The 57,671-nt window shown below is 70.1% G+C and carries 34 protein-coding genes and 8 pseudogenes (1 of these 42 running past the window's edge); 18 read left to right on the plus strand and 24 right to left on the minus strand.

The window, feature by feature from the left end; translation table 11 throughout:
- Positions 1-196 precede the first annotated feature (196 nt).
- Positions 197-955 (minus strand): class F sortase, encoded by a 759-nt coding sequence (locus ACZ61E_RS21745; RefSeq protein ID WP_469701487.1) that lies wholly within the window; start codon positions 953-955, stop codon positions 197-199.
- A gap of 25 nt (positions 956-980) precedes the next feature.
- Complete coding sequence (locus ACZ61E_RS21750) at positions 981-1,841, minus strand: hypothetical protein (protein ID WP_469701488.1); 861 nt, start codon at positions 1,839-1,841, stop codon at positions 981-983.
- Between the two features lie 254 nt (positions 1,842-2,095).
- Here ACZ61E_RS21750 and ACZ61E_RS21755 point away from each other — a divergent pair, with 254 nt between their 5' ends.
- Positions 2,096-2,932: an alpha/beta fold hydrolase gene (locus ACZ61E_RS21755; protein WP_469701489.1), complete on the plus strand. Its 837-nt coding sequence runs from the start codon at positions 2,096-2,098 to the stop codon at positions 2,930-2,932.
- A 397-nt stretch (positions 2,933-3,329) separates the two neighbouring features.
- On the opposite strand, the gene ACZ61E_RS21760 is transcribed toward ACZ61E_RS21755, so the two are convergent.
- Positions 3,330-4,451 (minus strand): PP2C family protein-serine/threonine phosphatase, encoded by a 1,122-nt coding sequence (locus ACZ61E_RS21760; RefSeq protein ID WP_469701490.1) that lies wholly within the window; start codon positions 4,449-4,451, stop codon positions 3,330-3,332.
- Between the two features lie 187 nt (positions 4,452-4,638).
- Positions 4,639-4,866, minus strand: a complete 228-nt coding sequence (locus tag ACZ61E_RS21765) for a hypothetical protein (protein ID WP_469701491.1) — start codon at positions 4,864-4,866, stop codon at positions 4,639-4,641.
- A gap of 309 nt (positions 4,867-5,175) precedes the next feature.
- Here ACZ61E_RS21765 and ACZ61E_RS21770 point away from each other — a divergent pair, with 309 nt between their 5' ends.
- From ACZ61E_RS21770 to ACZ61E_RS21790, 5 genes are all read left to right on the plus strand, one after another.
- Positions 5,176-5,349 carry a CsbD family protein gene (locus ACZ61E_RS21770; RefSeq protein ID WP_469701546.1) on the plus strand — a complete coding sequence of 58 codons (174 nt, stop codon included), beginning with the start codon at positions 5,176-5,178 and terminating at the stop codon, positions 5,347-5,349.
- 453 nt (positions 5,350-5,802) lie between these two features.
- Positions 5,803-9,024 (plus strand): NACHT domain-containing protein, encoded by a 3,222-nt coding sequence (locus ACZ61E_RS21775; protein ID WP_469701492.1) that lies wholly within the window; start codon positions 5,803-5,805, stop codon positions 9,022-9,024.
- Positions 9,025-9,250: 226 nt separating this feature from the next.
- The gene (locus ACZ61E_RS21780) at positions 9,251-11,317 is read left to right on the plus strand and encodes an ATP-binding protein (RefSeq protein ID WP_469701493.1); all 2,067 of its coding nucleotides are present in this window, start codon (positions 9,251-9,253) and stop codon (positions 11,315-11,317) included.
- Positions 11,318-11,328: 11 nt separating this feature from the next.
- The gene (locus ACZ61E_RS21785) at positions 11,329-12,918 is read left to right on the plus strand and encodes an ABC transporter substrate-binding protein (RefSeq protein ID WP_469701494.1); all 1,590 of its coding nucleotides are present in this window, start codon (positions 11,329-11,331) and stop codon (positions 12,916-12,918) included.
- A 200-nt stretch (positions 12,919-13,118) separates the two neighbouring features.
- Positions 13,119-13,352 (plus strand): hypothetical protein, encoded by a 234-nt coding sequence (locus ACZ61E_RS21790; RefSeq protein ID WP_469701495.1) that lies wholly within the window; start codon positions 13,119-13,121, stop codon positions 13,350-13,352.
- A gap of 335 nt (positions 13,353-13,687) precedes the next feature.
- On the opposite strand, the gene ACZ61E_RS21795 is transcribed toward ACZ61E_RS21790, so the two are convergent.
- The gene (locus tag ACZ61E_RS21795) at positions 13,688-13,963 is read right to left on the minus strand and encodes a hypothetical protein (RefSeq protein ID WP_469701496.1); all 276 of its coding nucleotides are present in this window, start codon (positions 13,961-13,963) and stop codon (positions 13,688-13,690) included.
- 166 nt (positions 13,964-14,129) lie between these two features.
- Between ACZ61E_RS21795 and ACZ61E_RS21800 the strand changes: the two are divergent.
- Positions 14,130-14,255, plus strand: a pseudogene (locus ACZ61E_RS21800) (transposase); the annotation flags it as partial.
- Between the two features lie 564 nt (positions 14,256-14,819).
- Here ACZ61E_RS21800 and ACZ61E_RS21805 read toward each other — a convergent pair.
- From ACZ61E_RS21805 to ACZ61E_RS21845, 9 genes and pseudogenes are all read right to left on the minus strand, one after another.
- Entirely contained in the window at positions 14,820-16,985 is a 2,166-nt protein-coding gene (locus ACZ61E_RS21805; protein WP_469701497.1) for a bifunctional serine/threonine-protein kinase/ABC transporter substrate-binding protein, read from the minus strand.
- A 111-nt stretch (positions 16,986-17,096) separates the two neighbouring features.
- Complete coding sequence (locus ACZ61E_RS21810; RefSeq protein ID WP_469701498.1) at positions 17,097-17,954, minus strand: hypothetical protein; 858 nt, start codon at positions 17,952-17,954, stop codon at positions 17,097-17,099.
- Between the two features lie 242 nt (positions 17,955-18,196).
- Positions 18,197-18,292, minus strand: a pseudogene (locus ACZ61E_RS21815) (PIG-L family deacetylase); the annotation flags it as partial.
- Positions 18,290-18,744 (minus strand): annotated as a pseudogene (locus tag ACZ61E_RS21820) (protein kinase family protein); the annotation flags it as partial. The pseudogenes ACZ61E_RS21820 and ACZ61E_RS21815, both read right to left, overlap by 3 nt.
- A 145-nt stretch (positions 18,745-18,889) precedes the next feature.
- On the minus strand, positions 18,890-24,337 hold the full coding sequence (locus ACZ61E_RS21825; RefSeq protein WP_469701499.1) for an AAA family ATPase: 5,448 nt from the start codon (positions 24,335-24,337) through the stop codon (positions 18,890-18,892).
- A gap of 37 nt (positions 24,338-24,374) precedes the next feature.
- Complete coding sequence (locus ACZ61E_RS21830) at positions 24,375-25,226, minus strand: lipase family protein (protein WP_469701500.1); 852 nt, start codon at positions 25,224-25,226, stop codon at positions 24,375-24,377.
- Between the two features lie 324 nt (positions 25,227-25,550).
- A pseudogene (locus ACZ61E_RS21835) lies at positions 25,551-26,300 on the minus strand (vWA domain-containing protein); the annotation flags it as partial.
- Positions 26,301-26,667: 367 nt separating this feature from the next.
- Positions 26,668-29,676, minus strand: a complete 3,009-nt coding sequence (locus tag ACZ61E_RS21840; protein ID WP_469701501.1) for an NACHT domain-containing protein — start codon at positions 29,674-29,676, stop codon at positions 26,668-26,670.
- A gap of 47 nt (positions 29,677-29,723) precedes the next feature.
- On the minus strand, positions 29,724-30,197 hold the full coding sequence (locus ACZ61E_RS21845) for an SAM-dependent methyltransferase (RefSeq protein ID WP_469701547.1): 474 nt from the start codon (positions 30,195-30,197) through the stop codon (positions 29,724-29,726).
- Positions 30,198-30,285: 88 nt separating this feature from the next.
- Between ACZ61E_RS21845 and ACZ61E_RS21850 the strand changes: the two genes are divergently transcribed.
- The gene (locus ACZ61E_RS21850) at positions 30,286-30,768 is read left to right on the plus strand and encodes a hypothetical protein (protein ID WP_469701502.1); all 483 of its coding nucleotides are present in this window, start codon (positions 30,286-30,288) and stop codon (positions 30,766-30,768) included.
- A 1,188-nt stretch (positions 30,769-31,956) separates the two neighbouring features.
- Here ACZ61E_RS21850 and ACZ61E_RS21855 read toward each other — a convergent pair.
- Positions 31,957-33,819 (minus strand): CocE/NonD family hydrolase, encoded by a 1,863-nt coding sequence (locus ACZ61E_RS21855; RefSeq protein ID WP_469701503.1) that lies wholly within the window; start codon positions 33,817-33,819, stop codon positions 31,957-31,959.
- A 484-nt stretch (positions 33,820-34,303) separates the two neighbouring features.
- Between ACZ61E_RS21855 and ACZ61E_RS21860 the strand changes: the two are divergent.
- From ACZ61E_RS21860 to ACZ61E_RS21870, 3 genes and pseudogenes are all read left to right on the plus strand, one after another.
- Positions 34,304-34,789 (plus strand): annotated as a pseudogene (locus ACZ61E_RS21860) (alpha/beta fold hydrolase); the annotation flags it as partial.
- Positions 34,790-34,838: 49 nt separating this feature from the next.
- Positions 34,839-35,000: pseudogene (locus ACZ61E_RS21865) on the plus strand (MerR family transcriptional regulator); the annotation flags it as partial.
- 297 nt (positions 35,001-35,297) lie between these two features.
- Positions 35,298-35,900 (plus strand): DinB family protein, encoded by a 603-nt coding sequence (locus ACZ61E_RS21870; RefSeq protein WP_469701504.1) that lies wholly within the window; start codon positions 35,298-35,300, stop codon positions 35,898-35,900.
- A gap of 1,030 nt (positions 35,901-36,930) precedes the next feature.
- Here the strand turns inward: ACZ61E_RS21870 and ACZ61E_RS21875 are convergent.
- Complete coding sequence (locus ACZ61E_RS21875; protein WP_469701505.1) at positions 36,931-37,320, minus strand: hypothetical protein; 390 nt, start codon at positions 37,318-37,320, stop codon at positions 36,931-36,933.
- Between the two features lie 132 nt (positions 37,321-37,452).
- On the opposite strand from ACZ61E_RS21875, the pseudogene ACZ61E_RS21880 reads away from it, so the two are divergent.
- The 5 genes and pseudogenes from ACZ61E_RS21880 to ACZ61E_RS21900 all read left to right on the plus strand — a co-directional run.
- Positions 37,453-38,128 (plus strand): annotated as a pseudogene (locus ACZ61E_RS21880) (transposase family protein); the annotation flags it as partial.
- A gap of 396 nt (positions 38,129-38,524) precedes the next feature.
- Positions 38,525-38,938: an ATP-binding protein gene (locus ACZ61E_RS21885; protein ID WP_469701506.1), complete on the plus strand. Its 414-nt coding sequence runs from the start codon at positions 38,525-38,527 to the stop codon at positions 38,936-38,938.
- An 896-nt stretch (positions 38,939-39,834) separates the two neighbouring features.
- A protein-coding gene (locus tag ACZ61E_RS21890) for an IS5 family transposase (protein ID WP_469701548.1) occupies positions 39,835-40,789 on the plus strand; the annotation gives its coding sequence in 2 pieces (ribosomal slippage) (positions 39,835-40,455 and positions 40,457-40,789; 954 coding nt in all).
- Between the two features lie 45 nt (positions 40,790-40,834).
- Positions 40,835-41,341 (plus strand): DUF6624 domain-containing protein, encoded by a 507-nt coding sequence (locus ACZ61E_RS21895; RefSeq protein WP_469701507.1) that lies wholly within the window; start codon positions 40,835-40,837, stop codon positions 41,339-41,341.
- A 113-nt stretch (positions 41,342-41,454) separates the two neighbouring features.
- A pseudogene (locus tag ACZ61E_RS21900) lies at positions 41,455-42,309 on the plus strand (IS630 family transposase); the annotation flags it as partial.
- A gap of 254 nt (positions 42,310-42,563) precedes the next feature.
- Here ACZ61E_RS21900 and exaC read toward each other — a convergent pair.
- The 7 genes from exaC to ACZ61E_RS21935 form a co-directional block, all read right to left on the minus strand.
- Complete coding sequence (gene exaC, locus ACZ61E_RS21905) at positions 42,564-44,087, minus strand: acetaldehyde dehydrogenase ExaC (protein ID WP_469701508.1); 1,524 nt, start codon at positions 44,085-44,087, stop codon at positions 42,564-42,566.
- 163 nt (positions 44,088-44,250) lie between these two features.
- The gene (locus ACZ61E_RS21910; protein WP_469701509.1) at positions 44,251-45,822 is read right to left on the minus strand and encodes a GMC family oxidoreductase; all 1,572 of its coding nucleotides are present in this window, start codon (positions 45,820-45,822) and stop codon (positions 44,251-44,253) included.
- A gap of 57 nt (positions 45,823-45,879) precedes the next feature.
- Complete coding sequence (locus tag ACZ61E_RS21915) at positions 45,880-47,559, minus strand: APC family permease (RefSeq protein ID WP_469701549.1); 1,680 nt, start codon at positions 47,557-47,559, stop codon at positions 45,880-45,882.
- Positions 47,547-49,016: an aldehyde dehydrogenase family protein gene (locus ACZ61E_RS21920; protein ID WP_469701510.1), complete on the minus strand. Its 1,470-nt coding sequence runs from the start codon at positions 49,014-49,016 to the stop codon at positions 47,547-47,549. The genes ACZ61E_RS21915 and ACZ61E_RS21920 overlap by 13 nt, the downstream gene beginning before the upstream one ends.
- 224 nt (positions 49,017-49,240) lie before the next feature.
- A complete protein-coding gene (locus ACZ61E_RS21925; protein WP_469701511.1) occupies positions 49,241-50,509 on the minus strand; it encodes a winged helix-turn-helix domain-containing protein in 1,269 nt (422 codons plus the stop codon).
- 216 nt (positions 50,510-50,725) lie between these two features.
- A complete protein-coding gene (locus ACZ61E_RS21930; RefSeq protein ID WP_469701512.1) occupies positions 50,726-52,054 on the minus strand; it encodes an SWIM zinc finger family protein in 1,329 nt (442 codons plus the stop codon).
- Positions 52,051-55,086 (minus strand): DEAD/DEAH box helicase, encoded by a 3,036-nt coding sequence (locus ACZ61E_RS21935; protein WP_469701513.1) that lies wholly within the window; start codon positions 55,084-55,086, stop codon positions 52,051-52,053. The genes ACZ61E_RS21930 and ACZ61E_RS21935 overlap by 4 nt, the downstream gene beginning before the upstream one ends.
- A 378-nt stretch (positions 55,087-55,464) precedes the next feature.
- On the opposite strand from ACZ61E_RS21935, the gene ACZ61E_RS21940 reads away from it, so the two are divergent.
- Both ACZ61E_RS21940 and ACZ61E_RS21945 read left to right on the plus strand, forming a co-directional pair.
- A complete protein-coding gene (locus ACZ61E_RS21940) occupies positions 55,465-56,544 on the plus strand; it encodes a fatty acid desaturase family protein (RefSeq protein ID WP_469701514.1) in 1,080 nt (359 codons plus the stop codon).
- A gap of 152 nt (positions 56,545-56,696) precedes the next feature.
- A complete protein-coding gene (locus tag ACZ61E_RS21945; RefSeq protein ID WP_147877946.1) occupies positions 56,697-56,879 on the plus strand; it encodes a hypothetical protein in 183 nt (60 codons plus the stop codon).
- Between the two features lie 106 nt (positions 56,880-56,985).
- On the opposite strand, the gene ACZ61E_RS21950 is transcribed toward ACZ61E_RS21945, so the two are convergent.
- On the minus strand, positions 56,986-57,671 hold the 3' portion of the coding sequence (locus ACZ61E_RS21950) for a hypothetical protein (protein ID WP_469701515.1). Its footprint extends 217 nt past the window's final position; the window shows 686 of its 903 coding nt (coding positions 218-903); its start codon lies beyond the right edge, outside the window — the gene reads right to left on this strand; its stop codon occupies positions 56,986-56,988.

Genomic DNA, 57,671 nt, shown 5'->3' on the forward strand with positions numbered 1-57,671 from the left:
CCCCTCTCTCCCCCCGCGTGCACAAAAGACCCCCCCCCCCCCCCCTCCCCCCCCCCCCCCCCCCCCCCCCCCCCCCCCCCCCCGGGAGGGTTCATCCGGTGGGGGCTCCAGGTGTTGCCGCCTCGGTTGATCTCGGGCGGGCGACTGCGCCCTGAGGGACGTTTTCGGGGGGTGAGGTCAAACCGCCTTGTGTGCTTCAGCCCGTGCCCGGGACGGACTTGTGGCTGCCGGTGAGGGTGGCGTAGACGACTACGTTGTCGGCGTAACGGCGGTCGGCCTGGGAGTAGTCGCCGCCGCAGGTGATGAGGCGCAGTCCGGCGTGGTCGAGGTTGCGGTAGACCTCGACCGTGGGGAATTCGTCCTTCGGGTATGTCCGTACCCGGTCGACGGTGAATTCGGCCGTGGTGCCGTCCTTCCGCGCCACTTCGACCGTGTCGCCCGGGTCGATCCTGGCGAGGTCGAAGAAGACGGTGGGTTCACCGTCCCAGGTGACATGGCCGGCGATGACCGAGGGGCCGTTGGCGCCGGGGGTGGGGCCCGGGTGGTACCAGCCCGCCTTGTCGGGGTCCTTCGGTGTTTCCATCGCCTGGTTCTTGTCGAGTCCCAGGCGTTCCAGGGTGGAGTCCACCTCGAGCGAGGGGATCGTGACCCGTACGGGATCGGATGCGGGGAGGGCGGCGGCCTGGTTCTTCTCAGCCCGCGTCCCTGCCCCCGAGCCGGTGCCCGGCGTGGCGGGGCCGGTCGACGGCGGCGCCGAATCCGCTGTCGGCGGGCCGCCCTTGTCGACCGCGCGCGGCGGTACGGCCTGCTGCCGGCCGATCCCCAGGGCCAGCAGCAGACCGCCGACGGCGAGCAGCACGGATGTCACGGCGATCAGTGCCGTGCGGCGCCCCGGGCGTCGGCCGGGGCCCTGGCCCTGCGAACCGTCCGGGTTCCCGCCGGTCGGTTCGCTCACGACGGGCTCTCCGTCACTCATCGGTTCAGCCGCGCCGGTCGCTGTCCGCGGTCGCGGTGCGCGTGCGGCGGTTGACGGCGAAGAGCCCGCCCGCGAGGAGTACGGCCGCCGTGCCGCCGGCCAGCATGCCGGGCGCCTCGATGCCCGGTCCGCCGCCCGTGCCCGTCTCGACTCCGCCGACCGGCATGGAGCCGACGGCCGCGCCCTTGACCATGCCGCAGTTGGCGGGTGCGGTGGCCTCCTGCGGGAGCTTCGGGTCCAGCTCGCTCTTGCCGGCGCCGAAGTCGTACTCGCCGTCGTCGTTGCGGTCGATGCCGTGCTGCACGATGTGCAGGTCCTTGATGTGGTCCACGACGTCCTGCGAGACGTCGATCGTGCGCGAGTAGTTGAGCTTGCCGTCCTTGTCGGCGACCGGCATCCGGTCGACCGCGAGTCCGCTGTCCTTGGACGTGTCGCCCTTCGTCGTCAGGGAGATGTTGATGTCCCCGTACTGCGGCAGACCCTCGGCGGTGCTGACGATGCCGTCGCCGTCCTTGTCCGCACTCGCGTCGGGGCAGCGGAAGTCATGACCGTCGGTGGAGCCGTGGATGTGCTGGGCGTGCGGCTGGCCGGGGACCAGGCCGCTGGCCTCGATCTTCACCGTCAGCTTCCGGCCCTGGAAGCTGACGAGGGCGGCTCCGGTGGCGCCGGACTCGTTCAGCGATTCCAGATCGATCTGGTAAGCCTCGCCCTCTTTCGCCGAGGAATCGGCCACGGTCGAGTTGCCGCCGTGTCCGCTGTGCCCGCTCTCTGCGCCGCTCGCGAGCGCGGGCGTGGCCGCGGCGAGTGTGAGTGCGGCTGGCAGGGCGAGGAGGGCCGTGCAACTGGCTGCGCGCTGACGTATCACTGCGATGCATCTCCCTGGTGACGGTGAAGCTGCCGGTGTTGTTGTGCATTCGGTGACCTCCGTCACGCGGATTGGTCGGAGTCGCCATCGCGATGAAGGACATCCCCCGGAGCTCGGGTTCGCCCCTCCGAGATGTGGGGACTTCGGCGTCGAGCGCCTGGGCGCCACCGATGAGTTCTCCGCGCCGCGGGGGTCCTTCCGTCGGCGAGACACGCCACAGCAGTGCGGCCCCCAGATGAACCGGAGAGATGAATATGTCAGCAGCGCGAGAGCGGTCGGTCACAGTCGAAGCCAGTGTCGTCTCCGCGGACGGCACGACGATCGCGTTCGAACAGTCGGGCCGTGGTCCGGCCGTCATCCTGGTTGGCTCGGCACTGGCAGACCGCTCCGACACGACCAGACTCGCGGCTCTCCTCGCCCAGCACTTCACTGTGATCAACTACGACCGGCGCGGACGGGGTGCCAGCGGCGACGCCAACGCCTACGCCCCCGACCGCGAGGTCGAGGACATCGCCGCGCTGGTCGAACACGTCGGCGGTTCGGCGTCGCTGTTCGGCTCGTCGTCCGGAGCGGTCCTCGCCCTGCGCGCGGCCGCGGCCGGAGTTGACGTCGACCGCCTGGCTCTGTACGAGCCGCCGTTCGTGGTCGCCGAAGGCGACGACGGACCGCCCAAGGATCTCGCGCAGCAGATCACCGCGCTGCTTGCGGCAGGCAGGCGCGGCGACGCGGTCAAGTACTTCATGACCAGGGTGCAGGGCATGCCCGGCATCGCCGTCTTCTTCATGAGGCTCATGCCGAAGATGTGGGCGAACCTCGCCGGGCTGGCCGGCACCCTGCCCTACGACATCGCGGTCATGGGCGACACGCAGCAGGGCAAGCCGCTCAATGCCGGGGACTGGGAGGGGGTGAACGTACGCACCCGTGTGCTGACCGGTGGCAAGAGTCCGGCCGCGTTCCAACGCGCCGCCCTCGCCGTCACGGAGATCCTGCCGCAGGCCGACCACCGCACCCTGCCCGGACTCAACCATGGCGCCGTCGTCATGGCTCCGCGGAAAATCGCCCCGCGGATCACCGAGTTCATCAAGGGATGAGTCTGTCCCCCGAGCGGTTCGGCCCCCGCGACCACTGGTCGGAGTCGGGATGCCGGTGGCAGGTATGCGGACTGGGAGCACTCTCCGACTCGCTGCCCGGATGAGGGCAGAGAAGGGCACCTGACGGCTGCCTGCCCTGGTCAGGTGCCCTTTCCCGGTATCTGCACGGATCGCTGGACCCGCGCTGTCGTTACGGACGTCCACGCCGGTGTCCCGTGGCTGCGGCGCGCACCTGGGGCACACGGCGCTGAGGGGGCGGGCGTCTCGCGGGGACATGGTCAGCAGGTGATGGCGGGCGGGTGCTGTCGGTCGCCGGCGGCCTCGGCGGGGTCCGGCCAACGTCCTGCCGGGCGCCGCGTGGTTGACTCAGGGGCGTGCTCACTGGCGCCTTACCGGCTCAGGCGTGCGGTGAGCGGCGGACCGTCAGGAGCGCGACGTCGTCGTGGAGCCCTTCGGTTCCCGCGAAAGCGCGGGCGTCCTCGTACAAGGCCTGAGGCAGGTCGGTGGTGGAGATCCCCAGTTGACCCTCCAGGCGCTCGTCCAGAGGGTAGAACGCGCCGTCGGGGGCGCGGGCCTCGGTGAGGCCGTCGGTGGTCAGCAGCAGGGTCGAGCCGGCGGGGAACGTGAACCGGTCCACCGTCCCCGGTGCCGCGGCGAGTTCGGCGAGGCCGAGCGGGACCCCCGTTCCCAGCGGAGGTGTGATGACCGTGCCCTGGTACGTCAACTGTGGCGGGATGTGGCCGCAGTTGACGGCCTGGACCTCGGTGTGGGTGTCGAAATTCAGGACGAGCGCGGTGACGAACCGTGCGTCGTCGCCGGTCTGTTCGGCGTAGGAGTTGTGCCGTACGACCGCGGTGTCCAAGGCGTCCACCAGCGCGGTGAGGGTGGGTTCCCGGTGGGCTGCCTCCCGGAAGGCGCCGATGACGGCGAACGCGGCGCCGACGGCCGCCAGCCCCTTGCCCTGTACGTCTCCGATCAGCACGCGTGTACCCCACGGTGATGCCACGACGTCGTAGATGTCGCCGCCGATGAGCTTCTCCTCCTGAAGAGGCTCATACAAGCCGTTGACCATGACGTCTTCGGTGACGAGGGGGAGCGGGTGCAGGATGTGCCGCTGCATGGCGACGGCCGTGGAGCGCAGGCGCAGCATCTCGTGCTCCCGTGCGATACGCCGGTGGCAGGCGTACACGGAGGTGATCCCCAGCGCGAGGGTGAGCAGCACCAGCAGGGCGCGGTCGATCCAGCGCCCGCCGGTGGTGCCCCACGGCAGCACCGAGACGGTCACGACGAGGGTGGTCCACGCGGCGATCAGCCTCGTCTGGCGGACGGTGCACAGGGCCGAGGCCGTACCCGGCAGGAACACCAGCAGACCAAGGAGCCACACCGCCGACCCGGAAACGCGGGCGAGAACGACAACCAGGAAGGTCGCCGTCGCCACGCCCACCGCCGTCTGGACGTTGCCGGGCGGCTCGACGGCGCCAAGAGGATGATCGGCGCGCTTCCGCACGGCGCGGGCCATGGAATCTCCGTAGGTCGTCGGGTGGCGGACTGCTCAGGAACGATATCTCCGGATATTCCGGGTGCCCTCACCTCGTGCTCCGTCAGCGCGCCGGGTACCGGGCCGCCGCATACCGCGCCGCGCTCGGGAGCTCCGAGACGGACCGCGCCGACGCGCGGCTGCCGGCCTCCATGACCCTCGCGGGCGATCACCGTCCGGTCGTCGTCAACTCTCCGGCGGCCGAGGCGCTTCGGGCGGTGGCGCACACCCGCCGTTCTGCGGTGGGCGGCCGGGTGGTGGCCGTGCACGCACTGCGCGCGGCGCTCGTGCGCGCCTGGTCGGCGGCCATGACCGCGTGGCCGGCGAGCGTCGGTGGGCCGCGCAGCACCCAGACGCGCACGGTACCCGTGAACTCGCCCTCCCTCTGCCACTGCATGGCCTCCGGCACCCCGCTCCCGGCCGGAGCGGGACAGGCGGGCGGACCGCGGCACGTCCGAAGCTTCCCCCCGGGCCGTGGAGCCCCCACGTGGGAAGGGCGCCCGCGGACCCGCCCCGTTGCCCGGGACGACTTCGCATTGGCGCAGTGGGCGGTCGAGGATCGCGGTGGCGAGCTCCTTTCGGTGGTCCACACAGGACGGGTCACGCGGAGTCCGGCTGCGGTTCTTCTGGAGAGTTCACGTTTACGTGCCGTCGACGCGGTTACACGATTGGCGATAGATCAACCGACATGAGCGGGATGTGTGAGATGTCTGCTGACGAGAAGACTCAGGCCAAGACGGAGCAGGCCAAGGGCAAGGTCAAGAAGGCAGCCGGCCGCATTGTGGGCAACGAGAGGCTGACCGCGGAGGGCCGTGCCGAGGAGAGCAAAGGTGATGCGCGGCAGGCCAAGGAGAAGGCCAAGGACGCCCTCACCGACTGACCGTCGTTCCTGGCCCTGCGAGGGCGGGAGAAGGCCCCATGCATGGCCCGAGCAGGCGACCAGGACAGTGGTCTGCTCGGGCCGTCATTCATGTCTCAGCCGGCTCCGTGTACACGCTGCATGGGGTAAGGGGCGGCTCCACGCTCCCAGCCTGTGGCACCTGGAGCGTCTGCCGCACGACAAGGGCAAGCTCTCCCGCCTGGACTACGCGGCGCCCGCCCCTGGGGCGGGTGAAGAACCGCATCCGGACCACACCGATGGCCTGAGGGGTGTGACCGTCGGCTCCCGCCGCCGGGCGTGCGACGGCGCGCGTTCGTCGCGCGACCCGTGTGAGCCCTGACCGGCCGGGGTTCCCGCCGCTACGCTGAGTCCGGTACAGGGGTCCGCGGACCCCGCACGGCCGAACCGGCCCCCCAGAGGGGCGGTTGGGCGCGGGTGACGGAGGGGGCTGCTGTGGACGGCGGCGTGGTGGGGCTGCGGATCGCGTCCGCGGTGGTCGTACCGGTGGTCAAACGGCTGTTACTGCCGGCCGCCAAGGCGCCGGAGGCCGAGTTCGTCGACCGGCCCATCCCGATCCGCCGGATGGTGGCCTTCGGCCAGCAGCACCGCACCCTCAGCGACGACGATCTGCACAAGCTCGCCCGCGAGTTGGTGCGCCGGGCCGTCGGGGCCGCCGGGCCGCACGACCCGCCGGTGGGCGCCGACGAGCACGACGCCGTCGGCCAGGCCCTGACCCGCACCCTGCACGCGCTCGGCGATCTCGACATGGACGACGTCCACGCCTTCGGGCTCGGCCCCGAGCGGCTCGCCGCCGAACTGTCCCGGCGCGCGGGCCCCGACACCCGGCGCCTCCTCAGCGACGACGCGGCCCGCTTCCACGACCGGCTCCTGGAGACGGCCTGTGTGCATCTCGTACGTCTCTTCAGCCGGCAGCCGGGCTTCGCGGCCCGCGCCCAGATCGAGCAGAGCCGTGAACTGCGGGAACAGGGCGTCAAGTTGGACCGACTGCTGGACCGGCTGCCCGATCTCAGCCGCCAGGACACCGACTTCGAGGAGACGTATGCGCGCTACGTCGTCGAATGCCACGGCCGGCTCACGATCTACGGTGTCGACCTGCGTGAACCGGACGGCCAGGACTGGCCGTTGGAGTCCGCGTATCTGAGCCTGGAGGCCATGCCTTACCGGGGCGGCGCGGACCCGGTCCCCGTGCCGGGCGGCGAGGCGGGCGCCGACCGGGACGCGGAGAGCGAGCGGGGCGGTGGCCCCGCCGAGGCGCTGCTGGCCAGTCATGAGCGGGTGCTGCTGCGCGGAGTCGCCGGCACCGGCAAGACGACCCTCGTCCAGTGGCTGGCCCTCACCACCGCGCAGCAGGACCGGATCCCCGGCCGGCTGCCCCAGCTCTACGGGCGGGTGCCTTTCGTGCTGCCGCTGCGCGCGCTGGTACGCAAAGACGCCGAGCTGCCCATGCCCGAGGACTTCCTGCGCTGGATCGGCTGTCCGCTGGTGGGCACCGAGCCCGACGGCTGGGCGGCCCGGGTGCTCCAGCACGGGCGCGGCGTGCTGCTGATCGACGGGGCCGACGAGATCCCCAAGGGTGAGCGCGCCCGCGCCAGGGCCTGGCTCAAGAAGCTGATCGCTGTCTTCCCGGGCAATCTGTGGCTGCTCACCTCCCGTCCCTCGGCCCTCGACCGGGAGTGGCTGGCCCGCGAGGGCTTCCAGGAGTTCACGCTCACCCCGATGCGCCCCGCCGACATGCGGCAGTTCATCCGGCGCTGGCACACGGCCGCGCGGGCCGCGGAGGGGCTGGGCGAGTCGCTGACCCAGTCCCTGCGCAGCAGCCCGGAGTTGAGCCGGCTGGCGACCAACCCGCTGATGTGCGCGCTGATGTGCGCCCTGCACCGGGAGCGCCGTGGCTTTCTGCCGCAGGGCCGCGCCTCTCTGTACGAGGCGGCGCTGTCCATGCTCCTGGAGCGGCGTGACCTGGAGCGGGAGGTGTACGGGCGGGGCCACCGGCCCGAGTTGGACCAGAAGTCCGCGACGGAACCGCTCCAGCGGCTGGCGTACTGGCTGCTGCGCAACGAGCGCACCCAGCTGGAGCGGGCCGACGCGGTGGACGTGGTGCGCAGGCTGCAACCGTCCGTACCGCGTCTCGCCGAGGTCGGCACGCCGGAGGAGGCACTGCAGCTTCTGCTGGAGCGCTCGGGCCTGCTGCGTGAGCCCGCGACCGGGGCGGTGAGCTTCATCCACCGGACATTTCAGGACTTTCTCGGTGCGCGTGCGGTGCTGGAGGAGCGTGACATGGGCATGCTGGTGAACAACGCGCACGTGGACCAGTGGGAGGACGTGGTGCAGATGGCCGTCGCTCAGGCGAGACACCAGGAACGTGCCGATCTGCTGACCCGTCTCCGGGAGCGGGGCGACCGGGAGAAGGACGCGGCGGTGCAGGCCCGGTTGCGGCTGCTCGCCCTCGCCTCCCTCGAACAGGCCACCCGGCTGGAGCCGACGGTGCGCGAGGCGATCGAGGACCGGGCGGCGCGGATGCTGCCGCCGCGCAGTCTGCGCGAGGCCCGGTCGCTGGCCCAGACGGGGCCTTTGCTGCTCGGTCTGCTGCCCCGGGCGAAGGATCTTCAGGGGGACGAGGAGCTGGCCACCGTCCACGCCATATGCCAGATCGGCGGGGACGCGGCGATCCCCCGGCTGCGCGAGTTCCTGGGCACGGACCAGTCCACCGTGCGGGCTCAACTCCTCGATCACTGGGACCGGTTCGACACACTGGTGTACGCGGAGGAGATCGTACGGCCGCTGCTGGAGACCGGCCCGGACGAGGCCGTCACGGTGCGTTCGCCCGCCGAGCTGGACGCCCTGCGCACCATGTCCGGCTATCAACGCGTGAGTCTGCGCGGTGACTTCGACCCCGAGGAGATCCGCACCTCGCTGAACCCGCGCCGACTCCGTGAGCTGCGGTTGCACAACACCCTCCAACTGGAGGACCTGGAGCTGCTGTCCGTCTATCCCGAGCTGGAGACACTCGCGCTCCAGGGCTGCCGGAACGTCAAGGACCCGACGCCACTGACACGGTTGCCCCGGCTGCGACGGCTGGAGCTGCGGGATCTCCCACAGTTCGAGCCGCTGCTGAAGCTGACCGACTGTCCGGCGCTGGAAGGGCTGTTGGTGGGGGCGGAAGTGCCGTGGCGCGGGCTGTCCGATCTGCCGCGCGCCGCCGAACTGCGCGTGCTTTCGCTGCCGCCCGCTGCGGCGCAGCTCGCGGGGATCGTGCACTGCCGGGGGCTTGAGGAGCTGCGGCTCCAGGACGCGAGCGATCGCGTGACGCCCGACGAATGGGGCTCGCTGCTCGGTGAGTTGCCGGACCTGCGGCGGCTGACCCTGTCGCCGCAGCAGCTGAGCATGCTGCTGTTCGCGCCACGTACGGAGATCCCGCAGGTCACCCATCTGACGGTACGGGCCAGACCGGGCGCGCCGGTGCCTCTGCGGCGGATCGCCAGACGGCTGCCGGGACTTGAGGAGATTCATCTGTCCCAGGTCTCTGAGCTGGATCTGGGCTCACTGGCCGGGCTGCGCCGGCTCCGCCTGGTCCGGCTCTCCAACGTGGGTGAGATCCGCGGGTCGGACACTCTGCCCGACGGTGTCGAACTCGACATCCATCCGCGTCCCTGACACCGGCGCACCTCGTTCGGCGGCCAGTTACGCCGGATCCCAGCTGTCACAACCGGGTGACAGAGTGTGGTGTCTGCCTGGCGAGGAGGCTACCCGGGGGTTAAGTTCTTTGACTCAGGCTGAATTGACGGTCAATCAGCGGTTGGTGTCTCGGGGAAGCGGTGCCGCCCGGCTCCGGGCTCGTGGCTGCCGGTCAGCGACGGACGAAGGGGCGTGACACGACCACATGCGCTCATCGCACATGTCGCCGCTCCATGGCCGGGATCCACTGCTGCGCTCGCTCGTCCCGCGGCTGACCGGTCTGACATACGACGAGAGGTCCCGTACGCCCCGGGAGCCGCAGGGCGATCTGCCGGTCGTGCTGGTGACGGGTCAGCACGGCATGGGGCGGAGCGCCGTCCTGGCGGACCTCGCGGCGCACTACCGGGGCCGGCTCCCGCTGGCACATGTCAAGGTCGGGCCGGCTGAGTCGGGTACGCCGCCGTACGCCCCGGCCACGGGCGAGGCCGCCGGGGCATCGACCCTGGTGGGGGTTCTGGCGGAGCTGGTGTGCGCTCTCGCGCCCGACCTGCGGCGCCGCTTCCCGGTTCTGACGCCGGGGCTGTTCGCGGTATCCGGCTGGGACCGGGGCAACTCCGAGCGGCGGGACGCGACCTGTCTGCTGCACGCCCGGCTGCTGCTGGCGTGCCGGCTCGCCGGCGGGGACGAGCACACGCTGCGGCACACCTGGGCCACCGCCGTCGAGGGCCGGGTGGCGGGCGCGCCGACCGACGACGAGCGGTCGGACCGGGAGGCGGTGACGGGCGCGGTGGTGGCCGAGTACACGGAGCGGTACGGGCCGGCCACCGCCCGCGAGTGGTACGCGCGCCGCTTCCCGCCGGGCGCGGAGGGCCAGGATCCGTTGCCGCTGCTCGGGCAGTGGTTCCAACAGGGCGGAGACTACCGGGACTTCGCTGAGCAGACCCTGATGGCCGCCTTCCTGCACGATGTCACCGCCTCGTACGGCAGGCTCCAGCGGTGGAACCGCGAACCATGGCCGCTCGTGCTGCTCGACGACGCGCATCTGAACGCCGGCCGGGTCTTCCTGGATCTGCTCCTGAAGAACCGCGCGCTGCCCGAACGCCCCGACCACGAGGAGATCGTCGTGGTGGCGACCCGGCTCGGGGAACTGCCGGAGGAGGACGGCGCTGCGGTCGGGCGTGAGCTGCCCGACCTGGTGAAGTCGTCCGGCTGGGAGCGGAGGGGCCGCGCCCCGTCCGCCGGTCTGCTGGCCGTGCCGCTGCCGCCGCTGGGCCGCGACGACATCCTGCCGCTGCTGGTGCCGGACCGGCCGGCCAGGCCGCTCCACCCGTATCTGGCCTCCGCCGTGCACTCGCTGACCGGGGGGCATCCCGCGGCGACCACCGTGCTGTGCGCGGCGGTCCTCGACGCCACCCTGCGGGGCGCCGCCGTGGAACCGCGTGGGCTGCTGGAACTGACCACGAAGGACGGCCGCGCGGTGACCGAGGTGCTGCTGGAGCGGTTGCTGCCGGACCGGCGCCAGCGTGACCGGCTGACCCTGCTCTCCCTCGCCCGTGACAGCACGGCGGCGGAGGCGCTGGCGGCCCATCTGCGGTTCCAGGGGCCCGACCAGCTGCCCGCGAACTCGGCCACCGACTATCTCGAAGCGCAGCAGTGGCAGCGGCTCACCAGTCCCGATGAGCCGCTGGTCGCCGACGCGCTGTTGCAGACGCTGCTCGTCCACGAGGCCCGGCGTACCTCGCGGGCGGCCGACCCGGGCCGCAGCTGGCAGGAGATCCACCAGTTCCTGCGGATACACCACACCCAGCGCGGTGAGAGCGGGGAGGCGGACGCGCTGCGGCACACGCTCGCGGCCGGGAACGCCGAGAGGGTCGTCGCCACGCTGGCCGAGGAGTTCCAGTCGGAACAGGACGAACAGGCCGCCACGCACTGGGTGGTGTGCTTGCGGTACGCGGCGACGGCGCCCACCCCGCCGACGCCGCCCGACGGCGAGTGGACCGACGAGCGGACCGAGGTCGCGCTCGGCGCGCACGACGGCCGGTACGCGGAGCTGGACGACATCGAGCGCTGCGTCAACCGGCTGCTGCACGCTCTGTGGCACGTGTCTCAGCCGCACGCCGAGCCGGACCCCGACATGTGCCGGGCGATCGGCGAGGAGCTGGCGTACCTCTCGCCCCGGCACCGGTCCTGGCACGCGGTCCTGGGCCAGGCGGCCCGTAGCTGGCCCGTCGCGGCGCGCAAGAAGCGCCCGTTACCCGTCCCCGGTGAGTGAGGAGGAGAACGATGGTCCGGCTGCTGCGCCGCCACCCCCGTGAATGGGGTCCGGTCGACTGGCTCGCCGTCCTCGGTTTGGGTGCGCTGACGGCCGTCGTGATCACGGTCCTGATCAACCTCGCACGGGGTCCCGGCCCCTGCGGTGAGGATCTGGAAGAGATCGCCGGCGACTGTATCGGCGTCACCGCCGACGCCTTCGAGGCGGACCCGAAGATCGCGAGCCTCATCCGCGCGGTGGCGGACGAGAACGAACAGGTGCGCGAGGGCTGGGAGTCGCCGTCGAGCGGGCCCAAGATCCCGTACGTGCGGATCGCGTTGATGATGCCCTTCACCGCGGACAAGAACAGCGCCATGACGACGGACATGATCCGCCGGGGACTCGCCGGCGCGCTGGCGGCGCAGCGGCAGGCCAACGCGTTCGGCGGACCGCACTACCAGTTGCTGCTCGCACCCGACGGGCGGAATCTCGACCAGTGGAAGCCCGTGGTCGACCGGCTCGCCGAAATGGCCGGGGAGAGGAGCGCGCCGCTGGTCGGTGTGACGGGCATCCCGAGCAGTACGCCGCAGACGCGGGACACCATCCGGGCGCTGAGCAAGCTCAAGATCCCCACCGTCGGGCCGGTCATCACCTCGGCCGACATGAACTCCACGTACTTCTTCAAGACCTCGCCGAACAATGACCAGTTCGCCCGTGCGCTGAAGCTCTACCTGGACAGGAACCCGCAGGACCGCAAGGGCTTCCTGGTCTGGGACAAGCGTGATGAGGACGTCTACTCGAAGAATCTGCGCGCCGTGTTCGAGCAGCACTTCGACGGCACGTACGACCTGTCGAACCACAGCTCCAACTTCGTGGGCTCGTCCGGGACCGCCGAGGGCATTCCACAGAGGTTCACCGACGCCGTGCAGAAGATCTGCAACGAGAAGTCGGACACGGTCTTCTTCGCGGGCCGTGACCAGGACCTGCCGGCCTTCGTCGAGCGCCTCGCGCAGAAGGGCGACTGCGGTCGGACCTCGCAACTGCGGATCCTCAAGGTCGGCATAGGGCTGGAGCCCACCCTCACCGCGGACGCCGCGAAGCGGTGGCTGGAGGAAGCGCGCGCCACGATCGTCGACGCGTCCGCCGTCGACCCCGCCTGGTGGGCCGAGGGGACCGAGCCGAAGAAGGCACTCGGCCGGTTCCTGGACGCCTTCGGTGAGTTGGAGGCCGACCACGAGCTGGGTGAGAAGCCGCTGGACGACGGGTACGCCGTCATGTACTACGACGGTTTCACACTGCTCGCCGACGCGGTGGACCGGACGTTCACGGAAATCAACGAGAACGAGGACGACAGCCGGACGCGCGGGGGTCTGTACCTCCCGTCGAAGGACGACGTCTACCACACGCTCGTCATCCCCAGCATCTCCGGCAGTACGTGCACATCCTGTCTGGTGGGCGCCGCCGGGACGTACGGCTTCGAGGGCCCGGACGCGAACGACCAGTGGGCCGTGTGCAAGCCGGTTCCCGTCGTCGAGTTCCCGCCGCCACCGGGCGGCGGCGGGGACCCGCTGCCCGTCCATCGCACCTACCGGGGCGCGGAGACGGACGCCTGCCCGGCGTGATCCCGCGCCTCGTCCCGGGCGAATCGGACACCCCTGGGGCGAGTTCCGGCCCTCACCCTCGCCACCGCGTAGACGGGGGACCACCAGCATGACAACGATGAGCACCGAGCCGTCGTCGAGCATCGGCCCCTTCGCCGGCACCGCTCTCGACGACCCGTACCCGCTCTACGGAGTCGTGCGCCGAACAGGCCCGCCAGGCCGTGTGGCTGGAGCGTCACAACGCGTGGTTCGTCGGCCGGTACGAGTACGTGAAAGCCGCGCTCGGGCGACCGGAGATCTTCTCTTCCGAGAACGGGACAGCTCTCACCGACACGGCCAACCGGCAGATTCTCAAGGGCACCGTCATGGAAGCCGGCGGCATGCGGCACGTCCGGCTGCGCCGCCCGCTGTCCCGGCAGCTCGCGCCTGTTGGCAGAAGGCTGGTGGTGACGTGATGTCACGGCTTCGGTACACAACCCGGGTGTCGGTGTGACCATCGCCCAGTCCTGTACGCCGAGTCCCCTCTCCGGCCGGCACAGGATGCCCAGGCGGGACGCCGCCGCGCGTCACTGCCTCGATCGCCTGCTCCCGGGTGATGCCCTGCATGAAGAACTCCAGACGGCGATCCACCGGTCAGCGCGCGCGAGGTCGCGTTCCTGGACATGGCGCGGGAAGCGGAGCGCGGCAAGGCGCGCCCCTCCGGAGAGAAGTCGGACACGCGTTCGAGTCTGGGGTGCGGCCACCCAGACAACGCGAAGCCCCGACCTTCACAGGCCGGGGCTCGCTCGACTCACATACCCGAGAGGTCGTGAGGAGCCGCGTGCTCCCCCTCCTGAAACTCCCGCAGCAAGTCGTCGCGCTCGTACTGCGCCAGAGCCAACCCGAGGCCGAAGAACGTGGGCGCCCACTCGCCCACGAAGATCCCCCACCGGTCGGCGCGAGCCATACCAGCAGGTTCGTATTTGAATGAACCGGCCCACGAGAGGACGGAAAGCGCGATGGACGCGATGCCCGCGGTGTACGCGTGCTCGCTGCGCAGCCCCTTGTCGTGCAACATCTTGATCATCACAACGCTCCAGACAGATCGAAGGCCCCTTCCACTTTCGCCCCGACCACGCCCACCCGCATCTGGGACACCACAAAGCCCTCGGCCGTGGTGGTCGAGGGCTCAGACGTGCGCGCGGGCTACGGGCGCCACCGCCTCCCGGCAGTCGGGGTGGTCGGCACAGGTGGTCGATCGCGGTCGCGCCGGCTCCAAACATCACCTGATCACCGACGGACACGGCACCCCGCTCGCCGTCCTGCTGACCGGGGGCGATCGCGACGACGTCACTCAGCTCCTGCCGCTTCTGCCGAGCGCGGCCCCGACTACGACGCCTACTGCGTCAGCCGTTTCACGAGCTAAGTACATTCCAAACCGATGTACCGGCGATCGCTGCGCCGAAAATTATCCAGATGTAGGAATTCCCGAGTCCACTGCCGAGAGCTCGGGCAACCTCGGGGTTCTCGGGTAGATAGTGCACCTCAATCGAGGCACCCACAACACGATAGGAAAATCCGGTTTGATACGTGAACTTACGCCGCACACCCTGCGCGTCTCGAAACGCGATCTCTTGGGTGCTGTCCTGGTCCCTGGGCCCTGCGGACCGATGGTTCGCGGTCACGGTGCCCGTGGCGCGCATCCCCTTGCGCTTGAGGCGGGTGTGGATCATAGGTCATCCCGCTGTCGCTCATCTCCCGCACGGCCTCCCGGCGCCGCTTCCAAGACGGCGCGTTGGATTCGCCTGCCCCGAACGAGCACGATCGCTGTCCCGCCCGTCCCGCGTCTCATCGAAGCAGGACGGGCGAGGTGTTTCTTACGCGCGGGGGTTTGGGATCCGCCGGGGCGCCCACCTGGCCCCTCCGCCGCCCCGCCGGGAGTCTCAGACCTTCGCGGGGTCGGTGTCCAGGAAGCGGAACCGGCCGCCCTCCGCCCGGTAGAAGAAGACGCCCTGGTCGCCCGTGTACCAGCCGTTCTCCTTGTCGAAGGCGTACGGCTTCGACACCCCCTCGAGCGTCGTCGTCCGCAGCACCGGCACCAAGTCCTCGCGCGACACGTTCTCCCGGCCCAGGCCCTCCACGCACGCGGCGACCAGCCGGACCGCGTCGTACGCCTCGGCGGCGAACGGAGGCGGAGCGGCGTCGAAGCGGGCGCGGAACTCCTTCGCGAAGGCGCCCGCCGACCGTACGGACGACGGGTCGACCGCCGTGGACACGATCAGCCAGTCGTCCCCCGCGTCGCCCGCCTCACGCAGGAAACGCGGATCGTACGCGGCCTGGGTGGCGATCTTCGGGCCCCGGTAGTCGGTCTCCGCGAGCGCGCGGGCGAAGCGGGCGACGTCCTGCCAGTCGCCGCCGTGAACCACGGCACCAGGCCGCTTCACCGCCAACTGCCGTGCGAAGGAAGCGTAGTTGTCACCGCCCAGCGGCAGGGTCTCGGCAAGGACGTTCCGGTCGCCGCCGGTGCGCAGGCCCTCGCGGAGGAAGCGGGTGACCTGGCGGCTGTACTCGGTCTCGTTGTCGACGAGGGCGATGTCGTCCAGGTCGTGGACGCCCAGATAAGCGGAGACGGGGACCATCTGCATCGCGTTGTTCGGCCGGGCGCACAGGAACACGCGGTTGATGTGCCGGGTGTCCCCGTCCGTCACGCTGATCACCGACAGAGCGGCCTCGTCGTACGCGGTCAGCACCGCGCCTGCCGCGGCCGTGCCCGTCGCGCCGAGGACGGCGACCACCGAGGCGTCGTCCGTGAAGCGGCGGGCGGCGGCGAGGGCCTTCGTCTCGTCACCCCCGTCGTCCAGCGTGGTCAGCTTCAGCGTGAACGGGGCGTCCTCACGGGCGTTGTGCGCGTCGACCGCGAGCTGTGCCCCTTGGTTCTGGGCCTTGCCCTGCGCGCTCAGCTCGCCGCTCAGATCCGCCTGTACTCCGATGCCCAGCACCGGACGCGGCTCGGCCTTGCCGTCCCCACCGGTGCCGGTGCCGGTGCCGCCGTCGTCCCCCGCGTTCGCGAGCCACGCGGTCGTCGCCCCGCCCGCCGCGAGGACCGCGCCGCCCGCCGCCAGATACGTCAGGAAGCGGCGTCGGCCGGGCGCGGGGGAGGACGGCGGGCCCGCGGGCCGGGTGTCCGCGTCCGCACCGCCCTGACCGGAGACGAACTGCGTCGACTCGATGTCCGGCAGGCTCAGCATCTCCGTGGAACGCGACGCGATCAGATGGGTCACCGGGGCGGGCAGCCAGCTCTGTCCGGCCGCGTCCTGCGCCCACTCCGTCCGTATCCGCGCCGCCGTCGGCCGGGACTCCGCCTCCTTGGACAGACACGCCTGGACGACGGGCAGCAGAGCCGGGGGCACCCCGTCCAGGTCCGGCGGGCCGTACACCGTACGGAACAGCATCGCGTCGACCGGCCCACTGCCGAACGGGCGGCGGCCGGTCGCCGCGTATGCCAGCACGCAGCCCAGCGAGAAGATGTCGCTCGGCGGGCCGATCCGGCGGCCCTGGGCCTGCTCCGGGGAGAGGAAGCCGGGGGAGCCGACCACCGTGCCGGTCGCGGTGAGGACGGTGTCGTCCAGGGCGCGGGCGATACCGAAGTCGATCAGCCGGGGCCCGTCCAGCCCCAGCAGCACGTTGCCCGGCTTGACGTCCCGGTGCACCATCCCCGCCGCGTGCACCGCCTCCAGGGCCTCGGCGAGCATCCCGCCGAGAGCCCGCACACTGTGCTCGGGGAAGGGCGCCCCTGGCCCGATCGCGTCGCTCAGCGCGGGTCCGGGCACGAACTCGGTCGCCAGCCACGGAGCCGCCGCCTCCGTGTCCGCGTCCACCACGGGCACCGCCCAGCGGTTACGGACCTGCCGGGCGATCGACACCTCGCGGCGGAACCGGGTGCGGAAGCCCGCGTCGTCGGCGTACTCGGCCCGGATCAGCTTGATCGCGACGAGCACGCCGCGCTGCGAGCGGCCCAGCAGAACCACGCCCATCCCGCCGGCGCCGAGCCGGCCGAGGACGCGGTAACCGGCGATACGGGCCGGATCGGCGGAGTGGAGCGGTTCCATCAGCGGTGACGTCCCGGAGGTCTGAGTGCGGTCATCTGGCGGCGGATCAACTGGTGGTACATCAGCTGACAGTCAATCAACTTCTCCAGGTTGTGATGCGAGAGGGGCACATCACGTCAACTCCTTCTCGACCCGGTACAGCACCTTCGCACCCGCCTCGGCCGCCAGCCGGATGAGGTCCGAAGTCCCGTACCCCTCCGCTCCCTTGACCGCGACGGCGGTCGTCACCGTACCGATACGGGACTTCGTCCACACGTACTCCTGCTCTCCGCCCGAACCGGGGCCGGTGAACTTGCCCGCCTCGAACAGCGTGGCGTCCGCGTTCTTGACGTCCTTCTGGTCCAGATGCATCGACATCAGACCGTCCAGCCGCTGCCCACCGCCGAGTTCCTGCCCCGGACAGCGGAAGCTCTCCTGGACCGTGTCCTTCATCTCCCGGTCGGCGTCCTTGACCGTCCGGTGGACCGTCACCGTCACCGAACCCTGCACCCGGCCCTTGCCGTCCTTCGCCGGCACGTCGATCCGGCGCCCGTAGCTGTCCAGGACGTGCCCCGGCAGCCGACCACGCGACCAGACGCAGGAATCGGCGAGAACCGGCCAGGTGCCGACCGTCTCGTACGGTTCGTGCTTCACCATGCCGGGTGTCCAGTCCGCCGGTTCCAACGAGGCGTTCCGGGTCAACTCCCGGGCCTGCGCGGCGTTCTTGGGGACCTCCTCCGGATTGGGCGTGAAGTCGTACGCGGCGCCGCCCTTGTCCGGGTCAGCCGACGGACTGGGGCCGGGCCCGCCGCTCGCCCCCGGATCGCTGCCCCCCTTCGCCGACCCCTCGGCGTCGGTGCTCGCGGACCGCTTGCCGTCCGCGCCGGTCTTCCCCGTGGCCGAACCCCCCTCGCCACAGCCGGCCAGCACGGCGACGGCCAGCACGACGGCGGCCGACCCCGTCGTGATCTTGGTTGATCTACGTGCCATGTGGTTACGTGTCATGGTTTACCCCCGTTGTCCCGCGCCTCGTACAGCGGCGCGTGGCGATACTAGACGGGGGACGGCCCCGGAGCCTGGGGGCGGATACTCAGATCCCGGCGGCAGATGTCCCCAGTCCACCCGAGTGCCCCCACTCATGCGCACCGGTTTGCGCACCGGGTCATGCGCACCCGGGCTTCCAGTCCTTCGGACGGGCCCGGCACGACCACCCGCCGCAAGCGGGTGGGTCGGCGCGGTCCGGCGAAGAGGGCGTTCTCGGGGACGGCCGCGCCGGTGGTGTCCCGGACGCGTACGAAGGTCTCCGCGCCCATCAGCTCACCGAACTTGTGCGCCTCGATGAAACCCTGCACGTCGGCTTCGACCTCAGCAAGACGCGACGCGACCTCCGTGCGTACCGAGCGCTCCGGCAGGGGCCGAAGTCGCGCCCGACGATCTGCTGAAGGCTGGGGCCGGCGACATAGCCGGTGGCAACCCACGGCACAGTAGCCTCGGTGTCGGTGTCGGTGTCGGTGTCGGCGTCGGTGTCGGTGTCGGCGTCCAGCACCGGCACTGTCCAGTGTCGGCCGACCCGACCCGCCGCGCCGCCTCCACCTCGGACCGAAACCGTGCCCGGAACTCCTCCTGCACGGCCAGTTCCTCGCGCACCAGCTCGACCGTGACCGTACGCCCCCGGCCCCAGCTGGCGAGGTAGACGTTGCCCATGCCACCCGCGGCGCAGCCGCCCCAGTGATCGGTACCCGCCGACCTGCCTCGGCTCTCCGTCCCCCAGCCTCCGCATGTCGCGCCGCCTTCCCGGCCCGTGAGTCCGCGTGGGCAACACAGCGAGGATACTGAGGCACGGTCACGCGGTGGTGCGCACAGCACCACGGTTCAGGCAACGTTGCTCGACCGGGGTACGACGAGCCGTCGTCTGCGGTCCTTACTCAGTGACCAACGAGGCGCGGCTTTTGCAGTTGACAGAGCAGTCGCAGGCGGCGAGCCAGCAGGTGAACGCGGCGCTTTTGCCGGCCGGCCGGTTCGACAGGTCGTGGCGTGTCCGGTGGGGGAGAGGGAGAGACCGGGACTCCGCCCGCGACGGGGTCGACCAGGACGACTCCGTTCCGGGCCGCCAGGATCAGCTCGCCCTCCGGGCCGAAGTCCGTGTGTGTCGGGCGGAAGGGCAGTTGGATCTCGGCGATCGCGGTTCCGCCGCGGATCTCGTACACGGCCAGGGTCGTGCCGTTCAGTGTGGCGTAGCTCCTGTCGCCGGGCAGGATGCCCACGAAGCCGCTGCCGGGTCCGGGCGGTTCCGACACTTCCAGCGTCTGCCGCATCCGGTGCCCTGTCGCCGACGGCCGGCCGTCAAGAGAGGCGAGCACGCGATCGAGGGCACAGACAGCGGTGAGTCGGGAGGAGACCACGAGCACCGTCGGCTCCCTCTCCGTGGGCAGCCCGAGGATGTCCGTCGGGTGTCCCACCGGCATCCGGAATCCCGACGACCAGCGCCGGGTCCGCATGTCCATAACCCGGACGACACCGGCCGTGTCCGAGGCGAACAACAGATGCCGGCCGTGCAGCACCACCGGCCACGCCGCGTCGGCCTCCAACCGGGCCGGCCCCGGGGCCTCGTAGCTCTCGATGTCTCCGGCCGCCGCCACCCCGGCAGGCAGTTCGATCCGCTCGCACAGGACCGCGTTCCCTGTTCCACGTGACAGCAGGAGTTTCGCGCTCTGCTCCCCCTCGTCTGTGGCCTTGAAGGATCCGAGGGCGGTGTGCGACCACGACGGGAACACCACCCGTCCCACCCTCCTGAACGCGGCACCGGTGAGATCCCAGCACTCGATGAGGCTGTCCGCGCTGAACGAGGCGATGTATCGGCTGCCGTCGCCCGTGATGAAGCCCGTGACGTCCCGGACCGGGCGGTCACTGACCGACCGCACATGCGCCAGCAGACGGCCGGTCCCGATCTCCCGGAGATGCAGGTCGCCGCGCTCGCTCGCGATGACCACCTGCCCCGGTGGGCGGCCGGACACGGCGGTGGGCGGCCGGGTGTCCTCGATGAGGTCGTTGACACGCCAGGCGGTGTCCTTCCAGAACCTCCACAGGACCTGGACGGTGCCGCTGTCGTCGCCGCCGAGAACATGGAAGAGGCCCCCGTTCGCCACGGACCGGGGCGCGAGGACGTTGATCGCGGGAGTGGTCCGGATGCCCGCCCGCTGTACGAGCTGCTCTCCGGTGACCTCGAAGCCGATCACAAGCCGGTCGTCGGCCGCGGTCACGAGAAACGACGTCCCGTGCCCGTCGCCGATGAGCACCAGATCGTTCACCCGCCCGCTGTGGGGCCGGTGCCTCGGACCCACCCTCCGTCCCGAGGGCAGTTCCCAGCGCGTCAGCCCGCCGTGTTCCGTGCCCGCGACCAGGACGCCGGAGCCGTCGTCGGCCATGGCGAGCGCTGTGATCCACGCGGGATCCGGGACCGGTTCGCAGCGGGTGAGCCACCGGCCGCTTTCCAGGCCCCAGGAGACGACTTCGCCCTCCGCCGTCGCGGCGACCGCGACATGGCCCCCCTGTACCACGCCCGCGCACACCGCGGTGACCATGGCTTCGCAGCGGGGCTCAGCCCACTTCACCGGCGCGCCGTCCTCCAGCAGGAGAGAGCGGACATGACCTCCGGCGTCGCCCACGACCACGACCGATGCCCCGTCGTCGAAGGACTGGACGGCCGCGCAGGTCAGCGCGGACCCTTCCCATCGTTCGTCCACCGGGATGTCCCAGGTCCAGATCTCACGTCCGTCGTCCGGATCCCAGCAGCGCACCCGGTGGTCGGCGCCCACACTGACCAGCCCGGTCGTGCCGTCCGGGCCGCGCACCCCGCCCAGCGCCAGCACACGACCGCTGTGGGCCGCCAGCAACGTGGTGTCGACGGCCCGCCCGGAGCGGGACACCTTGATCAGCCCGTCACGTCCGGCGGCGCACACCGCGCTCCGCTCTCCCCCTGTCTCGCACAGTGCCGTGGTCTCACCGCCGGAGACGTACCCGCCGACCCGCTCGCCCGTGACCATGTCGTACATCTGCACGCCTCGTCCGGATCCGTGCACGACCGTCACCGCGACCCGGCTGATCCGGGTCGCGGTCATCCGTGCCGGGCCACCCCGCCCCACCCGTACGGGCAGGCCGAGCCGCCGCCCCGTCCTCAGGTCCCACCGGTGCAGGAAGCCGTCGTCCGTCATCGCGCCGACAAGCCACTGGTCCTCGACCGCAATCGCGCCGACGGCGACGACCGGCGGACCCTCTCGGAGCAGGGTGATCACCGGCCGACCGGTGACTGTCGAGCTGACGCGGACGCCGCCGTCCGCGCCGCCGGTCAGAAGCAGCGCGCCGAGGGGATGCGGGTGGACGCCCGCGGCGCAGGTGACCTGATCTCCATGGCCGGGCCGTACGAGCAGACTCCGTCCGTCGGTCTGTCGGACGATCACGCCGCCCTCGCACTCGAGGACCAGACACGGCTCGGGCAGCCGTAGTGCCGCACAGAACCCGGACCGGCCGACGGGCAGACCGGTCCGCGACATCTGTGCGTCCAGCGGTTCGGCCGTGTCGTGCGACAGTGCGCGGGGCAGCGTCCAGAATTCCAGGCTGTCGTCGGCGAATCTCAGTACGGCCTCGCCGGGAATCGCCGCGAACTGCACCACCGTACGAGACGCGCTCTCGCTCGCCGTCTCGTCGTCGGCGATGCGCACCTCGAACTCGTCGGCGTTGCGTACGGCGCCGATCACGAGGCTGCGAAAACGACGTGCCCGAAATCGGGCCGGCCCGCCCGACTCGCCCCGATCGGCTCCCCAACTGTCGCTGAGCGTCGCGAAAACCGCCTTCTTCCCGAACTCGGCCGTCCCCCACACCCGGGTCGCCATGCGTCGGGAAGCGGCGGAACCATACCTTTTCTCGAAGGTGCCCGAGTCCAGATCCCAGAACCCGGTCGCCGCGAGTTGCGGAGCGGGGACGAAGACCGGGCCGTCCTTGTCGGACACCACAGAGCCGGTGCCGGAGGCGAGTTCGGCCGAGGTGAAACGCCATGCCTCCTCTTCCGGATTCCAGACCGCCCACCGCGCGCGCCATGGCATCGGCCCCGCGTCGTCGCATGATTCCGCGAGGGGCGTCGCGCTCGCGCAGACCGCGGCCCAGCGCAGCAGGGCCAACTTCTGGGAACCCTCCGCTGCCGTGCGGAGTTGATCGGCGACGCGCCGGACCGTCCGCCCCGCCCGCTTCCCTTCCGGAGTCGACAGGGCGGGCAGCGCCGACAGCAACTGCCCGAGATCGCTGGTGAGTACGAACCGCGCGTCCTGCACCAGCGTGTCGAGTGCACCGCCCTGAGCGGCGTGCACGGGCAGATACCGGCGGACGTACGGGGGGAGCCGGCCACTCCGGGCCTCGACGGCGAGCAGGGTGTCGGTGACCTTTCGCTGGACTTCCGCAGTGTCCCGACCTTCCCGCAGGTACTCGACAAGCGCACGGTGGTAGATCCGGTATACGGAATCCCCGTTCTCGCTGCCCTCCACGATGTACGAGCCGGCGTGGTGCCGTAGCCACCTGATGTCGTCGTCGCCGTACGGCCGGCCGGTCAAGGCGGTGGCGAGCACCGGCCAGAAATCGGCCCAGGGCAGCCCCGCACCCTGCGCGTAAGCCAGCGGAAGCATCAGATCCCGGGCCCGGCCGGTCTCCTCGCCCAGCCGCTGGCGCAGGTCGCGTTCCATGGCTTCGCCGGGGAGACGCGGCAGCTCGGCCCGCCATCGCAGGTCGGAGGGATCTGGGAGGCGGGGCTCACGGGCGAGGGTCAGCGCGGTGATCCGGGCCACCAGGAAGGACCGGCCGGCCGCTTCGGCGACAGCGGCGGCGACCGCGTCGACGTACGGTACGTCCTCGACCGGCAGGGTGGATCCGGCGGCGGTGAGCAGCTTGGATGTGTAGGCGCGCACCGCCTCCGGATCCGCGTGGGCGTCGTCGTCGAGGTCGATGCGCGGTGCGAGCGGGAAGTGACGCTCCACCAGATGCTTGCGGACTCCGAGAACCAGCCGCAGTGGCAGGTCGACGGCCGGGTCACTCAGCGGACGCAGCACGCTCTCGACCAACTCGTCGGGGTCGAGCGCCTCGTCCACGGCGTCGATGACCAGCACCAGCGGCTTCTTGAGCGCCTGCAGGCGAGTCATCAGGGCGCCGACGGATTCGACCGCCATGCCGGCCGCGGCAGCGATGGCGTCACGCACCTGTTGGGCGGATTTGTGGCTGGCGAGGATCGCGACATCCACCGCGCCCTGCGCGGGTACGCAGTCGGCGCTCAGCCCCATCGTTCCGACGGGCACCGAGGGGCGGTAGTCGCGGTCACTGAGAACGTTCACGAGCCCCAGCAGCGCGGACTTTCCCGAGCCGGGGTCCCCGGTGACCACTGTCAAACGCTCGGCGACCTGTTCACCGGGCTGGATCCACTCGACGAGTTCCCGCAGCGCCCGGTGGCGGCCGGTGAAGTTCCAGACGTCGTCCTGGGGCACGTCGGTGCCGCGCGCACGAGGGAGGAAGTGAGTCCGTACATCGTCACGTCTGTCTTGCCTCTCCCTTGCCAGAAGCGGGACAAGGCGGTCGATCTCGTCGAGATGCCGTCCCTCCACACCCGGCAGGTACCGGGGGTTGGGAAGGAACCGGAGCGTGGCCGACGCGTCCGCCACATCCCATTTCACCCGCATGTGTTTCGGTACGGAGGAGTCGGTCGATGTCCGTCCCAGGACCGTGTCGAGCGAGAGGAATTCGGGAACGCTGCCCGCCGTGGGCTCTCCCCGCACCGCTCGTGCGAACGCCCGGGTCAGGACACCGGGTGATGTCTCTTCCTTGCTCCGGGAGGAGGAGACGACGACAAGCCCCTCACCGCCCTGCCTCTTCAAGTCCCCCTGTCGTGCGGACTCACGGGGACCGGAGAGCCTGCGGGCCTTGTGGGCGGTGCCGACGACGCTGTGTGCGGCGGCTCCCGAGTAGCAGGCGTCGATCATGATCAGGACGCATCGCAGTTCCGTCTCTTCCCAGAGACTGCGGGCGATCTCCTCGGGCCGCAACGCGGTCCCCGGCAGATCGTCGGGATCCGTGTCGGCGAAGAGAAGATAGTGGTCTCCGCTGCCCAGGGAGAGCCTCCCGTGGCAGGCCGCATAGACCACGAGGTGGTCGTCCTCGCGACGGTCGGGCGACTTCGCGAAGTCGCGCAACGCGTCGATGAACTGCCGTCGCCCGGGGTCGAGTCGGAGGGAAGAGGCGCGTTCGTACCCGAGCTCGTCCAGGAAGAGTGTCTCCATGCGCTCGACGTCTCGGGCCAGTTCGGGCGAGTCGAGCCCGGGGTCGCGCGCCACGTGTCTCACGGCTGTAGCGATAAGGAATCGCCTCGTGGGAGAAGCGCTAGAGGGAGGCGTGACAGCCACGGGCCACCGCTCGTCCCGCTTCCCGGGTATTCAGATAGCGACTCGCGTCATGAGCGCGCGCACCGTTGTGCACGATGTGGTTCTCCACTCGTGGGCCGAAAGCCGTCGTCAGGTCCTTGACCAGCGCGACCGCGTCACCCGAGTCGCTGATATTGGTCCAGTGCCGGACGTCTCCGGGCCAGGCCCCGCCCGGAGGGGCCAGTCTGCCGAGGATGAGGTTCTTGATTCCCAGTGGTGAGCCCAGAGTCAGAAGCGTATCCACCCGCTGGGCGGGAGATCCGGCCAGGGCCTCGTAGGCGACCACACTGCCCAGGGAGTGCCCCACCACGACCCGGGTGTTCGGCGTGATCGCGGCGACGACTCGTTCCTGCGCGGCCCCGCGTACGGACGCGTCCGTGAAGTATGCCCGTACCTGCTTCGCGTCGGCGATCATGGCTCTCAGGGCGACATCGGCGAAGAACTGGGACCGGCTCAGGGCGTTCAGCGCACGTTGGACCAGCTGAGGTGTGCGTCCCAGGGTCCGTTCCTCCGGCGAGACGACGGCGTCCTCGACGCGCGCAGTCTCCGCCCACCAGGAGAGCAGGAGTTCGCTCTCGAAACCCTCCTCCACATCACTCGCGTCGTACGGGGGGAGTGCCCCGGACAGCCTCCGTCCAGGCGGTCGGAACAGATCTCCGTAGAAGACACACGAGACGTCGCCGCCTTCGAGCAAGGGCTCTTCGGCCCGGCGCAGTCCATCGTTGAGGGAGACGAACCACCGCTGGTGCTGCTCCCCCTCGCCGCTGAACTGCTGGCCGATGCCGTGCACGCAGACGACCAGAGACACCATCAGCCTCCAAGGCTGTCGCTGTGCAACCGGGTTGATCGAGGAGAGAATGGTCGCATATGAGCGGTGGGATGGGCAGGGAATCCGGACAATCGCACTCGACACGGGAACAGGCGGATCGCGTCGGCCGAAAGGCTGTCGCGCGACCCGGCCGGGTGGGCCCCAAGACTCCGCCGACCGGACGGCACGGCGGACGGCGGGGCGTGGGCCAGGTTCGGGCCGTGTCCGCCGGAGGCCGGGCCGCAGGGCCCGGCCGGACCGTCGGAGTCCTCCAGGCCAGGCAGTCCGCCGGATCGCCCCCGGTAGCTTGAGTGGTTTCGTCGTGCCGTACCGGGCGTCGGTGACGATCACGAGGAGGCGGCCGGCGTCGGGGCGGCTGAGTTCGAGGCCGTGGCCGAGTGCGTCGATGGCGTCGCCGAGGTCGTGGTGGCCGCCGGTGGCAGTGAACGTCGTGACGCGTTCCGGTGCTCGGTGGGTGGGTGGGTGGGTGGGTCGGGTCAGTGCGGTCAGGTGCGTGTCGTAGGCGATGGTGGCGGTAAGGGAGTCGGGGTCGGTCAGGGCTGCCGCGCGTGCCACGATCCAGGGAGCGGACGCGACGAGTGCGCAGGCGGCGCGCATGGAGCCGGAGACGTCGACGGCGATACCCACACGCAGCGGTGGGGTGGGGGAGTTCCGGCGGCGGCTGTGGGTGAACGGTTCCGCGGTGGGGATGGACCCGGCCGCGCGCTGGGCGTCGCGGGCGAGGGCCGCGCCCATGTTGAGGCGGCCGGGCGGGGTGGGGCTGGTGGCCGGTTCCTCGGTCCGCTCGCGGTAGGCGGCGGCACGCAGGGCGCGGCTCAGGTGCGCGGCGGCACTGTGCTCGGCGGCGGCTTGGTTTGCGGGTGCCGGTGACCGGGTTGCCGTGGTGCGCCGGTGCGCCGTCGGGGGTGACGGTGGTGCTGCGGGCGTTGAGGACCGACGTGGCGGTGGCGGCGGCTTTGCGTCGCTGGCCGGCTTGCCGGGCGCGGCCCGGCCGCCGCGTCGCGTGGCGCCGGCTGCTGCCCGCGGAGCGGCTGCGGCTGGTGCTGCTTCTGCGGCTCAAGGCGTGCTTCTCCCGACAGGCCCGCCGGATGACGACGGGAGAGGTCGTCGCCGTCTTCGCCCCGTACGCCGAACGGCTCGACCACGAGCCGACCGCCAGTAGCACGCCGGCCTCCGGACGTTCCTGCCGCCCCGGCGCGGCGCCCCAGTATGCTCCGGTGACCGCGGCCCGGAACAGTATCTTCCGGCCACCCCTCCCGCGACGAAGTCCTGGCCGCCGAATTTGTCCAACGCCAGAAGGGCGCACCGCAGAGCCCGCTCTTTGGCCCTTGGACGTTCACGTCGTTGTAGAGAAAACGGAAGCGGGTCCCTCCTCGTCGAGGAGGGGTCACTTCTTTATCGGGCGCGCGGAGTTCCGTTCGCGCTACTCCTTGGTTTGCCGAAGGCTGTAGATTCGAGTCTCTCCACTGGCAACAGTGACTGCCATTGCGCTCTCTTCCTCATTGAAGGCCACTCTTTCGACTGTATCGTTCGCGATCGCGATAATCGACTGGAATCCATTTGCGCACGAATCATCCCTACTGAAATACATGGCCGTGCCCTGGATGTAGAGGGTTGATTCTTTAGGTGTGTTGATTACGGCGACATCCACGCCGCTGTCGCGAAAGTCGCTGGGTGGCAGACAGGATTCAGGGAAACCTTCCCCATATATTTTCCTGGCCTCGCCCGCATCAACCTCCTTCGAATCGAGCCAATCGAGCCAATCGCCAGACATCACCGCCTGATTCCATGAAATCCCCTCCGTCTTCCCCCAGGGAATTGTCGCCACTTTCATTGTCAAGATTGGACCTGGACGGGGAAACCAGACTGCAAATAGATCTACACCATCACTGTGCCCATTCAGGAAGTATCGGTGCTCTCCTCCTTTGCGCCGCTCTGCGGGGGTGTACTGCTCTGTCAAGATCCCTGCCCCTGTCCTGGTGTCCCAACGTCGTACCGTGCCTTTTCGGTCCACCGTGACGAGGGTTTTCTTATCTGACGGTCCCAATGCGACCGATTCAACGCTGCCTGTCGGTATGACGATGTCGGAAGTGTCCTCGGGGAGCAGTGTTTGGTTGGCGAGAAGAGACGCTGCGGCGAGGGCGGTTGCGGTGGCAGCTATCTGGAGGCGACGTCGTCGGACTGTGCGGGGATTCGGTGTCGGAGTCCGGTTCTGCGCGAGAGACTGGGTAGCGAGGCGTTCTTGCAGTCGAATGTGGCGGAACTGGTACAGGCCGCCGGATTGGCGCAGCAGTTGCCGGTTTCGTGCGTCGTCAAGGAATTGGGCGAGGTTCCAGGGAAGCTGCCCCTGTGCCGAGAGGGTGAGGCGGAGGAGGGTGAATCGTGTCCAAGCCCGGGGAAAGAGCATCAGGATCGCGAACGTGAGGCCGGGCAGCAGAGAGGTGGCGATGATCGCGAAGTGCTCGTTCTCGATGGCGAAAGCGTTGGCCGGCTGCTTCATAATGTCGATTATCGGGGGCATGTTCGATAGATTCGATGACGACAGAAGCGCAATATTCTTCGCTTTGTGAGCCAGGATCATGAGCGGTAGTGCGGAGATTCCAAGCGCGATTCCGGCAAGGGCGGCTGTTACCAGGGTTGCTTGTCGGTCCTGTTTGATCATTTGCTGGGGGTTGGTGCGGGTGGAGCGTTCGGGTGAGGTGTTGAGCCAGTTGTGGGCGGCGAAGGCCAGACCGATAGCGATGGACGCGCCAATGGACAGGGCGATGAGGTCGTAGGCAAGAATCACTGTCCGCGGATACCAGGGTCCGCCGAAGGCGGTGATGACGCCGCCGATGCCCAGTGCCGTCGCTGCCACGAGGAACGCCAGTGCGAGACCGGTGCGGAAGCCCCTGCGCAGTCTGTGCAGTGATCCGCGCAGGGTGAAGGAGACGCGGCCCGGCCGGGGGTCCGGTGCCGCGTACCAGGTGAGCATGGTCAGCACCGCGACCGCTCCGCCGGTCCAGATGATCTCCTTCGGGCCCAGGTTCTCGCCGAGGCCTGCATCCACAGCCCGGTAGAGGAGGATGAGAAGCATGACGGCCACGCCGGTTGCGATGCCGATCAGGAGTCCGCTCCAGCGGGAGAGGAGCCGTGAGCTCATCAGCCACCAGGCGAGGTCGCGTTCGCGGTGCTGGTGAAGGTAGGTGGCGAGAAACGTCAGGTATTTCTCGGCCTTCCGCGCGTTCTCCTCCCATCCGCTGTCCGCCTGCTGGGGCAGGGTGCCGGGCGGGGGTGCGTAGGCGGCGCGGATGGTGTGGTCGACGAGGTGGTCCTCGATGGCGTGCCGGCTCTCGAAGCCGAGGAGTTCGCGGGGATCGCGGTCGCAGTTGCGGTAGACGCCGCGCGCGAGGGAGAGGGCCAGCGGGGTGGACAGCGCGATGGCCACCGGGCTGTCGGGGTCCCGGCGCAGGTGGGTGTAGACGGGCTCCCAGTCCATGCCCTGGGGCCAGTTGACGTCGGTCAGGTAGGCGATGATGTCGGACACGGGCACCGGGGCGACCTCGACGACCGGCGCCCTGCGCAGCAGGGGGGAGCCGCCCTCGATCACGTCCTGGTACTCCACCGACCGGCAGGTCACCACGACACCGCGCCCGTCGCCGCATGCGTCGTTGAGGCCGCGTACGGCGTTGCGGCGGGCCGGTTCGGGCATCTCGTCGAGCCCGTCGAGGACCGGTAGCAGCATCCGCCGCTCCAGCAGGTGACGCGGGATCTGCGGGTGTCCGCCGTAGTACGAGGCGGCCAGGCCGCCCACGATGAAGTCGTCCAGTGACTCCATGACCGGATCCCAGCCGGAGACGGACAGCAGCACCGGCACAGGCGTGCCAGGGGAGCGGTCGGCCAGCAGACCGAGGGTGAGCATGATGGCCAGGACAGTCTTCCCGGAGCCCGGCTCTCCCAGAACCACCAGCCGGCCGCTGGGCACCTGCCGGAAGCCCGCCGCCAGCTGCGACGCGGCGTGCTCGAAACTCCCCTCCAGCCGGCCGTCCAGGGAGAGCCGCCTCACGCGCCCGGCATAAGGTCCCACAACGGACTCAGGCGAAACGCTCACCGGCCGGGCGGTACCGGCCCAGGACAGCGGGATCACCGCCGGATCCCGCAACTGCCGCGCCCCGGCCTCCTCCGACCACTGCTCCCGCACCGTGACCGCCAGCTGATCGGCGGCCTCGGCCGCGTCCGGCGGAGGCGCCGGCGGGGGAAGGAACTGAGCGAGAGCCGCCACGAGAGACCACAGCCCGGTGAACATGCCAACAACACCGGCAAGACCCCCTGCATTTGGCCCGTCGTCGACTGTGAACACCCAGCAGGCCAACAGGAGTGACACACCGGCGGACAAGACGAACAGGATCAAACGCAGTCGCCGACGCCGCACATGCTCAGGAAGACGCAACATTCATAACACAATGTCGCTGATCCATCACAGACCGCCAATCCTCATGACTATCTTTGCCTATCCGTTACGGTTCTGATGGGGTGCCAGGCTGAGCACGAGTTGCGCCGGTCGATCCGGCGGAGCCGCCCACCGCGTCGCCCGCCGGACAGGGAAGGCCACCTGCCCGGTGTCGACCGGCACCACCGCGGCCGACACAGCGGTCGTACGGACGCGGTGGCCGAGTCCGGGCATGGAGGCAGGATCTCCTGGCGGCGTGACGGCTTCCCTACGTCCGCGGACGCCGGGCCTTCCCCCTTGCTGCGGAGAGCCGCCACCTCATCGTGACTCCTCACCGTCGTGAGTAGCGCCGGCACGGACTGTGTGGCGCTGTCCCCCATGGGGCTGATGACGGCGCGTTCTCCGAACCGGGCGACGGCGCGCGCGTGTTGGGTGGGAGAGGCGTCGACGGCGTCGACACGGGCCCTGTGCTGCCGGGCGAGGAACGCGGCGTGCCTGCCGGTACCGGAGCCAAGGTCCAGGATCCGTTTTCCATCGAGGTCGCCGAGGGCCTCGGCCCGTTCATCAGCCGTTTATCCGCTCACTCGATACTTCTGCTGACCGCCTCGCCAGATGGCGCTCACGACTGTCGGTACTACAGGACACCACCTGCTGGTCGCGTTGAGTCGTGGCCAGCCCAGAGTGGTCGAGCAGGGGGAATGCGTGAGTATCCACAGGAAAATCAGCAGTCTCGTCGTCACCACGGCCGTCGCCAGCACGGCGCTCATCGGAAGCGCCTCCACCGCGAGTGCTGCCACCTGCTACGGGGGCGCCCACAACTACAGCAAGCCGGCCAGCTCGACATTCCTGCCAAACGTGGGCAACGGCCATTTCCGAACGACCAGCAACTGCTCGGACATCAACATCAAGACGAATGCCGACCGTTACATCAAGGTGTGCTTCGTTCCTTCGAGCGGCGGCGCCCAGTGTCAGGACGACTTCAAGCTGGCTCGTAGGGGTGTGTGGACGGTAATCGCCACCGACGTGAAAGACGCCACGAAGTTTGCCTTCTTCTTCGAGGCGACAGGGGTGTCCACTGGGTCCTGGGCGGCTTGACCGCCGAACGCCCATGGACTGGGCGGGGTTCCGAGCCCTTGCGTTCCCGACGAGTGCGAGCGCGTGAGTCACCACGCTGGCCGGATCAGTGCGCGGAGACCGCCGCCACTGTTCGAATCCGGGGCGATGGGTGGGGACGGGCTCAGTGTTCATGGTGTCCTCCGTCGCAAGTGCCCTCTGGCTGCGCACTCTTGAACTCACACGTTCGAGTGGTTGCCGACGTGCGGCACCCGATTAGCGGCTTGCGGGGGCCTTCCGCAGACCCGGAGCAGGAGTGGGACGGCGGGTGTAGTGGCGGATCATGTCCAGGCCCTGCTGAAAGGTCACCGAGGTCTCCGAGAGGTTGAGCCGCACGAGCTGGCCGCCGGGATACAGCGCGTCCCAGGCAGCGGAGGTCCCGCCGTGGACGACGGTCGGGTTGAGCCGCAGTCCCGTTCGCCCGCACCGCGCCACCCGGCAGGAAGGCGTCCTGCGAGGTGCCGAGTTCGGCGAACGCGGAGTTGGCCACACCCGAGGCCGACGCCGAACAGCTCCGCCACGCCCTCGTCGACTAGATCCGGGCCAACGGCCACGCCCGCACCCCCGCGGTCGAAACCGCCCTGCGTACCGTGCCCCGGCACCTGTTCAAGAGAGGTGCCACGGCCTTGGTGTACCGCCGCCTTGGTGTCCCACCGGTACTTTGAGCGCGTCTCATGTGGTGAGTTCCGCGAGCTTCTCGAGTGGCTGAGGGTGGTGGCCATGGCCAGGCTTCGCTCTGCCGGTCGTCGCGTTCACGTACGGGATCTTGAGGCCACGAGTGGCCCACGGCAGGCTCATGCCGCATGATTCACCCCGTTGCCGGGCGTGACGGTCACGCTCTCTCCGACCCCGCCCGTTCCTCGTACGGGCAGCCAGATCGCTCAGCGCCGCCGTGCCGCCGTTCGTCGTCGCGAGCGTGTCCGACGTGACCTCCGGGTCGAGGGTTCGGGGCAGACCCCGCGAACTCACCCCCTGCGCCGGAAACTTGTCCTGCCCGATCCGGACCGTGGTGCGGACGACCTCCGCCGCCGTCGCCCCCGGAACCCGCGCACGTACCGCCTCCGCAGCCCCGACGGGACTCCGGGCCTCGCCGCCGCGAGGACGTACGGCGCCTTCGTGCCCGACACGGCCTGCTCGCCCGCCGCATGGCTCGATGTCGGGCCCCGAGGGTCAGTGGCGTCCGATGGAAGGCAGCGTGAACGAGGGCGAGCCGACCGGGAGGTTCACCGTGTACTGGCGCAGATAGGTGTCCAGGAACGGTGCCCGGGCCCCGGCGGTGGCGCGGTCGTCGGCCGGGTTGTCCAGGGCCAGTTCGATCCGCGCGCGACTGACCTCGACGGTCTCGCCCGAGGGGGTGTCACGCCATGAGCCGGTCTGGATGGAGCCGATCTCCACCGCGAGGACGTGACCGGTCTTCAGCGTCCAGTCGGTCGCCTTGAGGTCAACCGTCAGCTTCCCCGGGTCCAGCAGGGAGACCTGCTCGTCGAACATGACGGCGGTGCCGTCCGGGGCGACGTCGTACAGCTTGACCATGACGTTGCCGCTGCCCTTGGCGGTCAGGGAGACCTGGGGGGTGCCGGTGACGCGTACGGCCTTCTTCACCGGCTTGGACCACACGAAGAAGCTGGACGTGGTCTCACCGGCCCTCTGGCGCCTCGCCTGGCCCTCGGCCAGGCCCTTCGGCGCGGCCGGGTCGAGCGCGGGCGCGTTCTCCATGTCCCACTGGCCGGAGGGCTGCCGCGGCTGCGGCACCGCTTCGTCGGACGGAGCCAGGCCCGCGCGCGCGGACGCGCCGCCGTCGTCGACGTACGTCCCGCCGCCGAGCGGAAGGGTGGCGGTCCGTTCCACGACGGGCCACGTCCTCTGGGCACGCCAGGTGCCGGTGGAGTCCTGGATCGAGTAGGCCGGATAGTCGACCTCAGGCTTGATGCCCTTGAGGTACTGGTCGTAGAAGGAGAGGGTCTCGTCGTACCAGCCCTCGCGCCCCATGGCCAGACGTCCGTCGCTGGTGCGGTCGCCACCCCGGACGTGGTCCCACTGGCCGAGCCAACCGCGCTCGGGGCCCCTGTGGTTGGCCAGGTACTCCTGCATCTCCTCGGGCTTGGTGTTGTTCTCGACGAAGCCCTGGGTGACGAACAGCGGGGTGTCGGTGTGTCGGGCCATCTTCGCCAGGTCGCGGGAGGTCCAGTGCTTGTCGCGTTGGTCGGCTATGCGGTATCCGGCTGAGTTCTCCGTGAGGCACTCCGGGTGGGTCTCCTCCCAGCGGGCGTTGGCCAGATAGCGCGCGTCGTCGTCCGGCATCTGGTCGAGCGTGGCGATGGAGTTGTACGCGTTGGCGGTCCCGGTGACGTTCGGGCGCGGCACCCCGTTGGAGTAGATGTACTGGTACATGTCCCACACCGGCTCTTGGGCCACGACGGCCTTGAGCGCGCGCTGGTCCAGGTTGTTGCCGATGAGGCCGGTGACGGCGTCGTACGACTTGCCGTACATACCGACCGCGCCGGTGGACCACGGCTGCTTCGCCGCCCAGTCGATGGCGGCCTTCACGTCGGCCTGCTCGCCCGGGCCACCCCAGTCGAGGCAGCCGGTGGAGCCACCGAAGCCGCGCAGGTCCACCATGACGAAGGCGTACCCCTCGTCGAAGAGGTCCGTGCCCTCGATGAAGTCCTGGAAGCGGGAGGAGGGGCCGGTGTGCGTCCAGTCCTCGACCCCGGTCTGTCCCGAGTGCCCGAAGTACGGGCCAACCGACAGGATGACGGGCACCCGCTTCTTCTTCTTGGCCAGCGCTTCGGGGAGCAGGACGTCGGCGTGCAGTTCGGTGCCGGAGCGGTCGGCGGACGGGAAGTAGCTCTGGGTCCAGACGGAGCCCTCCGGGACACGGTCGTTCTCCGCGTGCGTGACCGGGTCGGTCGCGGTGGCGACCTCGCCGGGCCGGTCCGGCGCCGCGGCGACGGGACCGGTGAGGGTGCCGCCCAACGCGAGCGTGATGACGAGTGAGGAAGCGGCCCAGATGGCCGAGCGACGTCTTTTCACATGCGTCTCCCAGAGTCGTGGATACGGCGAGGTGCGGCTGAACCGGTCGAGCGCGGCGGCCCTGAGCTGTCGTGGCCGGGGCGGGGTAACGGGTAACGGCACTCGTGAGTGGGGGAGTTGTGCCACCGGTCCGGTCGGAGCTGACGGCGTGGGAGCCTACGATTGTCGTTAAATCACGTCAATGCGGCGACTCTTCCCACGCCCCGCTCCCTAAGCCCTTCCTCGCAGGTCGGAGCGGTGCCGGACCCGTCAGGATCCCACCGGGGCGCGGCATGCCTCCCACCCCCTGTGATCCGTTACGCTTCCCCGGCCGGAGCCGTCGGTGGCGTAGGCGGCGGCGCCTTACTCCGTGGCAGACGCGGGGGCGACCTGCGAGCATCTGCGGATGCCCGTACTCGCCGACGAGTTCGGCCAACTCTCGTACACCGTCACCGGAGGCGGCCCACCCGTCGTCCTCGTGCACGCCGGCATCGCCGACCACCGGATGTGGGACGCGGTCGCGCCTCCACTCGCGGAGCGGTACACGGTCGTCCGATACGACCTGCGCGGCTTCGGCGGGTCCCCGCCGCCGGCCGGGCCGTTCAGTGAGACCGGTGATCTGCCGCTGCTGCTCGACCACCTCGGTCACGAGCGCGTGCGGCTCGTCGGCGCGTCCTGGGGCGGCCGAGTGGCGGTGGATTTCGCTCTCACCCACCCGGACCGGGTGCGGTCCCTGGCGCTGCTCGCCCCGCCGTGGCCCGGATACGACTGGTCGGCGGAGATGGTCGCCTACGACGAGGCCGAGACCGCCGCCCTGGCCGCGGGTGATCTGGACGAGGCCGTCCATGTGAACCTCGACATGTGGCTCCGCGGGCCGGGCCGCCAATGGCGCGATGTCGACCCGGCACTGGCCGGGCGACTCCGCGCTCCGGTACGGACTGCGCTGATGAACCAGCCGCCGTCGAGGCGCGCTCCCGAGGCGGTGCGGCGGGCGACATCGCCCGCCGCTCTCGCCCTCGCTTCCGTGCGCCCTCCCACTTTTGTGTTGTGTGTTCCTCTGTTTGCTCGGCGTCAGCACCGACACCGCCCGCCGCTGGGCCGACGCCGGCCGTGTCGCCACCCATCGCGACGAGGGCAGCCGACGGCTCATCGATGGCCGCGACCTCGCCGCGGTCTCGATCGAGATCGGCCAGTGCGAAGGTCCCTTCGCCGATCACCGGGTACGGGGCCGTTGCCATTGCCGCGTCGATTGCGGCCTCGGTCTCCTCCCGGTTGACGGAGCCAGGGGGTCGCTGAAGTCGACCGTCGGGCCAACTCCACCGATCACCGGGACGCACGGGGCGGCCGCCGGATCGCCGTGGACGTGCGCATCGAGGTGAACAACCACGGTTCCGGGCAGTTCAGGGCGCTGGCCATGGCCAGGCTTCGGCCCTGCCGGTCGTTGCGGTCCACGTACGGGACGTTGAGGCCACGAGTAGCCCGTGGCAGGCTCATGCCGCATGATCGATGAGTTCGCGAAGGACAACCTGCACAGGAGGCTGCGCCGGGACCGCGAGGCGCTGCTCTGGAAGCTGGACGGCTTGTCGGAATACGACGCCCGCCGGCCTTTGACGGCAACGGGGACCAACCTCCTTGGCCTGGTCAAGCACGTCGCCGGCGTCGAGGCCAGGTACTTCGGCGAGGTCTTCGACCGGCCGTCCCCGGAACCGCTGCCGCGGTGGCAGGACCACGACGGCAGCGATCTGTGGGCGGCTGAGGACGAAACGCGCGATCAGATCATCGAGTTCTACCGGCGCACGTGGGAACACTCGGACGCGACGATCGACGAGCTTGCCCTCGATGCCCCCGGCCACGTGCCGTGGTGGCCGCAGCCGCACGCCAACACGAACCTGTTCGCCGTCCTGGTCCACGTTCTCGGCGAGACCAACCGGCATACCGGGCACGCCGACATCCTGCGCGAAGGCGTCGACGGCCGAACCGGGATGCGCCCCGAGCACGAGATGCAAATCGATGAGGAAGCCCGCGCCGCCTACTGCGTGAAGATCGAGCAGGCCGCCAGATCGGCCGCATCAGTCAAGGCATGGAAGAGCTGCGCCACGTGACGTCGACGCGGCCTCCGTTCGCGCCCAAAATGGGGGTTCGCTGACCGGGTTCGGCGCGAACATGCACGACAGCCTCGCCCTCAAGCCGCTCATCCGAGGCATATCCGCCGTACGGTGCTGCCGTGGACCGCGGCCGCGCCGACCCGTCAAACTCCGCGCGAACAAGGCGTACTTCTCCGCCGAACAGGCCCAGAGACATGTCGACGGCTCTCCCCGGTGAACGCTTCCCGCGTCCATCCGTCCCACCACTCGCGCAGTTGTAGTCCGGCGAAATGGGCTATCAGCTCGATTTCCGACGGCCACACACCGGAAGGAATCGACGAGATAACCCACGCCGTGCTGTGCACGGACGGGCCAGTGCGGTCGCTGGTCGACCCTGGCACCTGAGCATCGTCGGGCCACGGCGCTCGGGCCTGGGCTTGTTCGGCCGACGGGCGATCAGGTTACGCGTCCGGTCGGTGAACCGGGGGTCAGGCAGCGGCACATCGAGGTGTTCATCGACGTATCCGACGGCGACAGGAAGCCACCCCGCTGGCAGCTACGCCGAATACACCGCAGCGGGGTCGCCGACAACGCTCTGACGCGCACATCCCCAACCATGGCGCTCCCCCGGCCCCCCACAACAGCAGGAGACCATCCGCCCGTGACCCCGGCCCCAGTAGCCGCTGAGCGCTCAACCAGGAATTTCTCTCGAGTTGAAAAACTTCACCGAGTGTCGCGCTGAAACCACTTGGCCGGAATTATCAATCCTGCGATCACTCCGCCCAATAGGCCGATACCGGCAGATATCAGAACGGACCAATCCGGGCCGTTACCAACCACTCGAGCAACGCTCAGCGAGATGATCCCGCCAAGCGAAAAACAAACACTGCTTTCTTGTGAAATTCTCTATCCATTTTCCCCTCGCACGGTAAGTTTTGCGAAGTCGACAATCGACGCTTTCAGGCGAGAGTCCTTGGCCGGCAGCGTGTCGTGGTACGCCAGCGGGCGGATTGCGCGACACCTGGATCGTGGCGCCCTTTCGCATGTCCTACCAGTACGTGGCCGGGCCCGTGATGACCCAGCCAGTGTCGGTGGGCCTGACCCAAAAGCCCAATGCCACCTCGATGATCTGCGCGTGGTAGATGATCTCAACGTAAACATGGCTGCCGGTGTGGCCCCAGTGAAAATCTGCGAGATTCAGTTCGCCAAGCCAGTACAGATCCTGCTCCCACCCGTCGGCAGGAGGACTTCCGGCCCCGTCCCCATCGGCGCTTGCTTCGACGGACCCGGTCCACAGCGACTTGAGCACATGATGGACCGGGTGGTGATCAATGAGCTGTTCGGCCTCAGGGATCCTTCCGGCTCGGAGCAGGCTGAAGTAGCGGCGAACGACAGCTTCGATGTCTGCCTTGGCAGGGTGCTCCGTCCAGATCCTCATCGCGAGATGATAACGAGCTCGGTGACCAAGCCTTCTTCAACCTGTCCCGTGCGTTGTCCAGTTGAGCCGACAACAGGGTGAAGCCCCTGGTAGATGGGTTTTCGGCCAAGCCTTATCCACCAGAAGCTTCGCATGCTTGCCTACCCGTCCGGCGTCGACGTGTCCAGCTCTTCCCTGCGCTTCTCGCACAGCATCTGCGCGGGCATCGCCGGGCGATCGGGTCTCGGTGGCGACGGCTGAGCCCGGGCCGCCAAGCCCTGCTCGCACTCGCCCACCTGCGGGTGGGGCACACCTACGCCCAGCTCGCCGCAGGCTTCGGCACCGGTACGACCACCGCCGATCGCTCCGTTGCGGAGACCGTCCACCTTTTGGCCGCCCTCGCTCCAACTCTTGCCGAGGCGGCTCGCGCCGCGTCGATGAAGGCGTTCGTACTGTTGGACGGCACGCTGCTACCGATCGACCGCATCGCTGCCGACCGCCCCCTTCTACTCGGGCAAGCACAGGAAATACGGCATGAACGTGCAAGTCCTCGCCGATTCCTGCGGCCGGCTGCTGTGGGTCTCCCCGGCCCTCCCCGGCCCTACCCGGCGCTGTCCACGACGTCCGCGCTGCCCACGAGCACGGCGTCATAGACGCTCTGGCCGCGGTTGGCGTCATGTGTTGGGCGGACAAGAGTTACCGCGGCGCTGGCGGAACCATCCGCATCCCGTACTGGGGAGGCAGGCACACCCTCTCCACAGGTCAGCAGGCGGTGAACCAGTCCAACGCGAAGACCCGCGCCCTGGTGGAAAAGGCCATGGCCCCGCTTCTGCACGGAACACGGCCGCCTACTCCCGTTCCGGTCAGCACGTCGTGGCGGGGGTGGAGTACCGGTCACCGACAGGCGATCGCTATCTGCTGGTCGCCTGCTCACGTGATGTCACCCGGCTGACTGCCGGCGGCAAGACGTCCACATGGCAAACACTTGTGGTGCGAGACGCCGACAACGACCAAGTGGAGGCCCGCACCCGTACCGGCCAGCTGCTTCAGCCCCCACAGGAGGAGGAACAAACGCGCTCCCCACGGTGAATCCCCACACCCGGGTGCGGGGAACAGTGCGGAGGGAGCCGGAAACAGTATCTGTGTCACCCGGCTCCTCTGCGGTGTCGAGCGGGTTAACGGGTACAAGAGCTGTCCCCGGATCTCGTCACCTGTGGAGGTATCAATGACGGATGACACAGCGCTGAGAGCAGTGGGGTGGGCGCGTTCACTCCCCGTGAGCAGCGGCGTGAAAGCGGCACGGGACTGGACGAGCGAGCACCTCAATTCCCTGGGCTGGCACGAGCGGGCTCCGGAAACGGCGTACGAGGTGCTGCTCGCGGTATCCGAAATGGTGACCAACGCGCATGTACACGCGCGCAGTTCGGCGGTGCTGGTACTGGCTTGGGATGGCGAGTGCCTCCATGTGACTGTGCACGACGACTCGCCTGATCTGCCCGCCCCGAGAGCTCCTTCGGAGGGCGCCCTCGGTGGTCGAGGCTTGTTCCTCGTCTCAGTGCTCGCCGACCACTGGGGCACACGTTCGTGCGCGCGCGGCAAGGATGTGATGGCCTGCTTCCGCCCCGTGGCTGTGGAATGAGCAGGCGAAACGGCTTTATTCGAGGTTTCCTCTGCAAGACGCCCCGATTGTTGATCCGGCGGATCACTCGTTCGACAACGAAGCGAGGAATTAGCGCCGACGGAGGGGTTACGTTCCTCGCATGCACCGTTACGACCTGATGGTTCTGGGCGCGCGTACCGGTAACGCTAACATCCCTCATCACCCTGCCCACGGGTCAGGAGGCGACAGAGTCGTATTCGATTGTGGTCAAGGACCACCTGCGCACAAGCGAGCGTCTCCCACTCCTGCATTCGCGCCGTGCGGGAGACCTTGAGGTAGTACCGGCAGCCGTCGGCGAGCACGAGCTCCCAGACCCGTGAGTTCACCGGCGGATCCGAGGCGTCCCGCATCTCGCCGATTGCCCCGATCTCTCGCTCTGCCCAGCCGCGCGGAACAGTGGGAGGAGCTTTCGCGTCGCTCATGCCCCCGCGCCTCGGTGACGTTGGCGATCCAGCGCGGCTCATCGCTGGCGTTGTCGGCCCGGTCGGGGAGTGTCTCGGATGCGATCAACGCCGCTGCGGCCGCGTACAGGATCCCTTCGATCACCACGCGATAGCCCGCATGAGTGCACCCGCCACGCCGGAATCCGACGGTGCCGGCGCCACGGCACCCAGAAAGTCAAAGCACACGACACCGCGCCCATCCTCCTCGATCGCTCGGGTACCGACGGCGTCCGGGGATCCTGGCTCGACACGGCATACATCAGCATCGCCCGAGCCCGCTCTCTGGCTGCACTTGGCGACTACGAGCAGGCCGCGGCGGACAGGAAGTACGGAGAGTGGATCGCTGCGGCGCATGGTGGGTTCCTTCGTCGGCGGTTCGGGCCTGTCCGGCGGATCATGTGGCTACTCGCGCTATGGCGCGTTGGCACGTTCATGAGGCGGGCAGATCTCACGAACGAGGAATGGGCCCGGATGAAGCCGCATCTGCCCAAGTTCGGTCAACGCGGCGGGTGTTGGGCAAGCGAGCGTCGGATCATCAACGGGGTCCTGTACCGGCACCGGACTGGGGTGCCGTGGCGGGATCTGCCTGTGAGGTTCGGCAAGTGGAAGACTGTGTACGAGCGGCACAGACGCTGGTCGGCGGACGGCACGTGGGACAAGATCTATGCGGCCGTCCTGGCTGACGCGGATGCCCAGGGCCGCATCGACTGGTCCATGGTGAGCGTGGATTCCGCCACCTGCCGGGTCCACCAGCACGACGCCGGGGCACGTGAGAAGCCACCGCGGCTGCCGGGAAAACGCACACCCCGGCAGCACCGCCCCGACAAGGGACCCGGACGCTCCTGGGGCGGCCTCACCTGCAAGATCCACCTCGCCGGAGAAGGTGGCTGCCGCCCCCCGGCCCTGCTGATCACCCCGGGCCAGTGGGGCGACGCCCCGCAGCTCATCTCCGTCATGGAACGCATCCGCGTCGGTCGGCTCAGCGGCGGACGCCCCCGTACCCGGCCTGACCACCTTGGCGGCGACAAAGCCTATTCCTCACGGCGCAACCGCCCGATACCTACGCAGACGGCAGATCAAGCACACCATCCCGGAGCCGAAGAACCAGCGGGCCAACCGCCAACGCCGCGGCAGCAAGGGCGGACGGCCCACCGGCTTCGACAAGACGGTCCACAAGCGCAGAAACGAAGTCGAGCGCACGATCAACGCCCTCAAGAACTTCCGGGCCGTTGCCACGAGGTTCGACGAGCGTGCCTACGCCTTCCAGGGCACCGTGACCGTCGCAGCGATCCGGCTCTGGCTCCGAGGGCAGATCCATTATCCCGGTGCGGCGAGGCGCCTGTCACCGTTCTCCGGAATGATCTTTACGCCCGATTTACACCCCTAGGCTTGCGGACGGACACAAAACACGGACCCCACCTGGGAGTTGAGAGTGGCCCACGACGTTGCCGCGCTGACAGCGGAACTCACGGACATGGCTGCGGCCGATCACCAGTTGGCAGCCCGCGCGAACAGCGACGACCCCGCCGAGCAACTGGCCTGGCGGCGACTGACCGCCCGGCACGGCGACCGGCTGGGCGAGATCATGGACGAGTACGGCTGGCCGACGAAGGAACTGGTCGGCGAGGAGGCCGCACGCGCGGCATGGCTCATCGCTCAGCACGCCGACCGGCAGCTCGACGTTCAGCGTCGCGCCCTCCAGTTGATGCAGGAGGCGGTGTCGACAGGCTCGGCCCGCCCGCGCGAGCTGGCCTTCCTACGCGACCGCACGCTGGTCAATGAGGGCCGCAAGCAGGTCTACGGGACTCAAATCGCCGGCGTGAAGGACGGGGCGCCGGTCCCATGGCCCTGTGAAGAGCCCGAGCGCATGGACGAACTCCGTGCGGAAGTCGGGATCCAGCCCTTCGACGAGTACGTCGCCCAGTTCTCCATGGCCTGACTCCCCCTCCCCGGCCGCGTCCGGTGGAACACTTCCTGGGCTCTCCCGCCGCAGGCAATGATCCGCCGGGCACTGCCTAGTGACCTGAGTCAGAGATTCGTCGTTGGTCGGGTATGAGTCGTCCGGGTCCGAAGATTCCGCCGTTGTCGGTCACTGATGCCCAGCGGGCGGTGCTGGAGGGCTGGTTACGTCGGCGCACGACGGCGCAGGCTCTGGCTCTGCGGTCGCGGATCGTGCTGGAGTGCGCCGAGGGGCACTCGATCATGGAGGTGTCCCGTCGGCTGCGGGTCGTGCCGGACACGGTCCGCACCTGGCGGCGGCGCTTCATCGAGCGGGGACTGGACGGTTTGTGCGACGACCCGCGGCCCGGCGTCCCCCGGAAGATCACCGATGCCGATATCGAGCGGGTGATCGTCAAGACGCTCGAGGAGACGCCGAAGAACGCGACGCACTGGTCGACGAGGTCGATGGCCGCGGCCACGGGAATGTCGCAGTCGACGGTCTCGCGGATCTGGCGGGCGTTCGCCCTGGCCCCGCACCGGTCGCAGACGTTCAAGCTGTCCACCGACCCGCTGTTCATCGACAAGGTCCGCGACGTCGTCGGCCTGTATCTCGATCCGCCGGAGAAGGCCGTGGTGCTCTGTGTGGACGAGAAGTCGCAGATCCAGGCCCTGGACCGGTCCCAGCCGGTCCTGCCGATGATGCCCGGTGTTCCCGAACGCCGCAGTCACGACTACGTCCGCGCCGGCACCACCACCCTGTTCGCCGCCCTCGAAGTGGCGACCGGGAAGGTGACCGGCTCCCTCCACCGCCGCCACCGGGCAGCGGAGTTCAGGAAGTTCCTGACCAAGCTCGACAAAGAGGTCCCGGCCGGCCTCCAGGTCCACCTGATCCTCGACAACTACGCGACCCACAAGACCCCGGACATCAAGAAATCGAGGTTCTCTTTCGCCACTACGCCAAGTTCCTTGACGGCCTTCGAGAGCAGGCGAACCGTTTCATCGAGCAGTCCATGAACGAGTGGCAGCGCGTCAGCCAGGGTGACGTACCCGAGGGCTGAACCGGGGGTTTGGTCCGTGACTGGTCCGGAAGCACTGGTCAGGAGGGGTGCAGTCGTGGGAGGAAATGGGAGTTAGCACGCAGGCCGGGCCCGGTCGAGAACGGGTTGCACGAAAGGCGCCTGACGGGTGAAAACCCAGGTCAGGCGCCTTTCCTCGTGCCTCTAGAAGAAGCCCAGCTTCTTCGGTGAGTACGACACGAGAAGATTCTTCGTCTGCTGGTAGTGGTCCAGCATCATGCGGTGGTTCTCGCGGCCGATGCCCGACTGCTTGTAGCCGCCGAACGCCGCGTGCGCGGGGTACGCGTGGTAGCAGTTCGTCCAGACGCGGCCCGCCTGGATGGAGCGGCCCGCGCGGTACGCGGTGTTCATGTCGCGGGTCCAGACGCCCGCGCCGAGGCCGTACAGCGTGTCGTTCGCCGTCTTGATCGCGTCGTCGAAGTCGCTGAAGGACGTCACCGCGAGGACCGGGCCGAAGATCTCCTCCTGGAAGACCCGCATCCTGTTGTCGCCCTCGAAGATCGTGGGCTGGACGTAGTAGCCCCCGGCCAAGTCGCCGCCGTGCTCGACGCGCTCACCGCCCGTCAGGATCTTGGCACCCTCCTGCCGGCCGATGTCCAGATACGAAAGGATCTTCTGGAGTTGGTCGTTGGACGCCTGGGCGCCGATCATCGTGTCCGTGTCCAGCGGGTGGCCCGGCACGATCGCCTCGGTGCGGGCGATGCCCGCCTCCAGGAAGTCGCGGTAGTGCCCGCGCTGGATCAGCGCGCGCGAGGGGCACGTGCAGACCTCGCCCTGGTTCAGGGCGAACATCGTGAAGCCCTCGAGTGCCTTGTCCCGGAAGTCGTCGTCCGAGGCCCAGACGTCGTCGAAGAAGATGTTCGGGCTCTTGCCGCCCAGCTCCAGAGTGACGGGCTTGATGTTCTCCGAGGCGTACTGCATGATCAGCCGCCCCGTGGTCGTCTCGCCCGTGAACGCGACCTTCGCCACCCGCGCGCTGGAGGCGAGCGGTTTGCCCGCCTCGGCCCCGAAGCCGTTGACGATGTTCACGACACCCGGCGGCAGCAGATCGGCGACCAAGCTCATCCAGAGATGGATCGACGCCGGGGTCTGTTCGGCCGGTTTGATGACGACGGCGTTGCCCGCCGCCAGCGCGGGGGCCAGCTTCCATGTCGCCATCAGGATGGGGAAGTTCCACGGGATGATCTGCGCGACCACGCCGAGCGGCTCGTGGAAGTGGTACGCGACGGTGTCGTCGTCGAGCTCGCTCAGCGTGCCCTCCTGGGCCCGCAGCGCGCCCGCGAAGTAGCGGAAGTGGTCGATGGCGAGCGGGATGTCGGCGGCGAGTGTCTCGCGCACCGGCTTGCCGTTCTCCCAGCTCTCGGCGACGGCCAGTTCCTCCAGGCTCGCCTCCATACGGTCGGCGATCTTGTTGAGGATGCCCGCGCGGGTCTCGGCCGACGTCCTGCCCCAGGCCGGAGCGGCGCCGTGGGCCGCGTCCAGCGCGCGTTCGACGTCGGCGGCGGTACCTCGGGCGATCTCGGTGAAGGGGCGGCCGTCGACCGGGCTCGGGTTCTCGAAGTACTTGCCCTGGGCCGGCGGGACGTACTCGCCACCGATCCAGTGGTCGTAGCGGGACTCGTACGAGACGATCGCGCCCTCGGTGCCCGGCGCTGCGTATCGGGTCATCTCTGTGGCCTCCCGGTGAGGGTGCCGCCCGCCTTCGGACGGCGCTCTCCGCGAGGCTAGGAGCGCGGACGTTGCGACCAGGTTGCGTGCCTCCCGAGGCCGCGAAGCCCCGGCACCCGCCGCCCCGGCCGACCCGCGGACCGGCCCCCCGGCACACCGCCGCTCAGGTCGCCTTGATCATGTCCGCGCACTTCTCACCGATCATCATCGTCGTGATGCACGGATTGACCGCCGGCAGGAACGGCATCACCGACGCGTCGGCCACCCTGAGCCCCGTCACCCCCTTCACCCGCAACCGCGGGTCGAGCGGCGAATCGGCGTCGTCCGCCGGCCCCATCCGCACCGTGCCCGCCGGATGGTAGACGGTGTTGTGCGTCTTGCGGATGTAGTCCAGCAGCTCCTCGTCGGACTGAGCGTCCGGCCCCGGCGCCAGTTCGCGGCCCCGCCACGCCGCCATCGGCTCCTGTGCGGCGATCTCGCGGGCGAGACGCAGCCCGTGGGTCATCACCCGGATGTCGTGCTCGTGGGTGAAGTAGCGCGGATCGACCTTCGGCTTGTCCCGGAAGTCGCGCGAACGCAGCCGGACCGTGCCGTGCGACCGCGCGCGGGTGACGTTCGGCGTCAGACAGAAGGCGTTGTCGGTGGTCGGGTAGCCGCGCCGGTACGTGTTCATGTCGAAGGGCACCGAGCCGTAGTGGAACATCAGGTCGGGGCGGTCGAGGCCCGGCTCGGTGTCGGCGAAGACACCGATCTCCCACCACTGCGTGGAACTGGTGACCATGGGCTGCTTCGCCTCCCACATGATCACGCCCTCCGGGTGGTCCTGGAGACGGGAACCGACGCCGGGGGAGTCGACCCGTACGTCGACCCCGCTCGCCCTGAGATGGTCCGCGGGGCCGATGCCCGACAGCATGAGCAGCTTCGGCGAGTCGATCGACCCGCAGCTCACCACGACCTCGCGGCGCGCGGAGACGGCGCCGCTGTGCACGGTGTCCGGCTCCAGGTACTCCACTCCCGTACAACGGCGCCGATCGGCGGTGTCGTCGAACAGCAGCCGTTTGGCCTGGCGCCCCGTCCGCACCTCGAGGTTGGGCCGCTTGCCGAGGACCGGGTGCAGATACGACACCGAGGCGGACGAACGGGTGCCGTCGGGGAAGGAGTTGATCTGGAACCAGTGCGCTCCCCGCAGCACGGTGCGTCCGGTGTTGAACGGGGTGGTGGGGATCCCCGCAGCCGCGCACGCCTCCAGCAGGGCGCTGCCGCAGGGGTCGTTCGCCGGGACGGTCATGATGTTCACCGGGCCGGAGCGTCCGTGGTGGTCGCCGGGCGCGTCGTTGGTCTCCAGCCGCCGGTAGAGCGGGAAGCAGTCGGCCGCGCTCCAGCCGTCGCAGCCGAGCGCGCCCCACTCGTCGAGATCCTCGGCGGGCGCCCAGAAGGCGATGCACGAGTTGTGCGAGGAGCAGCCGCCGAGGACCTTGGCGCGGGCGTGCCGCATGAAGTCGTTGCCGTTCTCCTGCGGTTCGACGGGGTAGTCCCAGTCGTAACCCGACTCCAGCAGCGCCATCCACCGGTCGAGCCTGAGTACGTTGTCGTCGCCCACGTCGGAGGGGCCGGCCTCCAGTACGCAGACGGTGACGCCGGGGTCCTCGGTGAGGCGCGCGGCCACGACCGCGCCGGCGGTACCACCGCCGACGACCACGTAGTCGAACTCGGCCACGGGGAGTGCTGCGGACATCGCTTCTCCTGGTGCGGGGGTGTCGGGACACGGGGTGCGGGACGGGAGCGGCGGCGGCTACTCGGCGGGAGTGGTGGGCGGCGGCTTGGCGGATGACGCGGGGTCGGCCACCTCGACCCGGTGTTCCGCGAGCACCCCCGTCCTGTGCCGCTGCACGAACCAGTAGTAGGCGAAGCCGCCGGCGGCGACGATGCCGACGAACAGGAACGCGCCCCAGCGCAGATACCAGTGCTGCGGACCGGTCGCGTTGTACACCGCGGCGCGTGGCCAGGCGAGGTTGAGTGACATCGCGGCGCCCCAGAGCACGGCCAGGATGTTGACGGGCAGCCCGAACCGGCCCAGGGTGAAACCGCCCTCCGCCGGCTGCCACTGCCCACGCAGCCGCTTGACCAGCATCGGCGTGGTGACGAGCAGATACGCCACATAGATCATGATGATCGCGATGCTCGTGATCACCGAGAAGATCTGTGGCTGGTTGATGTTGATGACCAGGATGACCACACCCACGACACCGATCAGCATCGCGGGCACGACCGGCGTGTGGAAACGCGGGCTGACCCGGGCGAGCACGGACCCCGCCGGCAGGTTGTTGTCGCGTGCCATGGCGAACATCAGGCGGATGCCCGCCGCCTGAACCGCCAGCACACAGACGGTGATCGCGATGACCACGCACCACAGGAAGACCTCGCCGACGGTCGAGCCGAGCGTGTCGAGTACGACGAACTGCAAGCCGTCCGTCGCCAGCCGCTTGTCCGCCAGGTTCGGCACCGCCAGCAGCGCGAACAGCAGGATCAGCCCCCCGATCAGGAACGACGCGACGAGCGCGCGCAGGATCGCGCGGGGCGCGTTGCGGCTCGGGTTGTGCGACTCCTCGCCCAGCGACGAGGCGGTGTCGAAGCCGTACATGACATACGCCGAGGCCAGTGACGCGGTGAGGAACGCGCCGAAGTACCCGAGCGCCTCGCCCGTACCGTGCCCCTGGGTGTCGGTCAGTACTGTGTTCGGGCCCCGGGTGATGTGCACGGCCAGGAAGACGATCAGCGCGACGGCGGCGATCAGTTCGATGAACACCCCGGCCGAGTTGATCCGCGCCATGAGTTTGACGCCGAAGGCGTTGACGGCGGTGGAGAAGAGGATCAGGACGGAGCCGAGGAGCACGGCGTTGCCCGCGGCGTCGTACTTCCCGCTGCCGTCCCCGATGAACTGGAACCGGCTGTCGATCTGCGGCAGCGTGATCTGGTACGCCAGCGCCACGGCCGACAGCGTCACCATGGTCGCCGTCATCATCATCCAGCCGCCGAGCCAGCCGATGTGCGGACCGCCCATGTTCTTGGCCCAGTTGTACACGGAACCGGCGACCGGATAGCGGGCGGCCAGCTCGCAGAAGCACAGGGCCACCATCAGCTGGCCGGCGAAGACCATCGGCCAGGACCACCAGTACGCGGGACCGCCGAAGCTGACGCCGAAGTAGAAGAGCTGGAAGGTGCCGGTCAGGATCGAGATGTAGCTGATGCCGGCGGCGAAGGTGTGGAAGTTGCCGAGGGTCCGTTTGAGTTCGGGCCGGTACCCGAGTGCGCCGAGCGCCGCGTCGTCGTCCTGGAGCTGGGTCCTCGCGGAGGCTTCCGGGTCACCGGGGCCCGCCGGGCCCGGGGCGTTCGCGCCGCCGCCGCCGGAACCGCCCGCGCCGTTCCCGTCCGCCCGGCCCTCCGGTGCGCCCGGCGTACTCACTCGAACCACCCCTGAGGAGCCGGGGTGAGATTGCGCCACACGTGTTTGGCCTCCTGGTACTCACCCAGCCCGGCCGGTCCGAGCTCCCGCCCGAAACCGGACTGCTTCATCCCGCCCCATTCGGCCTGGGGGACGTACGGATGGAAGTCGTTGATCCATACGGTGCCCGCCCGCAACCGCGCCGCCACGCGCTGCGCGCGCCCGGTGTCCTGCGACCAGACCGCCCCGGTCAGGCCGTAGACCGTGTCGTTGGCGAGCGCGACCGCCTCGGTCTCGTCCCTGAAGCGTTCGACGGTGAGCACGGGGCCGAACGACTCGTCGCGCACCACCGACATCCCCGGCGCGCAGTCGTCCAGCACGGTCGGCGGATAGTAGAACCCGTCGCGCAGCTCCGGGTCGGTGGGGCGGGTGCCGCCGCAGCGCAGTACGGCGCCTTCGGCGAGCCCCGCCGCCACGTACGCCTCGACCTTCTCGCGGTGCGCGGCCGAGATCAGCGGCCCGGTGCGGGCGTGCTCGTCGAACGGCCCGCCCATCGGGATCGCCCTGGCGCGGCGCACCAGCTCGTCCACGAACGTGTCGTGCAGCTCGTCCTGGACCAGCAGCCGCGCGCCGGCCGAGCAGACCTGCCCGGAGTGCAGGAACACCGCCGTCAGCGCGTAGTCGACCGCGCTGTCGAAGTCGGCGTCCGCGAAGACGATGTTCGGATTCTTGCCGCCCAGCTCCAGCGCGACCTTCTTCACCGTCGGAGCCGCGGCCGCCATGATGCGCCGCCCCGTGACGAGACCGCCGGTGAAGGACACCATGTCGACACGCGGGTCCTCGGTGAGCGGCGCGCCCGCCGTCGGACCGGTGCCGAGGACCAGATTGGCCACGCCGTCCGGCAGGCCGGCCTCGGTCAGCAGCCGCATCAGCATGATCGCGGTGTGCGGGGTGAGTTCACTCGGCTTCAGTACGAAGGTGTTGCCCGCGCCCAGTGCCGGGGCCACCTTCCAGGAGGTCTGGAGGAGCGGATAGTTCCACGGGGTGATCAGCGCGCAGACACCGACCGGTTCGTGCACGACGCGGCTGTCGACGCGGGGGTCGCCGGTGTCGACGACACGGTCGGCGCCACCGGCGGCCGTCAGGTTGCCGAAGTAGCGGAAGCAGTTCGCGATGTCGTCCATGTCGTACTCGCTCTCGACGAGCCGCTTCCCCGTGTCCAGGGACTCTGCCCGTGCGAACGCGGCCTTGTCGCGCTCCAGCAGCTCGGCCACGCGCAGCAGCAGCCCGCCGCGCTCGGCGGTCGGTGTGCCGGGCCAGGGACCGCTGTCGAACGCGTCCCGGGCCGCCTCGATCGCGGCGGCCGCGTCCTCGGGACCCGCCTCGTCCACGGTCGCGACGAGCGTGCCGTCCGCCGGGCAGCGGATCTCGCGGACCTGGCCGCCCACGGCGGTGGTCCACTTGCCACCGATGAACAGCTCCGGCATGGCGGACTCCTCGGGTTCGGATGAGCGGGCACCGTGCGAGCCGAACGTGGTGCTCCATCAACAGAGAGTAAGGAGCGGCGGTCGGGTCCGCCTTTCGGGAGCGCCCGTAGGGCTCAGCGGGGCCCCGGCCGATGACCACGCGGCTGTCCTGACAGTGCGGCCGATGACCGCGGGCGGCGTTCCGACGGTGGAGGGCGCGCACGTTCCCGTGCGCGAGCCCGTCGTCAGCCGCCGGACGGGCCGGTCGCCTGCCACGCGTCGATCTCACGCACGCGTGCGAGGGCGGACGGGCGCTGCCGCGCCGGGAGCGCTTCGGCGAGGGCGCGCCACACCGCGAGATCGTCCTCACCCCAGGGGCTGTACGCCCAGTCGGCCAGCAGCCCCGGGTCCCCGCGCGCGATCAGGGCCGCCCTGAGCTGACCGTCGAGTCTGCGCCGCAGCCGTACGACGGCGGGGGACAGTGAGGCGGGCAGCAGGGGTCCGGCGTACGCGCCCATGGCACCGGTGACCGCTCCGGACGCCAGCCTCCTGGTGACGGTGCCGAAGTCCGTGTCGACGGGAGCCGTCAGCCGGTACGGGCGTGAACGCAGCAGGTCGGGACCGAGCAGTCCGCGCAGCCGGAACAGCTCCGCGCGCAGGGTGACGGGCGTGACGGACTCGTCCTCGTACAGCTCCATCAGCAGTTCGTCGCCGCAGACGCCCTCGGGGCGGTTGGAGAGGACCGTCAGGATCTCGCTGTGGCGGCGGCTGAGCCGGGTCCTGCGGCCGTCCACGGTGAGCAGCGCCTCGTCCCGTCCCAGGACCGACAGCTGTACGGTCCCGGGGGCCGGCGGTGGCGCCAGCAGGGCGAGCTGCGACTCGGCGGCCCTGGCGACGGCGCCCACGAACGCCAGGCTGTGCGGATGGGCCAGCCGGTCGCCGCCGGTGATGTCCACGGCGCCCAGCAGCCGTCCGGTGCGCGGGTCGTGGATCGGAGCCGCGGCGCAGGTCCAGGGGTGCACGGGCCGCAGGAAGTGTTCGGCGGCGAAGACCTGGACGGGCCGGTCGACGGCGATGGCGGTGCCCGGGGCGTTCGTTCCCGCCGCGGCCTCGGACCAGCGGGCGCCCGGTACGAAGTTCATCCCGCCGGCCTGTGCGCGTGTCGCGGTATGGCCCTCGACCCACAGCAGCCGTCCGTGCGCGTCGCACACCGCGATCAGATGTTCGCCGTCCGACGCGTAGGCGCCCATCAGCTCACGGAACAGGGGCATCACACGGGTCAGCGGGTGCGCTTCCCGGTGGGCGCCGAGGTCGTCGTCGGACAGCTCGACACTGGCCGTCCCTTCGGGACGGACCCGCGCGCGGGCGGAACGCTGCCAGGAATCGGCCACCACAGGGCGTACGGGACGCTCGACCCGGCCGGCGGTCGCGAACGACTCGTACGCGCGACGCAGCGCTCCGCGCCGCTCCGCCGGATCCGCTCCTTCTTCCAGGGCCACCCATGTGTCGGTCAACTCGGCCTCCCGAGGCCACGACTGCCCGGCCTCCACCATCGTCGCCCCGCGTGCGCCACCGGGCAAGGCTCTCGCGTCCCCGGCCCGCCCGGCGCCCCGTGCGGCCCGCCGCGTGCCGGGCGCGGGGGCCGGGGTCAGCTCCGGTTCCGGACGGGCGGGTGGGGGGGGGGGGGGGGGGGGGGGGGGGCCGGCCCCCCCCCCCCCCCCCCCCGGCGCTCAGGCCCCCGCTCTCGCCAGCGCGCTCGCCAGCGCCGACGCCGGATCGGCGGCCGGCGGTCCCGAAGCGGCCCAGCGGGCCCCGGCCCTGCGGTACGGCCACCAGCGGCCGTCGCGCCCGTAGCGGAGCTGTGCGTCCGCCCCTACGACCGTCCAGCGGGCGCCCGAACCCGCGCGCAGCCGCGGGCGCTCACCGTCCTCCCAGGCCCTCGCCAGATCGGCCTTCGCGCGGGCCAGGGCCTCGGGCTCCGGTTGCCACTCCTCTTCCAGTACGGAGAGCGCCGCGGCGCCCCCGTGGCGCCAGGCGCCGACCGCCAGGTCCAGTTCGGCGCGCTGCCGCCCCGTCCCCCCGGCGAGCCGCACCGCGATCAGCGGATCGTGGGTGGAGGCCGCCAGCCGCACGGCGTCCTCGCGGGGTGTCAGTTCGTCGTCGAGCGGCTGCCGTTCGTGCCCGGCGGACAACGCGTCGGTCAGCAGCCGCAGCGCGCGTCCCGCCGCGTCCGCCGCCAGGAACTCCAGGGCGTCCGCGTCGATCCCGGGCGGCGGCTCCGCCTCCGTATGGAGGGACGGCGGCGGACCGGGCTCCTCGGGTACCGGCGGGGGAGGGGGCAGCGGCGGGAGGATGCTGCGGGCCGCGAACGCCTCGTCCGCGCGTATGCCCGCCGGTTCCTCCGCCGCGCCCCCACCCGCGACCGTGCCCTCTGCCGGACCCCGGGTCCGGGCGGCACGCGCCGAGCGCGCCTGCAACTCGTCGAGCAGCTGCCGCTCTCCCCGGCCGCGCATCAGCAGGAGGACGAACGGATCCTCGTCCAGCAGTCGCGCCACCTGATAGCAGAGCGCCGCCGTGTGCGGACACAGGTCCCAGGCGTCACAGGCGCACTCCGGCTCCAGATCACCGACGCCGGGCAGCAGTTCGACCCCGGCGCCCGCCGCGTCCTCCACAAGATGCGGCGGCATGTCCCGGTCCAGCAGCGCCGCGATGTGCCCCGCGCTCTCGACCGCCATGTCCAGGAACCGGTCCCACTCCTCCGTACTGAGCTGCTGCAACAGCACGTCGCCGCGCTGCGCCGTGCCGTCCGTGTCCCGTACGACGGCCGTGATCCTCCCCGGCCGTACGGACACCGCGCCGACCGCGCCGTCACGCGCGTGCTTGCGTCCCTTCTTGAGCTGCTGCGAGTCGAGCGCCGTGTCCTCAAGGGCCTTCAGCCAGGCCTGACCCCACCAGGTCCGCGCGAAGGCGCGGCCCCGCGCGGGCGGCAGGGCGACGAAGGTGCGCTCGGCCCCTTCCGTACCGTGTCCGCCGCCGTGTCCGCCGCCGGCTCCCGTCATCGCGCACTCCCTCGCAGCTCGACCAGATCGGCCAGCTCGTCGTCGGTCAGTTCCGTCAGGGCCGCCTCGCCGCCGGCGCCGAGCACGGAGTCCGCCAGTTGCTGCTTGCGGGCCAGCATGTCCGCGATCCGGTCCTCGATCGTGCCCTCGGCGATCATCCGGTGCACCTGCACCGGCCGGCTCTGGCCGATGCGGTACGCGCGGTCCGTCGCCTGGGCCTCGACGGCCGGGTTCCACCAGCGGTCGAAGTGCACGACGTGTTCGGCGCGGGTCAGATTCAGACCGGTGCCCGCCGCCTTCAACGACAGCAGGAAGACGGGCACCTCGCCCTCCTGGAACCGCCGCACCATGTCCTCGCGCTGCCGTACCGGCGTGCCCCCGTGCAGGAACTGCGTCGGGACACCACGCGCCGCCAGATGCCGTTCGAGCAGCCGCGCCATCTGTACGTACTGGGTGAAGACGAGCACGCTCGCCCCCTCGGCGAGGATGGTGCCGAGCAGCTCGTCGAGCAGTTCCACCTTCCCCGAACGTCCCGCGACCCGCGCCGGATCGTCCTCCTTGAGGAACTGCGCGGGATGGTTGCAGATCTGCTTGAGCGACGTCAGCAGCTTCATCACGAGGCCGCGCCGTTCCATGCCGCCGGCCTCCGAGATGGCGGCGAGGGTCTCGCGTACGACCGCCTCGTAGAGCCCGGCCTGCTCCGTGGTGAGCGACACCGCGCGGTCGGTCTCCGTCTTGGGAGGCAGCTCGGGGGCGATGCCGGGATCGGACTTGCGCCGCCGCAGCAGGAACGGCCGTACGAGCGCGGACAGCCGCTCCGCCGCCGCCGGGTCACCGCCTTCGACGGCCTGCGCGTAGCGCGCGCGGAAGGCGGGGAGCTTCCCGAGGAGGCCCGGTGTCGTCCAGTCGAGGATGGCCCAGAGCTCGGAGAGGTTGTTCTCCACCGGGGTGCCGGACAGGGCGACGCGCGCCCTGGCACCGATGGTGCGCAGCTGGGCGGCGGTCGACGAGTACGGATTCTTCACGTGCTGCGCCTCGTCGGCGACGACCATGCCCCACTCGGCGGCGGCCAGCTTGGACGCGTCCAGCCGCATGGTGCCGTAGGTCGTGAGGACGAACTCGCCGTCCGCGAGGGCGTCCAGGCCGCGCGACGCGCCGTGGAAGCGGCGGACGGGCGTGCCGGGTGCGAACCGCTCGATCTCGCGCTGCCAGTTGCCCATCAGCGACGTCGGGCAGACGACCAGGGTGGGTCCCGCGGCTGATTCCTCGCTCCGGCGGTGCAGATGGAGCGCGATGACGGTGATGGTCTTGCCGAGCCCCATGTCGTCGGCGAGACAGCCGCCGAGACCGAGCGAGGTCATCCGGTGCAGCCAGTTGAGTCCCCGCAGCTGGTAGTCGCGCAGGGTGGCCGTGAGCGCCGCCGGCTGGCCGATCCCCTGGTCCGTGCCCTCCGGGTCGGCCAGGCGCTCGCGCAGCGCCTCCAGCCATCCCGACGCCTCCACCTCGACCCGGCGGCCGTCCACCTCGGTGGACCCGGTGAGAACGGCGCCGAGCGCGTCGACGGGCGTCAGCTTGCGGTCCCGGCCCTCCCGGGCACGTCTGGCCTCCTCCGGATCGATGAGGACCCACTGGTCGCGCAGCCGTACGACGGGGCGGGTCGCCTCGGCGAGCCGGTCCAGCTCGGCGCGGGTGAGTTCCCGGTCGCCCAGCGCGAAGCGCCAGTTGAAGGCGAGCAGCGCGTCGGCGGAGAGGAAGGACGGCAGGTTCGAACCGCTGCCGTCCGGCCGCCCGGTCCCGTGCGTGTCGTCCTCGTCGCCCTGGAGGGAACCCGGCGTGTCGTGCGGTGTGCCCTGCCGGTTCCCGTACGGGCCGGAGCCCGGCCCGTCGTCGGGCGGGCCGATGACGGCGCGCGCCGTCAGCTTGCGCGCCAGCGACTTCGGCCAGTGCACCTGGACACCGGTGGCCGCCAGTGCCCGGGAGGCCTCCCCGAGCAGTTCGGTGACCTCCTCGTCGGCCAGGTCGATCGCGTCGGGCACGGTGGCCGACAGGAGGGGAGCCAGGGGCGGCCAGGCGCGCGCGGCGCGTCTCAGGGCCAGCAGGGCGCCCATCCGGGCCCGGGGGCCGAACGCCTCGCCCGTGGCGCCCGTGCCGTCCGTACCGGCCCACACCTCGGCGGCGTCGGCGACGACCGTCGGGTCACTGACGCTGTGCATCTGTACGACGGCGCGGAACGCGGCGGCGGATCCGAGGGTGTCGCCGTCGGGGGAGCCGCCCTCTTCGGGAGGGTCGTCCGGCGCGGTGGCCAGGCCGGGCAGTTCGATCCGCAGCGACAGTCGTACGCCCGCGTCGTGCCCGGCCGCCACGTCGGCGGCCCAGCCCCGCAGTTCGGGCAGCCTGCGCGGCTCCGGAGCGGCGAAGGCGGGCGATCCCGAGGCGATGCGCGCGGCGGGCGTGCGCACGAGACCGTCGGCGACCGCGTCGAGGAACTGCCGCGCCAACCGTTCGGGATCGGCGAGCAGGAGCGGACCGGTCGCCCCGGGGTCGAGCGGTACGGCGTGGGCGGTGGGCGGCATCGAGGCGGCGAGCGCGCGGACGCGCTCCAGGTCGTCGGCGGCGACGGGCCCGGCCCGCCAGGCGTCGTGGCCGGCCGTCGAGAGTCCCGGCAACAGCTTGCCGCGCGCGGCGAGTTGCAGGGCGAGGAGCGCCGCCGCGCCCCAGAAGGCCGCCGCGGGCGAGGCGTCCGCCGACGCCCTCGCGCGGGTCAGTACGGGCACGGCGTCCCGTACGGGCAACAGCAGGGCCGCAACCGTACGGAGCCGCACGTCGTCGCCGACGACGGTCAGTTGTCCGACCGAGGCCCCGGTGACCACCGACGCCGTCGGCTCGGTCGGGTCCACGAGGTCCGCGAGGTCCGTCGGGTCGGCCGAGTCCGGGGTGTCCGCCGGGACCGGCCACTCGGGGGGCGCGGTGCCGTCGGGATGCCAGAAGGCGATCCGGCCGGCACGGGCCGGGTCGGAGGGGAGGAAGAGCACGTGGCAGCGCGCGAGTCCGGTGATCTGGGAGGGCGTAGCCGCAGGGGGCCTGTGTACGGCGATGACACATTCCTCAAGTTTGACTAGTGAAGGTGGAGCGGCCGAGGGTACCTCGCTCCCGCCGCCGATGGGTGGCGTCCGGCGGTGACAAGAATCATGAGCCGTCACGGGGGTGTAGGAAGCCCCACCCCCTCGGTCGGGAAGAACCCCCGTCACCTCGGGGTGTTGGCCGCATGGCCCCCGCGGGGCGGCTCCGCGTAGTTTTCAACCGGGCGTCGTGATCAAGCTTCGACGGCGCCACCCGAACGGCCTCGCAGACCTCCCTTTTCACACCTCAACGATCGATATCGATCGTCGGCCCAAAGACCGGAGACCGACATGCCCCAGGCCCCCGCAGCAGTCGCGGAGACCACCACCCCGGGCCCCGCCGCCGCCCGCACAGGCGGCAGCGACTTCGCGCCCCTTCTACGGACGGTCAGGGAACAGGGCCTGCTCGAACGGCGAACCGCCTGGTACGCCCGCGGTATCGCCGTCAACCTGCTCGGGCTCGCCGCGGTCGTGACCGGCATGGTGCTGCTCGGAGCCTCCTGGTGGGCGCTCCTCCTGGCCCCGCCGCTGGCGCTCCTGTCGGCCCGGATGTCGTTCGTCGCGCACGACGCGGGGCACGCCCAGATATGCGCCACCCGGGGACGGAACCGGCTCGTCCAGCTCCTGCACGCCAACCTTCTGCTCGGAATGAGCCAGGACTGGTGGAACGACAAGCACAACCGGCACCACGCCAACCCCAACCATCTGGAGAAGGACCCCGACGTCGGTGCCGACATCCTCGTCTTCGCGCAGCACCAGACCGAGGGCCGCAGGGGACTGCGCCGCTGGCTCACCCGTCACCAGGCCGCGATGTTCTTCCCGCTGACGACGCTGGAGGGCATCGCCCTCAAGGTCTACGGATTCCGCAGCGTCTTCTCCCGAGGCGTCAGCCGCCAGAGCCCGCGTGAGCGCCTCCTTGAGGGCTCGCTGCTCCTCACGCACGTCGTCGCCTATCTCGCGCTGCTCTTCACCACTCTCGGCGTCGGCCAGGCCGTCGTCTTCCTGCTGATCCACCAGATGATCTACGGCCTCCACCTCGGCATGGCCTTCGCCCCGAACCACAAGGGCATGAAGATCCCCACCGAGGAGGAGTTCGCGAGCTGGGGACATCTGCGCCGACAGGTCCTCACCTCCCGCAACATCCGCGGCGGGCTCCTCACCGACTGGTTCCTCGGCGGTCTGAACTACCAGATCGAGCACCACCTCTTCCCGAGCATGCCGCGACCCCACCTCAGGCTCGCCCAGCCGCTGGTCCGCGCGCACTGCCGCGCGCTGGACGTCCCCTACGTGGAGACGGGCCTGGTCGACTCGTACCGGCAGGCGCTCGGACATCTGCACGAGGTCGGGGCACCGCTGCGCGCCGCGGCCTGAACCGGCTGATCCGCGCGATCCGCCTGATCCGCACGACGGAGCACCGCTCCATCGGGGCGCCACGCACGTGGGCGCTGCATAGTGGAACTGGCGGACGCCCGTGAGCGTTCAATGAGCAGGGAGCGGCCTCGGCCGCGAAGGAGGCGTCGAAAATGTCGACTAGGGCAAAGATCGCTGTCGGGGGAGTGGCCGTCGGTCTTCTCCTGATTCCATTCATCGGATTCTGGATGTCGCTGCTGGTGGTGCTCGGCGTGCCCGCGGTGGCCTATCTGATGCTCGACCCGTCGCAGCGTCGTCGGCTCAAGCGCGTCACGCGCAAGGAGATCGGTCGCTGACCCCACGCTGACCTGCGAAAACAGCCCCCGTACGGCACGGTGGACCAGGACAAGGTCCCGACTGCGTACGGGGGCTTCGCCGAGCGCCGAGCGCCGACCGGGCCCGTCAGGACGGGCGGATCGCGATCCTGTCGAGTGCTTCGAGGAGCTTGGGCAGCTCGGGCCCCCGGCCCACCGGCAGTACTTCGTTCGGCTCGTCGTCCAGAAGGATGTAGGCCATGTCGTCGGTCCTCGCGACGAGGGACCAGCCCGGCCCGTCGGCCCGCAGCATCCGCGCGCCGGCGGGCGCGAAACCGGAGCGGACCCGGCCCGGCGGCGGCGGTGACTCCAGGTAGCCGTGCAGTTCTTTCAGTACGCGTCGTATCCCGTCGTGGCCGATCCCCGGGCCGCCGCCGTCCGCGCCGTCCGTGGCGCTCCCGTCGTCGGCGGCAGCCGCGTCCGCGTCCTCGGCCGCTTCCGCGCCGGTGCCCGCGTCCGTGCCCGCCCCGGCCCGCTCCGGCTCGTCCTCGTGGTCGAACTGATCACGCCACGCCTCCCACTGAAGCGCGATCTCGTCCGCGCCGAGGCGGCGCTGCGCGGGCCCCCAGCCCGTCGTGTCGGGCGGGGCGAGCGAGGGTCTCGCCCCGTCGTCCTCCTCGCCCGGCTCCGGCTCGGGGTCGTGCGGCGCGGGCACCCCGGGCGCCGCCACCGCCAGGGCCAGCGGCCAGCCCGGAATCGCCGCGACCACCGTACGTTCGTCCGGAGACAGGTCGTACTCCATACCGCAGTCCCAGGCGGCGATGGCGACCGCGA

Source organism: Streptomyces sp. NPDC104581 (assembly GCF_055583685.1).

Excerpts from the sequence above, each read along its gene's own strand:
- ACZ61E_RS21765 (WP_469701491.1), bottom strand. The coding sequence starts at position 4,866 with ATGCAGTGGCAGAGGGAGGGCGAGTTCACGGGTACCGTGCGCGTCTGG.
- ACZ61E_RS21930 (WP_469701512.1), bottom strand. The coding sequence starts at position 52,054 with ATGACGGGAGCCGGCGGCGGACACGGCGGCGGACACGGTACGGAAGGG.
- ACZ61E_RS21910 (WP_469701509.1), bottom strand. The coding sequence starts at position 45,822 with ATGTCCGCAGCACTCCCCGTGGCCGAGTTCGACTACGTGGTCGTCGGC.
- ACZ61E_RS21780 (WP_469701493.1), top strand. The coding sequence starts at position 9,251 with ATGCGCTCATCGCACATGTCGCCGCTCCATGGCCGGGATCCACTGCTG.
- ACZ61E_RS21885 (WP_469701506.1), top strand. The coding sequence starts at position 38,525 with ATGACGGATGACACAGCGCTGAGAGCAGTGGGGTGGGCGCGTTCACTC.
- ACZ61E_RS21810 (WP_469701498.1), bottom strand. The coding sequence starts at position 17,954 with ATGGCACGTAGATCAACCAAGATCACGACGGGGTCGGCCGCCGTCGTG.
- ACZ61E_RS21870 (WP_469701504.1), top strand. The coding sequence starts at position 35,298 with ATGATCGATGAGTTCGCGAAGGACAACCTGCACAGGAGGCTGCGCCGG.
- ACZ61E_RS21850 (WP_469701502.1), top strand. The coding sequence starts at position 30,286 with ATGGCGCTCACGACTGTCGGTACTACAGGACACCACCTGCTGGTCGCG.
- ACZ61E_RS21770 (WP_469701546.1), top strand. The coding sequence starts at position 5,176 with ATGTCTGCTGACGAGAAGACTCAGGCCAAGACGGAGCAGGCCAAGGGC.
- ACZ61E_RS21945 (WP_147877946.1), top strand. The coding sequence starts at position 56,697 with ATGTCGACTAGGGCAAAGATCGCTGTCGGGGGAGTGGCCGTCGGTCTT.
- ACZ61E_RS21920 (WP_469701510.1), bottom strand. The coding sequence starts at position 49,016 with ATGCCGGAGCTGTTCATCGGTGGCAAGTGGACCACCGCCGTGGGCGGC.
- ACZ61E_RS21830 (WP_469701500.1), bottom strand. The coding sequence starts at position 25,226 with ATGGTGTCTCTGGTCGTCTGCGTGCACGGCATCGGCCAGCAGTTCAGC.
- ACZ61E_RS21805 (WP_469701497.1), bottom strand. The coding sequence starts at position 16,985 with ATGGAACCGCTCCACTCCGCCGATCCGGCCCGTATCGCCGGTTACCGC.
- ACZ61E_RS21760 (WP_469701490.1), bottom strand. The coding sequence starts at position 4,451 with ATGGCCCGCGCCGTGCGGAAGCGCGCCGATCATCCTCTTGGCGCCGTC.
- exaC (WP_469701508.1), bottom strand. The coding sequence starts at position 44,087 with ATGACCCGATACGCAGCGCCGGGCACCGAGGGCGCGATCGTCTCGTAC.
- ACZ61E_RS21795 (WP_469701496.1), bottom strand. The coding sequence starts at position 13,963 with ATGATCAAGATGTTGCACGACAAGGGGCTGCGCAGCGAGCACGCGTAC.
- ACZ61E_RS21940 (WP_469701514.1), top strand. The coding sequence starts at position 55,465 with ATGCCCCAGGCCCCCGCAGCAGTCGCGGAGACCACCACCCCGGGCCCC.
- ACZ61E_RS21785 (WP_469701494.1), top strand. The coding sequence starts at position 11,329 with ATGGTCCGGCTGCTGCGCCGCCACCCCCGTGAATGGGGTCCGGTCGAC.
- ACZ61E_RS21840 (WP_469701501.1), bottom strand. The coding sequence starts at position 29,676 with ATGTTGCGTCTTCCTGAGCATGTGCGGCGTCGGCGACTGCGTTTGATC.
- ACZ61E_RS21755 (WP_469701489.1), top strand. The coding sequence starts at position 2,096 with ATGTCAGCAGCGCGAGAGCGGTCGGTCACAGTCGAAGCCAGTGTCGTC.
- ACZ61E_RS21875 (WP_469701505.1), bottom strand. The coding sequence starts at position 37,320 with ATGAGGATCTGGACGGAGCACCCTGCCAAGGCAGACATCGAAGCTGTC.